The following is a 56839-nucleotide window of genomic DNA, read 5'->3' as shown; positions in this document are numbered from 1 at the left end:
TCCTGGTCCGTGGAGACGAGGAGCGGCAGGGGAGTGGGCCCGGCGAGCCCGGCGCGCTGGATGCCGTTGGACAGGTCCGCGATCTGGTGCGGGTCGCGGGTGTTGTGCGCCCAGGCGAAGTAGATGATGCCGCCGACGTGGTACGTGGAGATCAGCTCGGCCGCGGTGCGCACGCCGATCTCGGCGAGGTTGGCGTCGATGTCCGCCTGGTCGGGTGCGGTGGCGGAGTGCCCGTACACCCGCATCACGAAGAGCTGGCCGACCTTCTCCTCCAGGCTCATCCGGGCGATGAGCCGCTTGAGACGGCTGTCCGTGGAGGTGCCCGTGGATGCCTGGGCGGCCCCGGGAACGGCGGCGACGCCGGTCGCTGCCGCGGCGACGGTGGCCGCGGTGGCGGTGAGAAGAGTGCGTCTGGAGGTGCGGTGGTGCACGTGAGCTCCTTCCGGTGCTGAAAGAAACTTCCAAGAAGGTACGGATATATGGAAAGTAACTACCAGTCAAGAGGACCACCCGATAAAGGCAGTGACACGCGGAAGGACGGGTGGACATGCCCGGACATGGCCCACACCCGTGCCAGGCGGCGGGGGCCGCGTGCCCTCCCGTGCCGTGCGGCGGAAGGTGTGCCTCCGTGCCGTGCGAGGGACGTGTGCCTCCCATGCGGTGCGGCGGGGCGCCTGCCACCCGTGCCGTGCGGCGGGGGGCGTGCCCCCCGGGGCTACGTCAGCCCCGCCCCCGCGCCGTGCCCCTGAAGTGCCGCCACCGCCGCGGTGATCGCGGGCCGCCGCGCCGCCTCCGTACGCCACAGCGCGTACAGCCGTCGCACCGGTACGGGATCCAGCCGCACCTCCACCACGCCCGGTGGGAGCGGCCCCCGCCCCAGTCGCGGAATCATCGCCACGCCGAGCCCCGCGGCAACCAGGGCCAGTTGGGTGTGGTTCTCCTCAGCCCGATGGCGGATGTCCGGCTCGTACCCCGCCGCCCGCAGCGTCCGTACGAGCCAGTCGTGGCACACCGTGCCGGGCGGCTGGCACACCCACCGCTCCTGGGCCAGCTCCTCACGCCGCACCGCCGTCCGCCCGGTGAGCGCGTGCCCCTCCGGCACCAGCAGATCGCACCGGTCGTCGCCGATGACCGCCTGCGCCACCCCCTCCGGCGCGGGCAGCGGCGCGATGTCCCAGTCGTGTGCCACGGCGAGATCGATCACGCCCTTCGCCACCAGGTCGACCGAGAGGTGCGGATCGACCTCGGTGAGCCGGGCGTCCACCGAAGGGTGCTCCCGCTGCAGCTGTGCCAGCACGCCGGGCAGCAGGCCCCGCGCCGCGGACGCGAACGCGCCGATCGACAGCCGCCCCGTCGGCAGCCCCCTGCGCTCCTCCAGTGTCGTCTCGGCCTGCTCCACGATGGCCATCAACTGCTGTGCCGTAGAGGCGAGGTGGAGTGCGTCCTCGGTGAGCGCCACCCCGCGCCCGCGCCGTTCGAGAAGGGTCGTCCTGGTCTCCCGTTCCAGCTTGGTGATCTGCTGGGAGACCGCGGAGGCCGTGTATCCGAGCGCCGCTGCCGCGCCCGCGACGGAGCCGTGGACGGAGACGGCGTGCAGGGCGCGCAGCCGGGACAGATCGAGCACGGGAGCCTCCCGGAAGAGCAAAGCATGAGCAGCGCTTAATCCAACCATGAAGAAATCCGCGCTGGTGCTACACGGTCCCCGCATCCGATCCTCGGTGCATGCGTCCCCTCCACATCGCCCTGGCCGCGCTCGTCGCCGCCGTCTGGGGCGTGAACTTCGTCGTCATCGAGGTCGGCCTCGCCCACTTCCCGCCCCTGCTCTTCTCCGCCCTGCGCTTCCTCGTGGCCGCGCTGCCCGCCGTGTTCCTCGTCGGGCGGCCCACCGTCGCATGGAAGTGGATCATCGGTGTGGGCCTCGTCCTCGGGATGGCCAAGTTCGGGCTGCTCTTCATCGGCATGGACCGCGGGATGCCCGCCGGGCTCTCCTCCCTCGTCCTCCAGGTCCAGGCGGTCTTCACCGCCCTGTTCGCGGCCCTGGCGCTCGGTGAACGGCCGGGCAGGGCCCGCGTGCTGGGGATGGGCGTTGCCCTCGCGGGCATCGGGGTCGCGGCGGTGGACGAGGGGGCGGGCGGACCCGTGCTCGCCTTCGTCCTGGTCGTGGCGGCGGCAGCCTGCTGGGGCGTGTCGAACGTGCTCACCCGCAAGGCCGCGCCGACGGACTCCCTCAACTTCATGGTGTGGGTGTCGACGGTGCCGGTACTGCCGCTGCTCGGCCTGTCCCTGCTCATCGAGGGCCCGGACCGCGATGCCCGGGCCCTCGCGGCGCTCGACTGGAGCGGCGTCGGCATCATCGTCTACGTCGCCTGGGTCACCACGGTCTTCGGCTTCGGGGCCTGGGGCTTCCTCCTCCGCCACCACCCGGCCTCGTCCGTGGCCCCGTTCACCCTGCTCGTGCCGGTCTTCGGCATGTCCTCCGCCGCACTGTTCCTCGGCGAGTCGGTGAGCCCACTGCGATGGTGCGCGGCGGCGCTGCTGGTCGGCGGGGTGGCACTGACGTCCCTGGCGGGGCGGCGCACGGCCGCCCCGCAGGCGCCGGAGGTGCAGCCGGCACCGGTCTGAGGGCTACTGCTTCGGTGCGCCGAGCCGCAGAAGGTACTCCCGTGCGCCGGCCAGCAGCCCCGGCAGCTCCGGTGCGCCGGGGTGCCAGCGCTTCTCGTACTCCCAGCAGACCCAGCTGTCGGCATCCAGCGTGTCCAGGCAGGCCCGCAACGGCAGCACGCCGTCCCCCAGGGCCAGCGGCGCGGTGTCCGCGGCCGACGCGATGTCCTTCACCTGCACGTATCCCAGGTGCGGGGCGAGTACCGCATGGCTGGCCACCGGCTCCTCGCCCGCCAGCCAGGTGTGCATGACGTCCCAGATCGCGCCGATCTGCCCGTGCCCGACGGTCCCCACCACGCGGGCCACGTCGGCCCCGGCGCGGTGCGAGTCGTGTGTCTCCAGGAGGATCCGTACGCCCATGTCGGCGGCGTGCGGAGCCGCGGCGCCCAGCCGCCGGGCGGCGGTCGCGTCGGCCTCGGCGGGATCCTGGCCACCGCCGCCGGGGAACACGCGGACGTTGGCCGCCCCCAGATCGCGGGCCAGCTCCACCAGCCCGGCGAGCTCGGCCAGGACCGGCTCGTCGTCACCCTCGGCGGCGATCCGCACGTACCCGGCGAGGGTCAGGACCTCGACCCCGCCGTTCTTGAACTCCTCGACCACAGCAGCCCGTTCGAGCGGCGTGAGCCCCAGGTGTACGGGCTCCTCGGGATGGGTGCGCAGCTCCACCCCCTGGTACCCGTGCCCGGCGGCGAGCCGTACCACCTCGGCCACGGGCAGCCCGGGTACTCCGAGGGTCGAAAAAGCGAGCTTCACGATGTAGTCCTTCCGTCGATGCCGGGCTGATCGGTACCCCCGTTCCCGCGAGGGAATCCTCACGCCACCCGCGGCGGCGCCGTCGAGCCGCGGACCATCAGTTCCGCCGAGATCGTCGCTATGCCCCCGGTCGGCGGCTTCTCCTTGCCCATCGCCAGCCGGCCGGCCCGCGCCCCGGCCTCGAACAGCGGCAGCCGTACGGTCGTCAGTGCCGGTACCGCGTCCACCGAGAACGGCAGATCGTCGAAGCCCGCCACCGAGACGTCCTCGGGGATGCGGAGCCCGCGCTCCCGGATCGCCGCGCCGGCACCCAGTGCCACGGTGTCGTTGGCGGCCACGACGGCCGTCACGTCCGGTTCCCTGCGCAGGAGTTCGAGGGTGGCTTCGTAACCGGACCGGCGGTCGTACGGACCGTGGACGGTGAGCCGCTCCTCGTCCCCGTACAGTCCCGCCGCCTTCATCGCCTCGCGGTGGCCCTCCAGGCGGTGCCGTGTGGTGGTGCGCTCCAGCGGTCCCGCGACATACGCGATGCGCCGGTGGCCGAGCGAGACGAGGTGCTCGGTGAGCCGCCGGCCGCCGCCCCGGTTGTCGAAGGCGAGCGAGGCCACGACCGCGTCGCTGTCCGGCAGCGGCGGGCGTCCGCAGAACACGATGCGGGTACCGGCGTCCGCGAGCTTCGCCAGCTTCGTGGCCATCGCGGCCTGGTGGGCCGGGTCCTCCAGGGCGCCACCGGTCAGGACGACGGCTGCGGCGCGCTGGCGCTGGAGCAGGGTCAGGTAGGTGAGTTCACGCTCGGGGGAGCCGCCGGTGTTGCAGACGACGGCGAGCTTCTCGCCGCCCCCGCGGCCCGTTCCGTCGCCGGGTCCGCCGATCTCGGTCTGCGCGGCCCCGGCCATGATCCCGAAGAAGGGGTCGGCGATGTCGTTGACCAGGATCCCGACCAGGTCGGACGTCGAGGCGGCGAGCGAACTGGCGGGGCCGTTCAGGACGTAGTCGAGGTCGTCGACGGCACGCAGGACCCGCTCCCGGGTGGACGCGGCCACCGGGTAGTTGCCGTTCAGCACGCGGGACACGGTGGCCGGGGACACCCGGGCGCGAGCCGCCACGTCCGCCAGGGTGACTGTCATCGCTCTCCTCCGAGGAGTTGTGGCGCGGCCCCTCTTGTCCGGGCCGCTGTCGGCAGGCTAGCGTCATACCAAATAGAAAGCGCTTGCTACGGCTTTATGGAGGGAACTTCGTGACACGCAGGACAGTGCGCATCGCCATGAACGGCGTCACGGGTCGCATGGGATACCGGCAGCACCTGGTGCGCTCGATCCTCGCGATCCGCGAGCAGGGCGGCCTCGACCTCGGCGACGGCGAGGTGCTGTGGCCCGAACCCGTCCTCGTCGGCCGCCGCGCCCACGCGCTGGAGGCACTCGCCGCACAGCACGGTCTGACCGAGTGGTCGACCGATCTGGACGCGGTACTCGCCGACGAAACGATCGACATCTACTTCGACGCCCAGGTCACCTCGGCCCGCGTCGAGGCGATCAAGAAGGCCATCGCGGCCGGCAAGCACATCTACACCGAGAAGCCCACCGCCACGGATGTCGAGGGCGCCCTGGACCTGGCCCGCCTCGCCCGCGACGCCGGGATCAAGCACGGTGTCGTCCAGGACAAGATCTTCCTGCCGGGCCTGCTGAAGCTGAAGCGCCTCATCGACGGCGGCTTCTTCGGCGAGATCCTGTCCGTGCGCGGCGAGTTCGGCTACTGGGTGTTCGAAGGCGACTGGCAGGAGGCCCAGCGGCCGTCCTGGAACTACCGCGCGGAGGACGGCGGCGGCATCGTCGTCGACATGTTCCCGCACTGGGAGTACGTGCTGCACGAACTGTTCGGCCAGGTCACGAGCGTGTCCGCGCACGTGCAGACACACATTCCGCAGCGCTGGGACGAGCAGGGCAAGCCCTACGCCGCCACCGCCGACGACGCCGCGTACGGCACCTTCCAGCTGGCGAGCGGCGCCGTCGCTCAGATCAACTCCTCCTGGACGGTCCGCGTCAACCGCGACGAACTCGTCGAGTTCCAGGTCGACGGCACCCACGGCTCCGCCGTCGCCGGACTGCGCAACTGCCGCGTCCAGCACCGCTCGGCCACCCCGAAGCCGGTCTGGAACCCGGACCTGCCGGTCACCGAGCCGTTCCGCGACCAGTGGCAGGAAGTCCCCGACAACGCCGTCTTCGACAACGGCTTCAAGGCCCAGTGGGAGCTCTTCCTGCGCCACATCGTCCTCGACGAGCCCTACACCTGGGACCTGATGGCCGGCGCCCGTGGTGTCCAGCTCGCCGAGCTCGGCCTCAAGTCCTCCGCCGAGGGCCGGCGCTTCGACGTCCCGGAGCTGACCCTTTGAAACCTCCCCATCGTGAACGAGGGGGATTCCTGGCTCACTTCGCCTGACGCCTAGCAGGGGGCAGGGCTTACAAGATCAGCACCAGCCGGGTTGAGACCAGCCCGGACGAGCATCACGCGGGCGGAGTTCTTGTCTCTGGGCGAGACAGCTCCGCACGCGGTGCACGTATACGTTCTCTCGGAAAGAGGTAGTGCGTGCTTGGCTCTCGCTCCGCACTGTGCGCAGTCCATCGTGGTGTGCGCCGGGTGGACCAGGTGCACGGCACGGCCGTGCTTGCGGCCCATCTCCATCAGGGCATGCTTGGTCGCGCCGATCGCGGCGTCTGCCGCCTTCCTCGCCATGGTGGACTTCGCGAGAAACTTCGGCTTGAAATCCTCGACAGCGATCGCGTCGTGGTCGGCCGCGACCTTCTTGGCCCACTTGCGGGAGGTGTCCTGCCGCTGGTCGGCGATTTTCTTGTACAGCTTGGCGCGGAGCTTCTTCGCGTGCCGGTAGCCTTTCGAGCCGGCGTGGCCCTTCCTCGGCTTGCGCCGGGCCATCATCCGGTCGTAGCGAGTCAGCTTCTCCTGCGCCTTCCTGCCGTGCTGCGCGTGGGGGAGGTCGTGGGCGTCGGATGTGGTGGTCGCGGTCTCCTTGACGCCCCAGTCGACGCCGATCACGCGCCCGGTGGCGGGCAGCAGTTCGCTCTCGGCCGCGACGACGAAACTGGCGTACCACGCCCCGGTACTGTCCTGGTACACGCGCACGGACGTCGGGTCGGCCGGAAGGTCTCTCGGCCACACCACGGTCACAGCGATGCCGCCCGCCAGGTGCAGACGGCCGTCCTTGATCCGAAAGCCGCGCCGCGTTTAGTTGAGACTCGGCAAGGCTTCACGTCTCTTCTTCGGCCCGGGCATCCCGGCACGCTGCCGCATCGGCAGCTTCGCCCTGATGTCCTTCAGCGCCTTCGCGCGGGACCTGCCGAAGTCCCGGATGATCTGCTGCTGAGGAACCGACGCCCCCTCACGCAGCCATCCCATGGTGGCGCGGGCCTCGGTCAGCATCCTGTCGAGCTGCGCCGGACCGCACGTCGCCTTCTTCCCGGCCGTTCTGTTGCTGATGTGGACCCTGCGGGACACAGCAACGCACTCGTTCCACACCCAACGGCACCGTGCCCACTCGCCTTCAAGCCCGGTGCGCCCGGTGGACGACACACGCAGGCGGAAGGTGTACCGGGCATGCCCGGACACCTCCGCCGTCTCCTGCGTCGTCGTCATGGTCAAGACGCTAGCCCCACCCACTGACAACCAACCGAAAGTACAGGTCACAGCACATGGGCAGAGAACTCCGCCGCTCCACGGCTTCGCCCCAAGAACCCCCTCCTCCCCGGCCCGAAGGCCAGGGCCTCCAGGGAGAAATCAAGTGACCATCCACCTCCCGCAGGGCCCCTACGAGCCGCGCACCACCCCGCTCGACCTCGCACCGGGCGGCGCGGCGCTCGCCTCCCGTACGGTCTTCTCGGCTGCCCACGTCGTCGCGGACCCGTACGCCGACGTCAGCCCCGACGCTCCCGCCGTCGTCGACTGGGATGCCACCCTCGCCTTCCGCCGCCACCTCTGGGCGCACGGCCTGGGCGTCGCCGAAGCGATGGACACCGCGCAGCGCGGCATGGGCCTGGACTGGGCGGGCGCGGCGGAACTGATCCGCCGGTCCTCCGCCGAGGCGAAGGCGGTCGGCGGCAGGATCGCCTGCGGTGTCGGCACCGACCAGCTCACCGGCCCCGCGACGCTCGCAGAGGTGCGTGCGGCGTACGAGGAGCAGCTGGCCCTCGTCGAGGAGAGCGGCGCCCAGGCCATCCTGATGGCCTCCCGCGCCCTCGCCGCCGCGGCGAAGGGCCCCGAGGACTATCTGGAGACGTACGCCCATCTCCTGCGCCAGGCCACGGAACCCGTTGTCCTGCACTGGCTGGGCCCGATGTTCGACCCCGCGCTGGAGGGCTACTGGGGCTCCCCGGACCTCGACGCCGCCACGGACACCTTCCTGAAGGTCATCGCGGAACACCCGGACAAGGTCGACGGCATCAAGATCTCGCTCCTGGACGCCGAGCGGGAGATCGACGTCCGGCGCCGCCTTCCCGGCGGGGTGCGCTGCTACACCGGCGACGACTTCAACTACCCCGAGCTGATCGCCGGGGACGACCGGGGCTTCAGCCACGCGCTGCTCGGCATCTTCGATCCGCTGGGCCCCTTGGCCGCCCACGCGGTACGGGTCCTGGACACCGGGGACGTCAAGGGCTTCCGCGCCCTCCTGGACCCGACGGTCGAGCTGTCCCGCCACCTGTTCGAGGCCCCGACCCGCTACTACAAGACGGGCGTGGTGTTCCTCGCCTGGCTGGCGGGCCACCAGGACCACTTCACGATGGTCGGCGGGCTGCAGTCCGCACGCTCGCTGCCGCACCTGGCGAAGGCGTACGAACTCGCCGACCGCCTCGGCCTGTTCCCCGACCCGGAGCTGGCCGAAACCCGGATGCGCGCCCTGCTGGCCGTCCATGGAGGAGCACGATGAGCACCGCCCTTTCCCGCCTCTCCATCAACCAGGAGACCATCAAGCAGTGGTCCCTGCCCGAGCTCACCGAGGGCTGCGTCAAGGCGGGCATCGGACAGGTCGGCCTGTGGCGGGCTCCCGTACAGGAATACGGAGTCGAGCGCGCCGCACAGCTGGTGAAGGACGCGGGCCTCACCGTCACCAGCCTCTGCCGGGGCGGCTTCCTCACCGCGGTCGACCCCGCCGAGCAGGCCCGCGCCCTGGACGACAACCGGGCGGCGGTCGACGAGGCCGCGGCCCTGTCCACCGACACCCTGGTCCTGGTCTCCGGCGGACTCCCCACCGGGGAGAAGGACTTGTACGCGGCCCGGGAGCGGATCGCCGACGCCCTGGGCGAGCTGGGCCCGTACGCGCAGGAGCGGGGGGTGCGTCTGGCGATCGAGCCGCTGCACCCGATGTTCGCCTCGGACCGCTGCGTCGTCTCCACGCTGTCCCAGGCCCTCGACCTCGCGGAGCGCTTTCCGGCCGAGCAGGTCGGCGTGGTCGTCGACGCGTACCACATCTGGTGGGACGACCAGGCTCCCGCACAGATCGCCCGGGCGGGTGCGGGCGGCCGGATCCACTCCTTCCAGCTGGCCGACTGGATCACTCCGCTCCCGGCAGGCGTCCTGGTGGGCCGGGGCCAACTGGGCGACGGATGCGTGGACTTCAGGATCATGCGCCGGCAGGTCGAGGCCACCGGCTTCGACGGCCCGATCGAGGTCGAGATCTTCAACGAGGACCTGTGGGCGCGTGACGGCGCCGAGGTACTGGCCGAGGTCGCGTCCCGCTACCTGGAACACGCCTGCTGAGAGCGTGTCCGGCGGACCTTGGTAAAGAGAACGTCAAGGCGTGCAACCTTTACCGGCCTTGCCCGGTCGTACTCAGCGTCGGGACTTCCGGGGAGGGATCCGGGGGGATCGGGAAGACCCGACGGAGGGGGACAGCGAGGGGGGTCCGGCTTTTCAGCCGGACCCCATTCCGCTTTCCTGGCGGTTCCTGGAAGCGTCTGCGGTTCCTTGAACGCCTGGGGTTCCTCGAACGCCTGCGGTTCCTGGAACGTCCGCGGCGAGGCGGAGCGCGTCGCCGGTCTGGCAGGATCACCGGAATGGTGAAGGACCCATCAATGACCTGCAGGCGCGTCGGCGCGCTCCTCCACGAGACCGGCATGGTGTCCGCGGAGAAGATGCACAGCGTCCTCGAAGGACTCGCCGCCCACGCCGACGACGAGATGACCCCCGCCGAGGCAGCTGGTGCCCTGGTGGAATTCGGTACGGCGGTCTCGGTGCACGTCGACGACATCGACTCCATCTACGAGGACTACGCACCGCTGCTGGCACGCGCCGCCGAGGTCGCCGGTGGCAGAGTCACCATCGCCGGCGTCCGGATCGTCAAGGGCGAAGGCGGATTCGAGGGTGGCCGCTGTGATCTTCTGGAGTTCGAGAGGGACGGCACGCTCGTCTCCCTCGTGGCCGAGCACTTCTCGGAGGACTACTACGACCATGAGACGGCCTACCTGGCCATCAGGGAAACCGCCCATGCCGACGACCCTCGCTCATGGCGCAACGTCGACTTCGCGAGGGAGCCGGGCTCCGTCCACGACAACGTCATCGTCCTGGCCACGCCCGCGCAGGGCGAAGCGCTCCACGAGCACCTGGGTCTGACGCTCTTCTGAGCCGACGCGTGGACGGTTCGCCCGGACAGCCCTAGCCGGCCTTCCTGAACAGCGCCGTCCAGAGGAACTCCTCGCCGAAACAAGGGGAGTCAGCCGGCTCGTCCCGCATCCGGCGCAGTTCGACCTCCGTCAGCCCGGAGAAGATCCAGCGCAGTGATTCCGGCGTGTAGGCGAGCCCGCCCTGGAGTCCCGCCTCACGGTAGAAGTCCGCGTCGGGCAGCTCCGAGCCCATCGCACCGGAGGCGAAGCAGCTGAGGGACAGGTGCCCACCGGGGGCGAGGACGCGTTCCATGAGCGCGAGGTAACTGACGCGCCGGTGGGGCGGCAGGTGGTGGAAGCAGCCGGAGTCGTGGACGAGGTCGTACGGCCCGGCCGGTGCGTCCTCGGCGAAGGCGTCGCCGCGGTGGAAGCGGATGTCCGCCCCGGCCTCACGGGCCCGCTCCTCGGCCCAGGCGACGGCCTCGGGCGACAGATCGACCGCGTCCACCTCGAAGCCCCGTGCGGCGAGGTACAGCGCGTTGCGCCCGGGCCCGCAGCCGAGGTCGAGCGCCCGGCCCGGGGCGATCAGGCCCCGGTCGAGGTACGAGACGAGGCTCTCGTCCGGCTTCGACACGAAGAACGGCACGGGCTTGGACCGGTCCGCGTAGAACCCGTCCCACCATGAACCCGCCCCGCCGGTCCACCGGTCGGCCTCCGGTGCGAACAGGCTGTCCATGAGCTTCAGTACGTCGTCCACCGAGCGTATGTTCCGGTCCATCCGGACCCCCTTCCCAAGACCCCGATTCTAGCCGGAGTTGCTGCATAACCCCAGGTCAAAGCCTCTTTATGGAGGGTCAGGACGGGCGGCTGCGCGCTTTCCGCGAGAGGGCCGGGCGGCAGGGGTGCGGGAGGGGCGGGAGTGCTCCGAGAGGCCTGCCTGCGGGCCTGGAGGGGGCACTGGGCGGGGCGCCCGGACGTGTTTCCCGACCGGTTTCCCGATGCCGGCCCGGCCGTGCCCGGCTCAGTCGAAGAGGTCGATCAGCCCGTTCACCCAGATCGCCACGAAGGCGGCCACGAGGAGGAACGTCCCCGCGCACCCGGCGACGCGGCGCACACGGCCCGGCTCCGGCTCCTCGTTCTCCTCCTCGCCGGTGAAGGTGTCCCAGTCGACGGTACGGCCCAGCGACTCCGCGCACGCGGCTCGGACAGCGGTCAACTGCGCTTCGGCGAAAGCGGATCCCGCCAGCGATTCGTGTCCCCGCCAGGCCAGTGCCCGCATGCGGCGGGCAGGCACGTCGTACCGGTCCTCGAAGGAGGCCGTCTCCACCGGGTCCCGGTCCTCCTCCAGGTACATCCACCGTCCCGCCTGCGCCGGTTCGCCGTACAGCCGGTAGATCTCCGCCAGACGCCTGCGCACCTCCGTACTCGCGGGGTAGGCCTGGACCAGCCCGCGAAGCCGCGTGCGGGCCATGGGTATGCGTCCGGCGGCGAGGTCGGCGTCCGCGCGCTCCAGGGTGTCGGTCAGTGCCATGCGCACATCATCGGCCACCGGGCGCGGTCCGCCGAACCGTTTACCCCCGGCCGCCCGCGGAGCGCACCAGGGAGGGTGACCGGACCCCGTCCGGCTGTCGGTGCCGACCGGTAACGTCGTCGTATGTCCAACATGGCGGTCCTCGAAGGGGTCCTGGAGAGGATCACGTACGCCAACGAGGAGAACGGGTACACGGTCGCGCGCGTCGACACCGGGCGCGGAGCCAACGACCTGCTCACCGTCGTCGGTTCGCTGCTCGGTGCGCAGCCCGGCGAATCACTGCGCATGGAAGGCCGTTGGGGCTCCCATCCGCAGTTCGGGAAGCAGTTCACCGTCGAGAACTACACGACGATCCTCCCCGCCACGATCCAGGGCATCCGCCGCTACCTCGGCTCCGGTCTGATCAAGGGCATCGGACCGGTGATGGCCGACCGCATCACCACGCACTTCGGCGTCGACACCTTGGACATCATCGAGCAGCAGCCCGAGCGGCTCGTCGAAGTGCCCGGCCTCGGCCCGAAGCGGACGAAGATGATCGCCGCGGCCTGGGAGGAGCAGAAGGCGATCAAGGAAGTCATGGTCTTCCTGCAGACCGTGGGCGTCTCGACCTCCATCGCCGTCCGCATCTACAAGAAGTACGGGGACGCCTCGATCTCCGTCGTCAAGAACCAGCCCTACCGGCTGGCAGCCGACGTCTGGGGCATCGGGTTCCTCACCGCCGACCGCATCGCCCAGGCCGTCGGAATTCCGCACGACAGCCCGGAGCGGGTCAAGGCCGGGCTGCAGTACGCGCTGTCGCAGTCCACGGATCAGGGGCACTGCTTCCTGCCCGAGGAGCGGCTCATCGCGGACGGGGTGAAGCTCCTCCAGGTGGACACGGGGCTCGTCATCGAATGCCTCGCCGAGCTCGCCGAGGACCCGGAGGGCGTCGTACGGGAGAAGGTGCCGGGCCCCGAGGACGGGCTGCCCGTCACCGCTGTGTACCTGGTGCCCTTCCACCGTGCAGAGATCTCCCTCGCCGCCCAGGTGCAGCGCCTGCTGCGCACACCGGAGGACCGGATGCCGGCCTTCCAGGACGTGGACTGGGAGAAGGCACTGGCCTGGCTCGCGCAGCGCACGGGGGCCACCCTGGCACCCGAGCAGGAGGCGGCCGTCCGGCTCGCGCTCAGCCGGAAGGTGGCCGTCCTCACCGGCGGTCCCGGCTGCGGCAAGTCGTTCACGGTCCGGTCCGTCGTCGAGCTGGCCCGCGCCAAGAACGCGAAGGTGGTGCTGGCCGCGCCCACCGGGCGGGCGGCGAAGCGGCTCTCGGAGCTGACGGGTGCCGAGGCGTCCACCGTGCACCGGTTGCTGGAGCTGAAGCCGGGCGGGGACGCCGCGTACGACCGTGACCGGCCGCTGGACGCCGATCTGGTCGTCGTCGACGAGGCCTCGATGCTCGATCTGCTGCTGGCCAACAAACTCGTGAAGGCGGTGGCACCCGGTGCCCATCTCCTGCTGGTGGGCGATGTCGACCAGCTGCCCTCGGTCGGCGCGGGCGAGGTGCTGCGGGACCTGCTCGCCGAGGGCGGACCGGTGCCTGCCGTCCGCCTGACCACGATCTTCCGTCAGGCCCAGCAGTCCGGCGTCGTCACCAACGCCCACCGGATCAATTCGGGGGTGCCCCCGCTGACCGAAGGGCTGAGCGACTTCTTCCTCTTCGTGGAGGACGAGACGGAGGACGCCGGGGTGCTCGCCGTGGATGTCGCGGCCCGCCGTATTCCCGCCAAGTTCGGCCTGAATCCCCGCCGCGACGTGCAGGTTCTCGCTCCGATGCACCGCGGCCCGGCGGGAGCGGGCCATCTCAACGGACTGCTCCAGCAGGCCATCACGCCCGGGCGCCCCGATCTGCCCGAGAAGCGGTTCGGCGGCCGGGTCTTCCGGGTCGGCGACAAGGTCACCCAGATCCGCAACAACTACGACAAGGGGGAGAACGGCGTCTTCAACGGCACGGTCGGCGTCGTCACCTCACTCGACACCGACGAGCAGAAGCTGACGGTCCTCACGGACGAGGACGAGGAGATTCCGTACGATTTCGACGAGCTCGACGAGCTCGCCCACGCCTACGCGATGACGATCCATCGCTCCCAGGGCAGCGAGTACCCGGCGGTCGTCATCCCCGTGACCACCAGTGCGTGGATGATGCTGCAGAGGAATCTGCTGTACACGGCGGTGACACGGGCCAAGAAGCTTGTCGTACTGGTCGGTTCACGCAAGGCCATCGGCCAGGCGGTCCGCACAGTTTCCGCAGGCAGGCGTTGTACAGGGCTGGATTTCCGGCTCCGGGGTGCGCCGGTCGCAGACTTCGCGGAAAAATGATCGATCAAAACGGTGGGAAACATCACGGAGGCCTTCCGGAACCGGATTCCAGGGGGCAGGATGAGTAAGTTGGCGGCACTCAGTGCCGCCAGTAGGTCCAATGGACGACCCCGAGTGCACTCTCCTGAGCCAAATGGGGGAGGGTGGAGACAGTCAGGGCACCTCGAAGAAGAGGCACTACGTCGGTGAGGGATGACGTGAGCGACAACTCTGTAGTACTGCGGTACGGCGATGACGAGTACACCTACCCGGTGATCGACAGCACCGTCGGCGACAAGGGCTTCGACATCGGGAAGCTCCGGGCCAATACGGGCCTGGTCACGCTGGACAGCGGATACGGCAATACGGCCGCGTATAAATCCGCCATCACCTACCTCGACGGCGAGCAGGGCATTCTGCGGTACCGCGGATACCCGATCGAGCAGCTCGCGGAGAGCTCGACGTTCATCGAGGTCGCCTACACGCTGATCAACGGTGAGCTTCCGACGGTCGACGAGCTGTCGGACTTCAAGAACGAGATCACCCAGCACACGCTGCTGCACGAGGACGTCAAGCGGTTCTTCGACGGCTTCCCGCGCGACGCCCACCCGATGGCCATGCTGTCCTCGGTCGTCAGCGCGCTGTCCACGTTCTACCAGGACAGCCACAACCCGTTCGACGAGGAGCAGCGCCACCTCTCGACGATCCGGCTGCTGGCCAAGCTCCCGACGATCGCGGCGTACGCGTACAAGAAGTCGATCGGTCACCCGTTCGTCTACCCGCGCAACGACCTCGGTTACGTCGAGAACTTCCTGCGGATGACCTTCTCGGTCCCCGCCCAGGAGTACGTGCCGGACCCGGTCGTCGTCTCGGCGCTGGAGAAGCTGCTCATCCTGCACGCGGACCACGAGCAGAACTGTTCGACCTCCACCGTGCGTCTGGTCGGCTCCTCGCAGGCGAACATGTTCGCCTCGATCTCCGCCGGCATCTCGGCCCTGTGGGGTCCGTTGCACGGTGGCGCCAACCAGTCGGTGCTGGAGATGCTCGAGGGCATCCAGGCCAACGGCGGCGACGTAGACTCCTTCATCCGCAAGGTGAAGAACAAGGAGGACGGCGTCCGGCTGATGGGCTTCGGCCACCGCGTCTACAAGTCCTTCGACCCCCGCGCCACGATCATCAAGGCTGCGGCGCACGACGTGCTCTCCTCGCTCGGCAAGTCCGACGAGCTGCTCGACATCGCGCTCAAGCTGGAGGAGCACGCGCTCTCCGACGAGTACTTCGTCTCGCGCAACCTCTACCCCAACGTGGACTTCTACACGGGTCTGATCTACCGGGCCATGGGCTTCCCCAGCGAGATGTTCACCGTGCTCTTCGCGATCGGCCGGCTCCCCGGCTGGATCGCCCAGTGGCACGAGATGATCAAGGAGCCGGGATCGCGCATCGGTCGCCCGCGCCAGATCTACACCGGCGAGGTCCTGCGCGACTTCGTCCCGGTCGAGAGTCGCTGAAGCCGACTCCCGCACGAACCGCTGTAGTACCCGGCCGCAACGGCCGACTGCCTTCGCCCCGCGTGCCGCGCTCGCTGAATCAGAGCGCGGTGTCCGGGGCGATTCGGCGTTCCGGGGCTCTGCGCGTTCCGGGGCTATGCCGCTGCGCCACGAGGTGGTCAGGGTGCGAGAAACGCCCCGCCGCCGATCCCCCCACGGGTCGACGGACAGGGCGCTTCCCATATCCCGGAGCGGATTCCCCCCACGGGATCCGGCCGGGCGTCTGCGGGGAGCCGAGGCTCCCGTTGTCCTGCTGGTGGTACGTATTCAGTTCGGTCCTGCTGTGCGGTCTGCCGGGGTACGTACGAACGGGAGGGCCGCTCAAAGCTCCCCGGTGCACGTGCCCCGGCCAACGCTTGCCATGGAGCGTCCCCCAAGACACTCCATCGGACGTCCCCCAAGACATCCTTGGCATCGCACTCTTAGACTCACCAACCCATCAGATGGTTACCCTCGAATCGGTGTGATCTAAGTCTCTTTGTGGAAATTACGTGAAGGAGCGCAACCGCAGACTGTTCGTGACGACGAAGACCGACGAAAACGCCATTGCCGCACCCGCGATCATGGGGCTGAGCAGCCCGAACGCAGCCAGAGGCAGCGCGGCAACGTTGTAGCCGAAGGCCCAGAAGAGGTTGCTTCTGATGGTCGACAGCGTACGCCGTGACAGCCGGATGGCGTCAGCGGCCACCTTAATATCTCCACGAACGAGTGTGAGGTCGCTCGCCTCGATCGCCGCATCCGTCCCGGTACCCATCGCCAGGCCCAGATCGGCCACAGCGAGCGCGGCGGCGTCGTTGACGCCGTCACCGACCATGGCGACGGAACGGCCCTCGGCCTGGAGTCGCCGGACGAGCTCCACCTTGTCCTGCGGCATGACCTCCGCATGCACCTCGTCGATCCCGACCGCGCGTGCCACGGCGTCCGCGACGGCACGGTTGTCACCGGTCAGCAGAATCGGCCGGAGGCCCAGGGCGCGCAGCTCCGCGACGGCGGCGGCGCTGCTCTCCTTCACCGCGTCGGCGACCTCCAGGACGCCCCGCGCCTCGCCGTCCCAGGCGACGGCGACGGCTGTACGGCCCTGGCACGCGGCGTCCGCGACGGCGTCGGCCAGCGGTTGTGTGAGCGCGATCCCCGCATCGGCGAGCAGTCTCGGGCGGCCCGCCAGCACCTGGTGTCCTTCGACGGTGCCGCGTACCCCGAGACCGGGGACGGCGGTGAAGGAGTCGAGGGAGGGGAGGGGGGCCGCGGTGCGGTCGGCCGCACCGGCGGCGACGGCCTGGGCGATGGGGTGCTCGGAGGCGTGCTCGAGGGCGCCCGCGAGCCGGAGGACGTCGGTCTCGGTCGTGCCGACGGCGGTGTGGACGCGCCCGAGGGCCATCCGGCCGGTGGTGACGGTGCCGGTCTTGTCGAGGACGATCGTGTCGACGCGGCGGGTGGTCTCCAGGACTTCGGGACCCTTGATGAGGATGCCGAGCTGGGCGCCGCGCCCGGTGCCGACCATGAGGGCGGTGGGCGTGGCGAGCCCCAGGGCGCAGGGGCAGGCGATGATGAGGACGGCGACGGCCGCGGTGAACGACGCGGTGATGTCGTCGGTGGCGAGCAGCCAGGCGACGAGGGTGGCCGAAGCGATCAGCAGGACGACGGGTACGAAGACCGCCGAGATCCGGTCGGCGAGGCGCTGGGCCGCGGCCTTGCCGTTCTGGGCATCCTCGACGAGCCTGGCGATCCGGGCCAGCTGGGTGTCGGCGCCGACGCGGGTGGCTTCCACGACGAGCCGTCCGGACACGTTGAGCGTGGCTCCGGCCACGGCGTCGCCCGCAGCGGTGTCCACCGGCACGGACTCACCGGTGAGCATCGAGGCGTCGACGGCGGAGAAGCCCTCGACGACGAGGCCGTCCGTGGCGATCTTCTCGCCGGGGCGGACGACGAAGCGGTCGCCCACGGCGAGCCGGCCGACCGGGACGCGTACCTCCGTACCGCCGCGCAGGACTGTCGCGTCCTTCGCGCCCAGGTGCATCAGTGCACGCAGGGCGGAACCCGCCGCCCGCTTGGACCGTGCTTCCAGGTAGCGGCCCAGCAGGATGAATCCGATGACGCCGGACGCCACCTCCAGGTAGATCGTGGAGGCGGGGTCGGAGCGGGAGACCGTGGCATCGAACCCGTGCCGCATGCCGGGCATGCCCGCGTCGCCGAAGAACAGTGCCCACACCGACCAGCCGAACGCCGCGAGGGTGCCCACCGACACCAGGGTGTCCATCGTCGCTGCACCGTGCCGGAGGTTGGTCCAGGTGGCGCGGTGGAAGGGCAGCCCGCCCCAGACGACGACCGGGGCGGCGAGGGTGAGGGAGAGCCACTGCCAGTTGTCGAACTGGAGTGCGGGAACCATGGCCATCAGGACGACCGGCACGGCGAGCGTCGCCGACACCACCAGGCGCCGGCGGAGTGCGGCGAGGGCTTCGGCGGCCGTACGGTCAGCCGCGTCCTGGGAGCTTGCGCGCTGCCGGTCGGGCGCGTCGGCTTCCCGGCCCGGCGCGGCTGCCGTCGTTTCCGCGTCGCGGGAGGTCTCCCCGCCCTGCGCGGTTCCTCCGTCCTGCGCGGTTTCCCCGTCCTGCGCGGTTTCCCCGCTACGGGAGCCGGGGGTGGCCGGAGACGGCTCGGGGGCAGGGCGCGGTACGGGCTGCGCCGTGTAGCCCGTCCTCTCGACCGTGGCGACGAGGTCGTCGAGCGCGATTCCGGCACCGAAGGAGACGCGGGCCTTCTCCGTCGCGTAGTTGACCGTGGCGGTGACACCGTCCATCCGGTTGAGCTTCTTCTCGACGCGGGCCGCGCAGGAGGCGCAGGTCATCCCGCCGATCGTGAGCTCGGCCTCGGAGGTCTCCGCGGCGGGGGCCGCGGCTGCTGTGGTGCTGGCCATGTCCGGACTCCTGGGTAAAGCAGGTCGGGCCGCTCCCTACCAGTATCTGCCGCATCTGGTGAGGGAATCGGCCCGAGGGAAAATGGTGCGTGGTGCGCGTGCGTGGTGCGGGTCCGGTGGAGGACCTGTTCCAAGGATGCCGCAGGCCGCTCGTGCCCCGGATCGCTCAGGCCAGGCCCACGAGCTCGTAGCCCGCCTCGTCGACGGCGGCGCGCACCGCGTCCTCGGTCAGCGGGGCCCTGGAGGCGACGGTCACCCGGCCGGTGGAGGCCTCGGCCTTCACCGAGCTGACCCCCTCGATCCCGGAGATCTCCTCGGAAACGGCTCCTTCGCAGTGACCGCAGGTCATGCCCTTCACCTCGTACACGGTGGTGACGCCGCCCACCTGCACGTCGGCCGCCCCGTCCTGGCAGGAACCGGTGGACGAGCAGCAGGAGCCGGCGGTCCGGGGGGTCTCGGTCTCGGCGGTCATGACGTTCTCCTCTTCGCGAGCACACAGGGACGTGGCGTGGGGGACGTCGGAAGGCCGGTTCGCCCCACCCGTCCCACTATACCCCTAGGGGGTATCAAATTCGCCCGGCGCCATCCCTCTGGGCCCCTCGCAGACCAGCGGATCCAAGTAGCGGTACATCACCGTCTTCAACTCCCTGATGTACGCCTCCCGTTCGTCTCCCTCGTGGGACATGATCAGGTCAAGTCCGGCCTTGAAGAGGATGAAGGACATGGCCGCGATGCGGGTGACCTGGTCGGTCTGGAGCTCCGGGAGGTAGGCGCCGATGAGCTGCTCGACCCTGGTGGTCATCGTGGCGTGCAGGAGGTCGTGCTCCTGGGTGATCACGCCGGGGATCTCGGAGCCGTGGGTGAGGACCGCGAAGGCCGGGTTCTCGCAGTTGAAGGCGATCAACGGGTCGAGGATCGCGTCCAGCATCCGGTCGAGGGGCAGCTCGATGTGGCTGGGGACGAACGCGGCGCCGTACGTCTCCCGCCAGCGGTGCATGAGGAGGTCGCCGAGTTCGACGGCGATGGCCTCCTTGTTGGGGAAGAACTGGTAGAGCGTGCCGGGCGATACGCCGGCCTCGCGGGCGATGGCGTTGGTGCTGGCCCCGTTGTAGCCACTGGTGCAGAAGACGCTCGCGGCGGCGTCGAGCAGCTGGGCGATACGGGCTTCGCCGCGTGCCTGACGACGGCGCGGCCGGGCGGCCCCGGCTTCCTTGGCGCTCTGTGCGGGCGAGGTGGCCTCTCCGGCCCTGGCCTCAGACACGGTCAATCCCCAGCTTTCACGACGCGGTTGACAAACGCGAGCACCCGCTCGCATTCTTGGGAAACGCGAGCGCTGACTCGTGTTTGCCAGTGTAAGTGGCAACGACTGACCCATGCTGCCCTGTGCTGCCCGGGTCTGGGTGAAGGGGACACCGCACCATGTCCGAAGTCAACAGCCCGGAGCGTGTCGGGGGCTGGACCCGTTTCGTCACCGCACGACCACGGCTGGCGCTGCTGGCCGCCCTGGTCATCACGGCACTCGCCGTGTTCGCGGGAAGTGGGGTGGCCGACAGGATGGGCAGCGGCGGCTGGGAGGACCCCGACGCCGAGTCGACCTACACGACCCAGGTGCTGGAGCGCGAGTTCCCCGCTTCGCAGCCCAATCTGCTGCTGCTCCTCGACAGCGGGAGCGCCTCCGTCGACGATCCCGCGGTGGCCGCGGAGGCCGCCCGGCTCACCGAGCGGCTGGCCGCCGAGAAGGGGATCACCGGTGTCGGCTCCTACTGGCAGAGCGCGTCCCCCGCTCTGCGCTCCGAGGACGGCCACGAGGCGATCGTCGCCGCACGGATCGAGGGTGACGAGAAGGCCGCCGGTGAGATCCTCGACCGCATAGCCCCCGCCTTGCGGGGGGTGCACGGCCCGGTGGAGGTGTCCGTCGGCGGACCCGTCGCCGTACGGCACGAAATGCAGACGATCATCCAGGACGACCTGCTGCGGGCCGAGCTCATCGCCCTGCCCGTGACGCTGGTGCTGCTGGTCATGGTCTTCGGCAGCGCGATCGCCGCCCTGCTGCCGCTCGCCGTCGGAATCGTCGCGATCCTGGGAACGAACGCGGTGCTGCGAGGCATCACCGAGTTCACCGACGTCTCCGTATTCGCCCAGAACCTCACCACGGCGCTCGGCCTCGGACTCGCCATCGACTACGCCCTGTTCATCGTGCGCCGGTTCCGCGAGGAGCTGGCCACAGGGGCGGACACCCGTACGGCCATCGGAACCACGCTGCGCACAGCGGGACGCACGGTGCTCTTCTCCGCGCTGACGGTGGCGGTGTCGCTGGCGGCGATGATGGTCTTCCCGCAGTACTTCCTGCGTTCCTTCGCCTATGCGGGCATCGCCGTGGTGCTGCTGGCCGCAGCCGCCGCCCTGATTCTGCTGCCGGCCGCGCTGATGCTGCTCGGGCCCCGGGTCAACTCGCTCGACCTCCGACGGCTGCTGCGGCGCCGCGCCGGGGACGAGCAGGCCGGGCCGGATGTGGCAGACAGGGCGGGCGGTGTCTCCGACGGGTCGGGCACGGGATGGGGACGCTTCGCGCTGCTGGTGATGCGCAGAGCACCGGTCTTCGCGGTCGTCACCACGGTAGGGCTCGTACTCCTGGGACTGCCGTTCCTCGGCGTGAAGTTCGGTACGGCGGACGACCGCCAGCTGCCCGCGAGCGCCGAGTCCCGTGTCGTCCAGGAGCACATACGGGACGGCTTCCCCGGCAGTCCGGGCGGTGGGCTCGAAGTGCTCGTGGAAGGTGCGGCGACGCCCGCCCAGTACGCCGACTTCCGCACCAGGATCGCCGCGCTCCCCGGAGTGCAGCGGGTGGACGGCCCGGTCACGGGAGACGGGTCCGCGTACTTCGCTGTGCTGCCCGACGGGGAGTCCGTCGGGCAGGGCGCCCAGCAGCTCGTCCAGGATCTCCGGGGCGAGCCCGCACCGTTCGAAACCTCGGTGACCGGCACGGCAGCTGTCCTCGTCGACTCCAAGGACGCCATCGCCGACAGACTGCCCTGGGCGGTGGGGATCATCGTCGTGGTGACTCTGCTGCTGGTCTTCCTGCTCACCGGCAGCGTGCTGATACCGATCCAGGCCGTGGTGCTCAACGCCCTGAGCCTGACCGCGATGTTCGGAGCGGTGGTCTGGGTCTTCCAGGACGGGAATCTGTCCGGGCTGCTCTCCTTCACCAGCACCGGTGACATAGAGACGACCCTGCCCGTGCTGATGTTCTGCGTCGCCTTCGGTCTCTCCATGGATTACGGCGTGTTCCTGCTCTCCCGGATCAAGGAGGAGTACGACCGCACCGGCGACCACGAACACTCGGTGACGTTCGGACTGCGGCACACGGGCGGGCTGATCACGGCCGCCGCAGTGATCCTGGCGGTGGTGATGGTGGCCATCGGTACCTCGCGGGTGACCAATACCAAGATGCTCGGGCTCGGTATCGCCCTGGCCGTGCTGATGGACGCCATGGTGGTGCGCAGCCTCCTGGTGCCCGCCGTCATGAAGCTGATGGGCCGGGTCACCTGGTGGGCCCCCGCGCCGCTGCGCGCCTTCCACCGGAGGTTCGGGCTGAGCGAGGGGGAGTCCGCGCGGACTCCCGCCGGGGAACGGACCGCCGAGCAGATACCCGGGACATCCCGGGCGGGGGACGAGGAGCGGGACAAGGTCACGGCCCAAGCGTAGATTCGCCGGACCCAGCACATGGGGCGACGAGCGAGAGGCGGGGCCGATGCGGGCAGTGGTGTTCGAGGAGTTCGGGCAGGAGGCCCGTGTCCAGGACCTCCCGGATCCCGCACCTTCTGCCGGGGGAGTCGTGGTCCGGGTCGGGGCCACCGGGCTGTGCCGGAGCGACTGGCACGGCTGGATGGGCCATGACCCGGACATCGTGCTCCCCCATGTCCCCGGCCATGAACTGGCCGGGGTGGTGGAGGCGGTGGGCTCCGGTGTGTACAACTGGCGCCCGGGCGACCGGGTCACCGTTCCCTTCGTCTGCGCCTGCGGCCACTGCGCCGCGTGCGCGGCCGGCGCCCAGCAGGTCTGCGAGAGGCAGACCCAGCCGGGCTTCAGCCACTGGGGATCGTTCGCCGAGTACGTGGCACTGGAGCAGGCCGACGTCAATCTGGTCGCCGTGCCCGAGGGCATGCCGTTCGGCACGGCGGCGGGGCTCGGATGCCGGTTCGCCACGGCCTTCCGGGCCGTGGTCGGCCGCGGCCGGGTCTCACCGGGGGAGTGGGTCGCCGTGCACGGATGCGGCGGGGTCGGGCTGTCGGCCGTGATGATCGCCGTGGCGAGCGGAGCCAGGGTCGTGGCCGTCGATGTCTCGCCGCACGCTCTCGAGCTGGCGCGGGCCTTCGGCGCGGCGGAGTGCGTGGACGCCTCCGCGTACCCCGTCGGCGCGGATGAGGCGGTACGCGAACTGACCGGCGGCGGAGCGCATCTGTCGCTCGACGCGCTGGGTTCCCCGGTCACCTGTGCGGCGTCGGTGCGGAGCCTGCGCCGGCAGGGGCGCCACGTCCAGGTCGGGCTGCTGCCGTCGGCAGCCGGAGACCCGGTCGTGCCCATGGCACGGGTCATCGGCCTGGAGCTGGAGATCCTCGGCAGCCACGGCATGGCCGCGCACGACTACCCGCCCATGATGGACATGGTCCGCGCAGGCACCCTGCGCCCCGACCTGCTGGTGACCTCCACCATCTCTCTGGACGCCGCCCCTGCGGCGCTGGCCGCCATGGGCGGAGCGCCGGGGGCGGGCGTGACGATCATCGAACCGGCGAAGCAGGAGTGAGGTCTCAGCGGCCCCGGTTGCTGGGACGGGAAGCGATCCAGGCGAGGACCGTGTCCACGTACCAGTAGGGCTTTCCGTGCTGGACATCGTCGGGCGGGGGAAGGAGTCCGTGTTTGCGGTACGAGCGGATGGTGTCGGGCTGGACCCGGATGTGCGCGGCAATGTCCTTGTACGACCAGAGCCTTCTGTCCGTCATGAATGACACCTCTCTGTACCTCCGTACTACGCACCGCGGCGGCGGCGGGGACCGTCGGGGGAGCCCCGGTGCGCACGCTGACGACCACTCAGCCTCATGACCGCCCAACGACGGGCCGGCGGGCTGGGCAGGGGACGTCGCGCGCCTGTGACGCAAACCCTGCGGAACGGAGATATACGTGACGAAGAAGTGACTGCCGTGACGGAGGGGGCCAGGGCGAGCGGGAGGGATCAGGCCGAGGGCCGCGCGGGGCCGCAGCTGCGCAGGAACTCGCGGGTGCGGCGGGCGATGGGGAGGGGCTTGTCCGGCGGACACGGGTACATGTCCTGCTCGACGATCGCGAAGAGGTCGGTGCCCAGGGCGCGCGCGGCATCGAGTACGGGCTCCAACGCGGGCACCCCGCCCGGCGGCTCGCACATCACACCGCGCGCCACCGCCGGGCCGAACGGCACCTCGTTCGCCACGACATCGGCGAGTACCACCGGATCGACCTGCTTGAGGTGGAGGTAGCCGATCCGTTCGCCGTAGGTCTCGATGAGCTTGACGCTGTCCCCACCGCAGTACGCGTAGTGCCCGGTGTCGAGGCAGAGCGAGACCAGTTCGGGGTCGGTGGCGTCGAGGAAGCGGTTGACGTTCTCCTCGCTGTCGATGTGCGTGTCGGCGTGCGGGTGCACGACGATCCGGAGCCCGTAGCGGTCCCGCACCTCGCGGCCCAGCCGCTCCGTCTGGGTGGTGAGATCGCGCCACTGCGCCGCCGTGAGCGTGCGGTCCTCCAGTACCTCGCCGCTCTTGTCGTCCCGCCAGAACGACGGGATGACCACCAGGTGTCCGGCGCCCATGGCCCGGGTGAGCGCGGCGATGCCGGCGACATGCTCCCAGGTCCGGTCCCAGACGGCGGGGCCGTGGTGCAATCCGGTGAAGACGGTTCCTGCGGAGACGGTGAGGCCGCGGCGGGCGGTCTCGTCCGTGAGCCGGGCCGGATCGGTCGGCAGATAGCCGTACGGACCGAGCTCGATCCACTCGTAGCCCGCTTCGGAGACCTCGTCGAGGAACCGCTCCCAGGGCACCTGCTGCGGATCGTCGGGGAACCACACCCCCCATGAATCGGGTGCCGAGCCGATGCGGATACGAGCAGGAGCCGGTACGGAGGAGGTCATATCGCCCACCATTCAGTCCGCGGAGGGGAGTGTCAAGAGTTCGTCCGAATGTCCGGACAAAGTGTTGACAGGGTCCCGGGTGCGGGTTAGACCTGGGGGCAGCCGAAGGGATGCGTATGCCTGAGCCGTACGACGTGATCACCATGGGGCGGATCGGGGTGGACATCTACCCACTCCAGACCGGCGTACCGCTGGCCAGGGTCGAGACCTTCGGGAAGTTCCTCGGCGGCTCGCCGACCAATGTCGCCGTCGCCGCCGCCCGCCTGGGCAGGCGCACGGCCGTGGTCACCAGGACCGGCAAGGACGCCTTCGGTGACTACCTCCACCAGGCGCTCGGGGAATTCGGCGTGGACGACCGGTGGGTGACACCGGTCGCGGAGTACCCGACGCCGGTCACCTTCTGCGAGATCTTCCCGCCCGACGACTTCCCGCTCTACTTCTACCGGCAGCCCAAGGCGCCCGACCTGGAGATCCACGCGGAGGAGCTCGACCTGGACGCGGTGCGTGCCGCGCGGGTCTTCTGGATGACCGGCACCGGGCTGTGCGCCGAGCCCAGCCGCTCCGCGACCCTCACCGCACTCCGCGCCCGGAGCGCGGCACGGGCGGCGGAGGACGGTGCGGCACGGGCGGCCGGGACCCCGCACACCACGGTCTTCGACCTCGACTGGCGGCCCATGTTCTGGGACGGGTCCCAGACGGACGGGCAGACGGACGGGCACACCTCGACGGCCCCCGCCCGGTACCGCGAAGCCCTCGCCCACGCCACGGTCGCCGTCGGCAACCTCGACGAGTGCGAGATCGCCACCGGTGAACGCGAACCGCACGCCGCGGCCCGTGCCCTCCTGGCAGCCGGGGTCGAACTCGCCGTCGTCAAACAGGGGCCCGAAGGCGTCCTCGCCGTCCACCGCGACGGCACCACCGCCCGGATTCCGCCCCTCCCGGTGGACGTCGTCAACGGGCTCGGCGCCGGGGACGCGTTCGGCGGCGCCCTCTGCCACGGGCTGCTCGCCGGCTGGGAGACGGAACGCGTCATGCGCTACGCGAACGCCGCAGGGGCCATCGTCGCGTCCCGCCTCGCCTGTTCGTCCGCGATGCCGTTCCCGTACGAGGTCGAACAGGTCCTCGCCGCCGGAGCCGTCACCGGAACGGGAGAACCGGGAGAACCCGGAGCGCCCGGAGCTTTGGGCACAACCACAGAGACCGGAGCCACCGGAGCCGCCCCGTGACACCGCCCGCCGCCTCCGTCGCCGATCTCGTCCGGCTGCGCACCCACCACCCCGAGGCCGTCGCCGAGGCGGCCGCCCGACGGGGCAGACGTCCCCTGGTCGGTGCCACGGGGCGCCTGATGATCATCGCAGCGGACCATCCGGCCCGCGGCGCCCTGGCCGTGGGCGAGGACGAACTCGCCATGGCCAACCGCTTCGACCTCCTGGAACGGCTCTGCCTGGCCCTCTCACGACCGGGCGTCGACGGGGTCCTCGCCGGCGCCGACGTCCTCGACGACCTGCTGCTGCTCGGCGCCCTGGAGGACAGGGTCGTCATCGGTTCCATGAACCGCGGCGGACTCGCGGGAGCCGCCTTCGAGCTCGACGACCGCTTCACGGGCCACCGCCCCCTCGACCTCGCCCGGTACGGCTTCGACGCGGGCAAGCTGCTGCTGAGGATCGACTACGACGACCCCGGCTCCCTGGACACCCTCCACACCGCCGCCCGTACCGTCGACGCGATGGCGGCCCACCGGCTGCCCGTCTTCGTCGAGCCCTTTATTTGCCACCGCACCGAAGGCAGGCTCCGCACCGATCTGGGAGCGGCAGCCGTCACCACGTCCATCGCCATCGCCTCGGGGCTGGGCGGCACCTCCGCGTACACCTGGCTCAAGGTCCCCGTCACCGAGGACCCCGACGACATGGCCCGGGTGATGGAGACCTCGACGCTTCCCGCCGTCCTGCTCGGCGGCGAGGTCAAGGGAGACCTGGACGGTGCGTACGAGAAATGGCGCGGAGCGCTGCGACTGCCGACGGTCCAGGGGCTGGTCGTCGGGCGTTCGCTGCTCTACCCGCCCGACGGGGACGTGGCGGGCGCCGTCGACACCGCCGTGGGACTTCTGTGAGCGACGGGTAGGGATACGGGTAGGGATGGAACATGACGACGCGTGAGGAGCAACAGCGGTACCACCTCCGGGCCGGGGAAGCCGCGAGCGGCCCCTACGCCCTCCATATCGACCCGAAGCGGGCCGGATGGGACCGGTCGAGTCTGCGTGTACTGGAGCTCGAGCCCGGTGGTGTTCATACCTTGGTAACCGGGGAGAGCGAGTGGGTCGTTCTGCCGTTGGCCGGTGGCTGTACGGTGCACACGGCGGATGACGTATTCGAACTCGCGGGCAGGGAAAGCGTGTTCAGATCGGTGACGGATTTCGCCTATCTACCGCGTGACGCCCGCGCACAGATCGCCTCCGGCGCAGGAGGCCGCTTCGCCCTGGCAGGAGCGAAGTGCGAGCGACGACTCCCCGCTCGCTACGGCCCCGCGCCGGAGGTACCGGTCGAGCTCCGCGGCGCCGGGAACTGCTCGCGCCAGGTCAACAACTTCGCCGCCGCGGACACGTTCGAGTGCGACCGCCTCATCGCCGTCGAGGTACTGACCCCCGGCGGCAACTGGTCCTCGTACCCGCCCCACAAGCACGACGAGCACCACCCCGGTGTCGAGTCCGAGCTCGAGGAGATCTACTACTTCGAGGTCGAGGGCAACGGCCTCGGCTACCACCGGGTGTCGCCGTCCCGCGCAGGTGGTACGGACGTCCTCGCCGAGGTGGCCACCGGTGACGCCGTCCTCATCCCCGACGGCTGGCACGGCCCGTCCATCGCCCCGCCCGGCCGCACCCTCTACTACCTGAACGTGATGGCGGGCCCGGGGGAGCACCGCGAGTGGCTGATCCGCGACCACCCCGGCCACAGCTGGATCCGCGAGACCTGGCCGGCCCAGCCCGTCGACCCCCGGCTTCCGCTCCACGGTCCGGAGGCCGCGGAGTGACGCCGGCTTCCGCTCCACGGTCCGGAGGCCGCCAAGTGACCCCGCCACGCACTCCCGGCCCGGAGGCACGCCGTTGACCACGTCGCACGCCACCCGCAGACTCACCACCGCACAGGCCCTCGTCGCCTTCCTGGCCCGCCAGTACACCGAGCGCGACGGCCGCCGACAACGGCTGATCAGCGCCACCTGGGGCATCTTCGGCCACGGGAACGTCGCGGGCATCGGCCAGGCGCTCGTCGAGTCCGGCCCCGCGATGCCGTACTTCCAGGGCCGCAGCGAACAGGCCATGGTGCACGCCGCCGTCGGATACGCCCGCCAGTCGGGCCGGCTCTCCGCGCACGCCGTCACCACCTCCATCGGCCCCGGAGCCACCAACCTCGTCACCGGCGCCGCCCTCGCCACCGTCAACCACCTCCCGGTCCTGCTGCTGCCCGGGGACACCTTCGCGACCCGCCCCGCCGACCCCGTACTCCAGCAGCTCGAAGTGCCGCACGCGGGCGATGTCTCGGTCAACGACTGCCTGCGTCCCGTCTCCCGCTACTTCGACCGGATCACCCGACCCGAGGCGCTGATCCCGGCCGCCCTGCAGGCCATGCGGACCCTCGCCGACCCGGCGGACACCGGCGCCGTCACGCTGGCACTGCCGCAGGACGTCCAGGCCGAGGCGTACGACTGGCCGGCGGAGTTCTTCGCCGAGCGCGTCTGGCACGTGCGCAGGCCCGCCCCCGACCTGTCCGAACTCGAACGGGCCGTCCGGGCCGTCCGCACCGCGCGCCGCCCCCTGATCGTCGCGGGCGGCGGCGTCCACCACAGCGCTGCGCAGGAGACCCTCGCCGCCTTCGCCGCGGCCACCCGGATCCCCGTCGCCTCCACCCAGGCCGGCAAGGGCTCCCTGCGCCACGACCACCCCGCCGACGTGGGCGGCATCGGTCACACCGGCACGGCCACCGCCGACGGCCTGGCCCGCGAAGCGGACCTCGTGATCGGCATCGGCACCCGGTACACGGACTTCACCACCGCGTCCGGCACCCTGTTCGCCGACCCGGCCGTCCGCTTCCTCAACCTCAACATCACCGGGTTCGACGCCCACAAGCTCGCCGCCCTCCCGCTCGTCGCGGACGCCCGGACCTCCCTCGAAGCCCTCGGCGCAGCGCTCGCCGCACGCGGCTACCACGTACACGCGGCCTACGAGACCGAGTACACCGAGGCCAAGGACCGCTGGGAGCAGCGCGTCGACGCGGCCTTCACCGCCGCCGATCCGGACGCCCGCCCCACCCAGGTCCAGGTCCTCGGAATGCTCGACGCCCTCGTCACCGAGGACGACATCCTGATCAACGCGGCGGGCTCGCTCCCCGGCGACCTCCACAAGCTGTGGCGGACCCGCTCGCCGCAGCAGTACCACGTGGAGTACGGCTACTCCTGTATGGGCTACGAGATCCCGGCCGCGCTCGGCGTCCAGCTCGCCGCCCCCGGCCGCCCCGTCTGGGCCCTGGTCGGCGACGGTACGTATCTGATGAACCCCACCGAGATCGTCACCGCCGTGCAGCAGGGCCTGCCCATCAAGCTCGTCATCCTGCAGAACCACGGGTACGCGTCCATCGGCGGCCTCTCCGAGTCCGTCGGCGGCGAACGCTTCGGTACGGCCTACCGGCACCGCGCAGCCGACGGCGGTTTCACCGGCACCCCGCTCCCCGTCGACCTCGCGGCCAACGCGGCCTCGCTCGGCATGCGCGTGCTGCGCGCGAAGTCCGTACAGGACCTGCGCCACGCCTTGGCCGAGGCCCGCGGTGCGGACCGTCCCACTTGTGTCTACGTCGAGACCGAAACGCCAGACACAGTGTCGGGGCCCCCTCCCGCACAGGCGTGGTGGGATGTTCCTGTGGCCGAGACCGCGACCCGCCCGTCTGCGGTGGAGGCACGCAAGGAGTACGACCGGCAGACCGCTGCCCGACGCCGACACCTCTGAAGGAGACCCCGTCATGAAGACCGTCAACCACTGGATCGGTGGCAAGACCGTCGAGGGCACGTCGGGCAACTACGGGCCGGTCACCGACCCGGCGACCGGCGCCGTCACCACCCAGGTCGCACTCGCCTCGACCGAGGAGGTCGACGCAGCGGTCGCCGCCGCGAAGAGCGCGTACGAGACCTGGGGCACCTCCTCGCTCGCCGCCCGCACCGCCGTCCTCTTCCGCTACCGTGCCCTGCTGGACGCCCACCGCGACGACATCGCCGCGTTGATCACCGCCGAGCACGGCAAGGTCCACTCCGACGCGCTCGGCGAGGTCGCCCGCGGCCTGGAGATCGTCGAGCTGGCTTGCGGTATCACGACCCAGCTCAAGGGCGAGCTGTCCACCCAGGTCTCCAGCCGGGTCGACGTGTCCTCGATCCGCCAGTCGATCGGCGTCGTCGCGGGCATCACCCCGTTCAACTTCCCCGCCATGGTTCCGATGTGGATGTTCCCGCTGGCCATCGCCTGCGGCAACACCTTCGTCCTGAAGCCGAGCGAGAAGGACCCCTCGGCCGCCAACCTGCTGGCCGAACTGGCCGCCGAGGCGGGCCTGCCCGACGGCGTCCTGAACGTCCTGCACGGTGACAAGGTCGCCGTCGACGGCCTCCTGGGCCACCCCGACGTCGCTGCCGTCTCCTTCGTGGGCTCCACCCCGATCGCCCGCTACATCCACGCCACGGCCTCCGCGAACGGCAAGCGCGTCCAGGCGCTCGGCGGTGCGAAGAACCACATGCTCGTCCTCCCGGACGCGGACCTGGACGCCGCCGCCGACGCGGCGGTCTCCGCCGCGTACGGCTCCGCCGGCGAGCGCTGCATGGCCATCTCCGCCGTCGTCGCCGTGGGTTCCGTCGCCGACGACCTGGTGGCCCGGATCAAGGAGCGCGCCGAGAAGATCAAGATCGGCCCGGGCAACGACCCCGCGTCCGAGATGGGCCCGCTGATCACCGCCGCCCACCGCGACAAGGTCGCCGGCTACGTCACCGGGGCCGCCGCCCAGGGCGCGGACGTCGTCCTCGACGGTACGGGCCACACGGTCGAGGGCTTCGAGGACGGCCACTGGATCGGCCTGTCCCTCCTCGACCACGTCTCCACGGACTCCGACGCCTACCGGGACGAGATCTTCGGCCCGGTCCTGTGCGTCCTGCGCGTCGACACGTACGAAGAGGGCGTCGCCCTCATGAACGCCTCCCCGTTCGGCAACGGCACCGCGATCTTCACCCGTGACGGCGGTGCGGCCCGCCGCTTCCAGCTGGAGATCGAGGCCGGCATGGTCGGCGTCAACGTCCCGATCCCGGTGCCGGTGGGCTACCACTCCTTCGGCGGCTGGAAGGACTCCCTCTTCGGCGACCACCACATCTACGGCAACGACGGCGTGCACTTCTACACCCGCGGCAAGGTCGTCACCACGCGCTGGCCCGACCCGGCCGACGCCCCGTCCGGCGTGGACCTCGGCTTTCCCCGCAACCACTGACACCCACGCACCGCCTCTGCCCCGCCCGGACGCACCGGGCGGGGCAGAGGCGTCGGGTCAGACGTCCTCACGGGTCTCCTCGTCGATCATCCGCACCATCGGGACGACCGCCAGCGGGCCGGAGACGATGAAGGTGAGCGTGATCGTCACCGACACGATCACTGCGCCGAGCCAGACCATCGTGTCCACCGGCACCGTGTAGGCACCCACCACCCGTACCACGCACTCGGCCAGCAGGGCCGCACCCCACAGCACCGAGAACCGCCGCTCGGCGCGCCGGAAGCGGTCCGACCCGGCCGACAGCCGCTCCCGGGCGGCATCGCGGTCCGCCCGCCCCCGGGTCAGCCACGGCCCCAGGACCGAGGACATCAGCGGGCGCCCCCGCAGCGCCGACACCAGGACCACGAGTCCGATCGTGCTGCTCACCCCGCTGTCCTTGGCCAGCATCAGCCGCGCGTCCCCGGTCACCGTGCTGAGCAGCAGCCCCACCACGCTCACCGCGAGGATCAGACCCGCCAGGGCATTGATCCTGCGGTCGCGCACCCACCCCCACACGATGCGCCCCGCCGGCAGAACACTGCTGACCGCCAGCGCGCCCAAGGTTCCCAGCCCCGCAGCCCTCAGCAGGTAGTACGCGGCGATCGGCGCGCCGGCATCCAGGACCAGCGGCGCGAAGCCCCCCAGCAGCGCCTTCCGGGGGCCCACGGCGACGGGAGCAGGGGCGGGAACGGTGGCCGGCGTGGTCATGAGCGGGGTTCCTTCCAGGGGTACGGACCAGGTATCGGAGCGGTACGGATTCGGCATCGGCATCGGGGCGGCTTCGACGCCCCCTCCCGACACCCACACTCTGGCCGCCCGCCCCGGGTGCGCGGCAGAGCCCGCCGTCCCGACCTCCGCATGACAGATGTCAGCAGCCGCGCATGACGGGGCCTTCCGGGACCGCCCCTGATCGGCTGTCAGCACCGTTGCATGACAGGCAGGTCGGGGAAATCCGCTGGCCCACCCGGCGCCCGGGGTGCTGGGATGGGCGGCATGACCGCATCCGCGACCGACCGCGAACTGCCGGTTCCTCAGCACGAGATCCGCGCACTGCACACCGCCACCACCGTCACCGTCTACCAGGCGTACCGGCCTTCCATCGGCCTCCCGGCCGCCCGTGACGGCCACTTCCCCGACGTCTGGAAGCGCGACCGCATGACGTGGATCAAACCGAGCTTCCTGTGGATGATGTACCGCTGCGGCTGGGCCACGAAGGAGGGCCAGGAGACGGTCCTGGCCGTCGAGATCACCCGTGAGGGTCTCGACCGTGCACTCGCCGGCGCCGAACTCTCCCACTACGTCAGAGGCGTTCACCCCGACCACGCCACCTGGCGGCGCAACCTGCGCCGCGCCCCCGCCCGCATCCAGTGGGACCCCGAACGCGACCTCCACCTCAACCAGCTACCGTACCGCTCCCTCCAGCTCGGCCTCTCGGGCGAGGCGTCGCGCCGCTACGCCGACGAGTGGACGGTCTCCATCCGGGACGTCACACCGCTGGCCCGCGAGATCCACAGCCTTGTGCGGGCGGGACAGGACGACGCGGCGACCGCGCTGCTGCCCCGGGAGCTGCCCTACAGCCCCGGCGACGCCCATCCGGTTGCCGGTCTCCGCGCGGACCGCCTTCAGCGCGGACCGTCGAACTCCCACGCCAGCATGGCGAACACACCGTCGTCGACCGCCCCGGCCGAGCCGTAGGTGGCGAGAGCGGCCTCGTTGTCGCGGTCCACGCCCACCCACATCCCGTAGCAGCCGCGCTCCCTGGCCTCGGCCGCAAGTGCGTCCGTCAGCGCCCGGCCGATGCCGCGGCGGCGGTGGGACTCGTCCACCGCGAGTTCGTACAGGCACATCTCCGTGCCCTTGTCCGGGTGCAGCATCTCGATGCCGGAGACGAACCCCGCAGGTGCCCCGTCCACGTACGCGATCAGCATCAGGTGCCCGCCCGCCGCCAGGAAGCGGGACGCCCACGTCGGGGTCGCGGGACCGTCGTACAGGTGCGAGGCCGCGAGGAGTTCCGCGGTGGTGGTGGCGCGACGGATGTCCATGGACGTGCCCTTCGTGACGGTGATGTACCACGTACGGAGTACGGGGCGGTCCTGCTGTACCTCTCAGGGATGCGGGGTACCTCACCCTGGCGGCAGCTCGGGGCCGGGCGCGCGCCCTTTAGGGTCGAGTCATGGAGAAACCGACTTCCCGGTGGCGGCTGCTGCCCCGTACCCGAGGCCGGTGGGCCGCGGTCGTCGCCGTGCTCGCCGTTCTCGCGGGCGCCGGTACCTGGACCGCCGTCGCCGACGACAGTGAGCCGTCCGTGCACCGCGAGGACCGGATGATGCGGATGAACGGGGTGTCCGTCGACACCTCGTACTTCACGACCGGGGGCTCCGAGCGCAGGCCCGCTGTCCTCATCGGCCACGGCTTCGGCGGCAGCAAGAACGATGTGCGCGCCCAGGCCGAGAAGCTGGCCGCCGACGGGTACGCCGTCATGACGTGGTCGGCCCGCGGGTTCGGGAAGACGAGCGGGGAGATCACGCTCAACGCCCCCGACGGCGAGGTCAAGGACGTCTCGGGGCTCATCGACTGGCTGGCGGGCCGGCCCGAGGTGGAGCTCGACGCGAAGGGCGACCCGCGGGTCGGTGTCACCGGCGCCTCGTACGGGGGTGCGGTGTCGCTGCTCGCCGCCGGCTACGACAAGCGGGTCGACGCCATCGCCCCGATGATCTCCTACTGGAACCTGGCCGACGCCCTCTTCCCGGACGGAGTGTTCAAGAAGCTCTGGGCCGGGATCTTCGTCACCACCGGCGGCGGCTGCCAGAAGTTCGAGAAGCAGCTGTGCGACATGTACGAACGGGTCGCCGTCAGCGGCACGCCGGACGCGGCGGCGCGTGAACTCCTGACGGAACGTTCCCCCGTAGCAGTGGCCGACCGCATCGACGTGCCCTCGCTCATCGTGCAGGGCCAGAGCGACTCGCTCTTCCCGCTCGGCCAGGCCGACGCCATGGCCGAGGCCATCAGCAAGAACGGCGCGCCCGTGTCCGTCGACTGGATCTCGGGCGGCCACGACGGTGGCGACAACGAGGGCGACCGCGTCGAGAGCAGGATCGGCGCGTGGTTCGACCGGTATCTGAAGGACGACAAGGGCGCCGACACCGGCCCGGCCTTCCGCGTCACCCGGACCGGAGGAATCGACTCCACCGACGGGGCGGCCCTCAAGCGCGGCGCGGACGGTGACACCTACCCGGGCCTGGTCAGCGGCGGCGAGCAGATCACCCTCGGAGACCGGCGCACCCAGACCTTCCGCAACCCCGCAGGGGCCAACCCGCCCTCCGTCTCGGCCCTTCCCGGCATCGGCGGCGGGCTCTCCCAGCTGTCCTCACTCGGCGTCGGCCTCTCCCTGGACTTCCCCGGCCAGTACGCACGCTTCGACTCCGCCCCGCTGGACAAGTCCCTCCGCGTCACCGGCTCACCCACCGTCCGCGTGAGCGTGAAGGCGGACCGGGGCGACGCCGTGCTGTTCGGCAAGGTGTACGACGTCTCGCCGGACGGGAAGCAGCAGGTGCTGCCCAACCAGCTCGTCGCCCCCTACCGGATCGCCCCCGGGGAGCAGGGGAAGCCCGTCGAGCTGACCCTGCCCGCCATCGACCACGAAGTCGACTCCGGGCACCGGCTCCGCCTCGTCCTCTCCGCGACCGACCTCGGCTACGCGTCACCCGCCGAGCCGGCCACGTACACCGTCTCCCTCGACGGGCCGCTGACCGTCCCCACCGCGCCCGCCGTCAGGACCGCGGCGGCCACCCTGCCCTGGTGGACGTGGGGACTGCCCGCCGCGGCCGTGGCGATCGCCGCCGTACTCCTTCTCACCGCACGCAGGCGCACCGCGACCCCCGCACCCGACCCGGCACTCGAGGGCGTACCGCTGCGGATCACGGACCTGTCCAAGAAGTACGCCAAGTCCTCGGACCGGTACGCCGTGCGCGACCTCGGCTTCCAGGTCGAGAAGGGCCAGGTCCTCGGCCTCCTCGGACCGAACGGCGCCGGCAAGACCACCACGCTGCGCATGCTGATGGGGCTCATCACGCCCGACGCCGGAGAGATCCGGGTCTTCGGGCACGCCATCCGGCCCGGCGCCCCCGTGCTGTCACGGGTCGGCTCCTTCGTCGAGGGCGCCGGCTTCCTGCCGCACCTGTCGGGCCGCGCCAACCTGGAGCTGTACTGGCAGGCCACCGGACGGCCCGCCGAGGACTCGCGCATCGACGACGCCCTGGAGATCGCCGGTCTCGGCGACGCCCTGGCCCGCGCCGTGCGCACCTACTCGCAGGGCATGAGGCAGCGGCTCGCCATCGCCCAGGCCATGCTCGGCATGCCGGACCTGCTCATCCTCGACGAACCGACCAACGGCCTCGACCCGCCCCAGATCCGCGAGATGCGGGACGTGATGATCCGGTACGCGGCCGGGGGCCGCACCGTCATCGTCTCCAGCCACCTCCTGTCCGAGGTCGAACAGTCCTGCACCCACCTCGTGGTCATGGACCGCGGCCGGCTCGTCCAGGCGGGCCCCGTCGCCGAGATCACCGGCTCCGGGGACATGCTGCTCGTCACCACCGCGGACGAGGTCACGGAACCCCTCGTGGACAAGGTGGCGGCCCTGCCCGGCATCGGCTCCGCCGTCCGCGTGGACGACGGCCACGGACTGCTGGTCCGCCTCGACGGCGCCACAGCGGACCGGCTGGTCGCCGACCTGGTCCGTCTCGACGTACCGGTCACGGGCGTCGGGCCGCACCGCCGCCTGGAGGACGCGTTCCTCACCCTCATCTCCGGAGGATCCGCATGAGCTCCGCCACCGAAGTCCGGGGCCACGCCGAAGCCCCCGGCTACCACGCCCGCCGCACCCTGCCCCTGCGCGTCGAGGCGATGCGGCAGCTCCGCAGGCGCCGCACCCTGCTCATGGGCGGGGTGCTGGCCGCCCTGCCGTTCATCCTGATCGTCGCCTTCGCGATCGGCGGCACCCCGGGCGGCGAAGGGGACGGTGGCGGGGGCGGCTCGCGGATCAACCTCATGGACGTCGCCACCGAGTCGGCGGCGAACTTCGCCGCGACCTGCCTGTTCGTCTCCGCCGGCTTCCTGCTGGTGGTGCCGGTGGCGCTGTTCTGCGGGGACACCGTCGCCTCCGAGGCGAGCTGGTCCTCACTGCGCTACCTGCTGGCGGCACCCGTACCCCGCTCCCGGCTGCTGTGGAGCAAGCTCGTCGTGGCGCTCGGCTTCAGCCTCGCGGCGATGGTGCTGCTGCCGGTCGTCGCACTGGCCGCGGGAGCCGCCGCGTACGGCTGGGGACCGCTCCAGCTGCCGACGGGCGGCGCACTCTCCACCGCCGACACCGTGCCGCGCCTCGCGCTCGTCGTCGGGTTCATCTTCGTGTCCCAACTCGTCACCGCGGGGCTGGCGTTCTGGCTGTCGACCAAGATCGATGCCCCGCTCGGCGCGGTCGGCGGCGCGGTCGGCCTGACCATCGTCGGCAACGTCCTGGACGCCGTCACCGCGCTCGGTTCCTGGCGGGACTTCCTGCCCGCGCACTGGCAGTTCGCGTGGGCCGACGCCCTCCAGCCCGATCTCGAATGGAGCGGGATGGCGAAGGGCGCAGCCGTCTCGGTGACGTATGCCCTGATTCTGTTCGCGTGCGCGTTCCGGGGGTTCAGTCGTAAGGACATCGTGTCCTGACCTTGATGTTCCGCCCCGTCGTCGCGCGCTGTTGCCGCATCGAGACGGATCCGCAACACGTTCGTCTGATCCTGACAGGCGCCCCGTACGTCACATTCACAGATGTCGACGACGTGGGGGGTACGGATGGAACGCAGGACAAGGACTCATCGGGGCGCGCTGGTCCTGCTGTTGGCGGGCGGGATGCTGCTGACCGGCTGCGGGGGCGGTTCGGGCAACGAGTCGGCCGCGGACAAGAGCAGCGGCAGCGGCGGACCGCGCGGCGTGCAGCCCGCGCCCGCGGCGCCGTCCGCCGCGCCGGAGCAGCAGGAGGACGGTGCGCAGGGCAAGGAGGACGGCGATGCGCGGGAGGTCGCGCCGCCCGACTACCTCTCCACCTTCGCCCTGGACGTGGACACCGCCAGCTACGGCTACGCGCGCCGTCTGCTCGGCGACGGGAAGATGCCCGCGTCGGACACCGTGCGGCCGGAGGAGTTCGTCAACAGCTTCCGGCAGGGCTACGAGCGGCCCCAGGGCAACGGCTTCTCGGTGAACGTCGACGGCGCTGCGGTCGGCGCCGGGGCCGGCGACTGGTCGCTCGTACGGGTCGGCCTGGCGACCGGGGCAGCCACCGACGCCGGAGAACGCCCGCCCGCCGCGCTGACCTTCGTCGTCGACATCTCCGGATCGATGGCCGAACCGGGCCGTCTCGACCTGGCGAAGAAGTCGCTGGGCATCCTCACCGACGAACTGCGCGACGACGACTCCGTCTCCCTGGTCACGTTCAGCGGGGAGGCCGAGACCCGGCTGTCGATGACCCGCCTCGGCGGCAACCGCACCAAGATCCGGGACGCCGTCGACGAGCTGGAACCCGCGGACTCCACCAATGTGGCGGCCGGCGTCGAGCGGGGCTACGACGAGGCGGTCAAGGGCCACCGCAAGGGCGCCAACAACCGGGTCGTCCTGCTCTCCGACGCGCTCGCCAACACCGGTGAGACCGACGCCGACGCGATCCTGGAACGGATCGGCGACGCACGCAAGGAGTACGGCATCACCCTGTTCGGCGTCGGCGTCGGCAGCGACTACGGCGACGCGTTCATGGAACAACTCACCAACAAGGGCGACGGCAACACCACCTATGTCGGCGACGAGACCCAGGCGAGGAAGGTCTTCGTCGACCAACTGCCCGCCCACGTCGAACTGCGGGCCCGCGACGCCAAGGCCCAGGTGGCTTTCGACCGTAAGAACGTCAAGCAGTTCAAGCTGATCGGCTACGAGAACCGCAAGGTCGCCGACGACGACTTCCGCGACGACAGCGTCGACGGCGGCGAGGTCGGCCCCGGCCACACCGTGACGGCGCTCTACGCCGTACGCCTCCGCGACGGTGCCTCCGGGCACGTGGCGACGGCGACGGTGCGCTGGCTGGACCCGAAGACACGGAAGGCGCACGAGGAGACCGGTTCGGTGAGGACCGGTGCGATCGACGGGAAGCTCTGGGGCGGTGACAGCCCTCGCCTCCAGGTGACGGCGGTGGCCGCGTACTTCGCGGACGTGCTGCGCGGCGGCGACCTGCCCGGCACTCCCACGCTCGCCGAACTCGCCACCCGCGCCAACAAGTTGGCGGACAGCACCGAGGACAGCTCGGTGGCGAAGCTCGCGACGGCGATCGAGCAGGCCGAGGGGATCAGGAGCGGCGACGAGGAGAGGCCCACGGGCGGCGACGGGGAGGGCGAGCTCGGCTGATGGCGGGACGGGGCCCGCACGAAGGTGCAGGCCCCGTCCGACGCTCGGGCCGAGAGTGTGAGCCCCGGCCGCCGACCGGGCAGCCCCTGCTCAGGCGAGGTGGAAGAGCTCCGTCAGCGGGGCCATCGCCTCGTCCGGCGCCTCGGGCTGCTCGAAGAACTCCGCCATCTCCCGCTGCCACCGGCCGTTCACCTCGGTCGCGGCCATCGCCTCACGTGCCGCGTCGAAGTCCTCCGTCTCCAGGTAGCCGACGAGCAACCCGTCCTCGCGCAGGAAGAGCGAGTAGTTGTGCCAGCCGGCCTCCGACAGTGCGGCGAGCATCTCCGGCCACACAGCGGCGTGCCGCTCGCGGTACTCGTCCTTGCGGTCCTCGCGGACCTTCAGCAGAAAGCAGACACGCTGCATGAAGAGGGCTCCCGCGCTCAGAAGTCGAACTCGTCGATGTTCTTCGAGTCGAAGACCGTCGGCTCGCCGAGGATGACCTCGCCGTCCTTGCCGATCGTGTACTCGCCGAGCTTGCCCGCCTTGAACTTCTCACCCTCCGCGCCGGTGATCTGCCCCGACGCCAGGGCGGCGGCGGCGTACGAGCCGAGGTAGCCGAGCTCCTTCGGGTTCCACAGGGAGAACTGCTCGACGGTGCCGTCCTTGACGTACTTGCGCATCTGGTTGGGCGTCCCCAGACCGTTGAGGACGACCTTCCCCTTGTACGAGGAGTCGCCCAGGTAGCGCGCCGCGGCGGCGATGCCGACCGTGGTGGGCGAGATGATGCCCTTGAGGTCGGGGTAGGCCTGCATGAGGCCCTGCGTCTGCTGGAACGACTTCTGGTCCGCGTCGTCGCCGTACGCGACCTTGACCAGCTCCATCCCCTTGTACTTGGGGAGCTCGAGCTCCTCCTTCATGAACTCGATCCAGGTGTTCTGGTTGGTCGCGTTCTGCGTGGCCGAGAGGATCGCGACCTTGCCCTTGTAGTTCAGCTGCTCGCCGAGGTGCTGGACCAGGCTGCGGCCGATCTGCTCGGAGCTGGCCTGGTTGATGAAGAGCTGACGGCAGTCCTTCGCCGTGTCGGAGTCGTACGCGACGACCTTGATGTCCTTCTTCATGGCTTGCTTGAGCGGGCCGCACACCGCGTTGGGGTCGTTCGCCGCGACGAGGATGGCGTCCTGGCGCTGCTGGATCAGGGTGTTGATGTAACTGACCTGGGAGGAGGCGCTGGCATCGGACGGGCCGACCTCCTTGCCCGTGCCGCCGTACTCCTTCGCCGCGGCGATGCCCGCCTCGTCGACGATCTTCTCGTAGGGGTTGTTGATCTGCTTGGGCAGGAAGGCGATCTTCAGGCCCTTCTTCAACGGTGCGCTCGGGTCGGCCTTCGCGGACCCGGCAGCCTTCTCGGTACCGGTGTCCTTGCTGTCCTTCGTGGTACCGGAACAGGCGGTGAGGGCGAGGGCGAGGGAGACGGCGGTGAGGGTGGTCGCGACGGCGCGGCGCCCAGCGGCATTGCGGAGCATCATGGCGGCGTTGTGCCTTTCGGAGAGGTACGGGGGAAGGGGCATTGACGGCGACGCTGTTATGACGACTGGGGTGCGGGGGTGTTCGCGGCCCGCCTGTGCCGTCGTTCGACGACGGCGGCGATGACCCGTGGGGTGAGGACGGACGCCACGAGCAGCAGGCCGGTCACGATGACCTGCACCTCGTTGGCGATGTCGTTGAGCGTGAGCAGGTTCTTCAGGACACCGATCAGCAGGACACCGGCGACCGCGCCGAAGAGCGTGCCCTTCCCGCCGTCGAAGTCGATGCCGCCGAGCAGAACGGACGCGATGACGAGCATCTCGAAGCCGAGTCCGTTGTCCGCGCGGGCACTTCCGTACCGGAGGGTGAAGACGACCCCCGCGAAGGCGGAGAACAGCCCGGTCACGACGAAGAGAAGCAGCTTGATCCGCTTGACCCGGATGCCGGCGAAGTACGCGGCCTCCTCCTGGGCGCCGATCGCGAAGAGCGAGCGGCCCAGCCCGGTGGCGTGCAGCACCACCGCGGTGACCGCGGCCAGCACGACGAAGAGCAGGACCGGGTAGGTGAGGAAGGTGCCGGGAACGGTCGTGGTGTCGACGGCCCAGTCCGCGTACGTCTGCGGGAAGTCGGTCACCGCGTCACTGCCGAGCGCCACGGAGGCGAGGCCGCGGTAGAGGGCGAGGGTGCCGATGGTGACGGCCAGGGACGGCAGCCCCACCCTGGTGACCAGCCAGCCGTTGAGGAGGCCTCCGGCGACGCCCACCAGGAGCACCACCGGCACGATCGTCTCGAAGGCCCAGCCCGCCTCCCACAGCGCACCGGTCAGTGCGCTGCCCAGGCCCAGCATGGAGGCGACCGACAGGTCGACCTGTCCGGCGACGACCAGGAGGGTCATCGGCAGGGCGATGATGGCGACTTCGGCGATGTCGTTGAAGGCGAACGCGAGGTTCTCCGTCGAGCCGAAACCCTCCGTGCTGCCGAGGCCGACGACGAGGACGGCCACCAGCAGGACGCCGACGGCGGTGTCCCAGCGCAGCGCGAGGCTCCTCAGGGAGCCGGCCGGGGGCCGGGGCGTCTTCTCCGTGCCCTGTGCGGCCTGCTTCTCAGGCGCCGTGGTCATGAACGGGCGCTCCTCTTCCTCAGTGCGGCGGTCATCCGCAGGTTCACGATCCGGTCGACGCTGATGGCCAGCAGGAGGAGCGCACCGGTGATGGCGCCCTGCCAGAAGGAGTCCACCTTCAGTACGACCAGGACGCTGCCGATGGTGGTGAGCAGCAGGGCGCCGAGTGCGGCGCCCCAGACGCTGCCGGTGCCGCCGGTGATGGCGACACCGCCGACGACGACGGCGCTGACGACGGTCAGTTCCCAGCCGTGGGCGTTGTCCGCGACGACGGTCCCGAAGCGGGCCAGCCACAGGGCACCCGCGAAGCCGGCGACGGCTCCGGAGAACGCGTACGCGGCGAGCACCCGGCGGCGGATCGGGATGCCGGCGAGACGGGCCGCCTCGGGGCTCGAACCGATCGCGTACAGCTCACGCCCCGACCGGTAGCTGCGCATGAAGTACGCGGTCGCGGCGAGCAGTACGAGGGCGATCAGCGGCAGGTACGGCACCCCCAGGAAGCTGCCGCTGCCCAGCCCCAGGACGGCCTCCGGCACATCGGAGGCACTGATCTGTTCACCCTGCGCCCACCAGTAGTCGACGCCCTGGATGATGTAGAGCATGCCCAGGGTCACGACGAGCGCGGGGACCTTGCCGAAGCTGACGAGGGCGCCGGAGACGAATCCGCAGACCACACCGATGGCGATGCCGAGCAGCATCACCGTCAGCACGCCGTGGTCGGTTCCCGCGACGAACTTGCCGCAGGCGAAGGCGGAGAGGCCGACCACGGAGCCGACCGACAGGTCGATGTTGCGGGTGATCACGACGGCGGACTGGCCGACCGCGAGCAGCACCAGGATCGAGGCGTTGAGCAGCAGGTCCTTGATGCCCTGGTCGGACAGGAAGCGCGGGTTGGCCAGGTAGGTGCCGAGGATCAGCAGGGCGAGTGCGCCGGCGATGGAGATCTCGCGGGCCCGGAAGACCGTGTCCGCGAGGGAGGCGGCACTCCGGTCCGGGGCCTTCGCCGTGTCCGGAGGGCTCTCGATGGTGGTGGTCATGCCGCTGCCCTCTCGTCGCGTCCGGTGGCCGCCGCCATGACCGACTCCTCGGTGGCGCTCCCGCGCGGGATCTCGGCGACGAGGCGGCCCTCGTGCATCACGAGCACCCGGTCGGCCATGCCGATCACCTCCGGCAGGTCGGAGGAGATCATCAGTACGGCGAGGCCGTCCGCCGCGAGCGAGGACAGCAGGCGGTGCACCTCGGCCTTGGTGCCGACGTCGATGCCGCGGGTCGGTTCGTCGACGATGAGCACGGCCGGGCCGGTCGCCAGCCACTTGGCCAGCACGACCTTCTGCTGGTTGCCGCCCGACAGCACACCCACGGTGTCGGCCAGCCGGTTGTACTTGAGCTGGAGGCGCACCGCCCAGTCGGCGGCCCGGTCGTGCTCCAGGGCCCGGCTGACGAGCCCGCGCTTACGGACCTCGTCCAGGCCCGTGAGGCCGATGTTGCGCTCGATCGACATATCCATGACCAGCCCGCGCTGACGCCGGTCCTCGGGTACGAGCGCGAGCCCGGCGGCCATCGCGGCGGTCGGCGAACCCGGCCGCAGCACCGTGCCGCCCACCTTCACCTCGCCCGCGTCGGCGCGGTCCACGCCGAACACCGCCTGCGCGACCTCGGTGCGCCCGGCGCCGACGAGCCCGGCGAGCGCGACGATCTCGCCGCGGCGGACGTCGAAGGACACGTCACGGAAGACGCCCTCGCGGGTCAGCCGGTGCACCGACAGGGCGACCTCGCCGACCTCCGCGTCCTGCTTGGGGTAGAGGTCGCCGAGGTCGCGGCCGACCATCCTGCGCACCAGGTCGTCCTCCGTCAGGCCCTCCAGCGGCTCCGAGGAGATCCACCGGCCGTCGCGCAGCGTCGTGACGCGCTGGCACAGCTCGAAGATCTCGTCGAGCCGGTGCGAGATGAACAGCACCGCCGCGCCCTCGGCGCGCAGGGTCTCCACGACGGAGAAGAGCCGGGCCGTCTCGCTGCCGGTCAGGGCGGCGGTCGGCTCGTCCATGATCAGGACACGGGCGTCGAAGGAGAGCGCCTTGGCGATCTCGACGATCTGCTGGTCGGCGATCGACAGCCCCCGCGCGGGCCGGTCGGGAGCCAGGTCGACACCGAGCCGGCGCATCAGCCCGGCGGTGGTGGCGTGCACGGCCCTGCGGTCGATGCGGCCCAGTGTCCGCCGCGGCTGGCGGCCCATGAAGATGTTCTCGGCGATCGACAGGTCGGGGAAGAGCGTCGGCTCCTGGTAGATGACCGCGATTCCGGCCTCACGGGCGTCGGCGGGGCCGTGGAAGACGACGGGCCGCCCGTCGAGCCGCACCTCACCGCTGTCCGGGCGGTGGACCCCGGCGAGGGCCTTGATCAGGGTCGATTTGCCTGCGCCGTTCTCCCCGGCGAGTGCGTGTGCCTCGCCGGGGAACAACTGCAGGGACACGTCCTGCAGGGCCCGTACGGCACCGAAGGACTTGCTCACGCCCTTCAGGGCCAGGACCGGGGCCGGGTCCGGGGCGGACTGGTTCATGGGAGCTCCTCAGCGGTGGGACTGCCTCGCTCCACTCGCCGTGAAAGGTTTCAATGAGGTTGCTCGGAAGCTAAACGGGGATTGCGGGCGCAGTCAATGGGTTGATGGCGAGAAGTTCATGCCGACGGGGGACGTGCGCGCCTGAATGGGGTGAATCGGGAGAACCCTTGACAGCCTCCGAGGTCAGCAACTATGTTTCGCGTCCCTGAATCGATTCACGTAAGGGCCGGACATCGCTCCTCATTGCACGCGCACACCAGGAGTCCCGAGTCCATGCCGCAGCGGGTGGCGGCCCACGGACGGCATCGTTGTCGGACGCATCGCCCCAGCGCGGCTCCAGCGCGGTACCGGTGCCCCGATCATTGCCCCCGAAGCGGTATCCGTACGCCTCTGCCGAGAGTGCGGATACCGGCCGGATGCCGCGGCCCGAGCAGCACGGCGAGCCCCGCCCTGCCAGGGACGGGTGCGTCGATCCGGCGCCAGCCGGCGCGCCGGTAGAAGCGCAGCGTGTCCTTGGCCCGGACCGAGGTGAGCAGCCAGCACCGTCCGTCGGGGGCCGCCTCGGTGACTGCTGCCAGCAGCTCAGCGCCCAACCCGGCGCCACGCGCCGCGGGGCCGACGGCCAGCTCGTTCACCTCGACGGCCCCGCACAGCCACTCCGCGACCCGGTCCGGCCCGAGTGCTGCGGCGACCTGCCCGTAGCTGCGGTCGCCGGGGAAGGGGGCGGGCGTCGTCCAGGCGGTGGCGAAACCGGTCACGGTGTCCGCGTCCAGGGCGATCGCGGCGGTGAACCCCGGTCGCTCCGCATCGGAGGCGAGCCGCCCGGCGTACGACGTGGCCGCCTCGGGGGCCTCGTTCCACGGGGGCGCCGAGAACACGTCCGCGTACACGCGCCGTATCCCGTCCGCGTATGCCGGGACGCCCGCACCGTTCACGATCCTGACCTGCATGGACTGCCCCTCCCGCCGCCGTGTGCCGGGGGACAGGATAGGGGCGGCCCGCCCGGCCTAACGGGCCCGGGACACCAGATGCGTGGTGAACCAGTCCTGGGCCAGATCCGCCACCAGACCCAGCGCACCCGGTTCCTCGAAGAGGTGTGTGGCGCCCGGGACGATCTCCAGCCGGTTCTCGCAGGACAGTGCCGCCTGCGCCTGCCGGTTCAGATCGATCACCGTGGTGTCGTTGCCGCCCACGATGAGCAGTGTCGGCGCCCGCACCCCGGACAAATCCGCCCCGGCGAGATCGGGACGCCCGCCGCGGGAGACCACGGCGCCGATGCCGGAGTCGGCCGCCGCGGCGGCCCGCAGTGCCGCCGCCGCCCCGGTGCTCGCCCCGAAGGCGCCGACCGGTACGGACACCCGGCGCCGGAGCCACTCGGTGGCGCCCGCCAGCCTCCCGGCCAGCAGACCGATGTCGAAGACGTTGGCCCGGTACGTTTCCTCCCCCGGCGTGAGGAGGTCGAAGAGCAGGGTGCCGAGGCCCGCCCGGTTCAGGGCCGTGGCCACGGAGCGGTTGCGTGGACTGTGGCGGCTGCTGCCGGAGCCGTGGGCGAACACCACGACCGCCGCGGCGCCGTCCGGGAGCACGAGGTCCCCGGCGAGCCCTGTGCCGCCCGCGTCCACCTCGACCTGTTCGGAGGAGCCGCGGCCCTCGGGGGTCCGCGCCAGCAGGGAGACGACCTCCTCGTCGGAGGTCTGGGAGAAGTCCCGGTACCACTCACCGACAGCGGAGAAGAGCTGAGGCGTGGAAAGGCACACGACCTCGTCCACCTCGGAGCGCAGCCGGTCGGCCACATCCGGCGATGCCACGGGAACGGCCAGCACGACATAGGCGGCGCCCTGTGCCCGTACCACCTGGCACGCCGCCCGCGCGGTCGCGCCGGTGGCGACCCCGTCGTCCACCACGATCACCGCCCGGCCCTCGAGCGGGAGGCGCGGCCGACCGTCCCGGTACGTACGCGCCCGGCGTACGAGCTCCGCCTCCTCGGCGCGCTCCACCGACACCAGGTCCTTCTCGCGGACCCCGGCGTGCCGGACGATCTCGTCGCTGATGACCCGGACCCCGCCCTCGCCGATGGCACCGAAGCCCAGTTCCGGGTGGTACGGGACCCCCAGCTTGCGGACCACGATCACATCGAGCGGAGCACCGAGGAACTGCGCCACTTCGAATGCCACCGGAACCCCGCCGCGGGGCAGCCCCAGGACGACGGGCCGACGTGTCTCCAGGTGTCCGAGCGCCTGGGCGAGCCGCCGCCCGGCGTCCGTGCGGTCGGTGAACAGCACAGTGGTTCGCCTCCAAGGAGGGGAGACCGGAACGAACACACACCCCCACCTTCGAAACAATCCCATTTGCACCTGTTCGGCAAGTCGGGGACGGTCGACCGTATGGAACGAATCGGAGCCGTCCTGATCGACATCGACGGCGTACTCACGGTGTCCTGGGAGCCGTTGCCCGGTGCCGTGGAGGCGATGGAACAGCTGCGGGCGGCGGAAATCCCTCTGGCACTGGTCACCAACACCACCTCACGGACCCGCGCCGGGATCGCCGGACAACTGGCCGGATCGGGCTTCCCCGTCAGTGCCGACGACATCCTCACGGCCCCCGCGGCGACCGCCGCGTATCTGCGCGAGCACCACCCCGAGGCGCGCTGCCTGCTGATCAACACCGGCGACGTACGGGACGACCTGTCGGGCGTGACCCTCGTCGAGGAGGAGGACGGCGAGGGCGCCGTACCGGACGTCGTCGTCCTCGGCGGAGCGGGTGCCGCGTTCACGTACGCGGCACTCAACCGGGCCTTCCGCCACGTACAGCAGGGCGCCCGGCTGGTGGCCATGCACCGCAACCTGTACTGGCGCACCGCCGGCGGGCTCGACCTCGACACCGGGGCATTCCTCGACGGTCTGGAGCGGGCGGCCCGCACGGAGGCGGAGATCACCGGCAAGCCCGCCGGGGCGTTCTTCGCCGCGGCCCTCGCCCACCTCGGCGCCGACCCGACCGAGGCGCTGATGGTCGGCGACGACATCGAGTCGGACGTGCTGGCGGCCCAGCGCTGCGGAATCACCGGCGTACTGGTCAGGACCGGCAAGTACCTGCCCGAGACCCACGCGGCAGCGGACGGAACCCCGGACCACGTCCTCGACTCCTTCGCGGACGTGCCCGCACTGGTGGAACGGCTGGGGCGCCCCTGAGACCTCCGCCGCCTGTCAGTCGGCGACATCGACTCCGTAGGCGCGTGCGAGGGCGTCGAGGCCGTAGTCGTACCCCTGGCCGACGGTCCGCAGCCTCCACAGCGGCCCGCGGCGGTAGAGCTCGGCGAGCAGCATGGTGCGCTCCGTCGTCGCGGCGTCGAGCGTGGACTGGGCGAGAGGTGCCGCGCTGGTGCCGGGAGCGGCGGTGATCTGGATCGCCCCGACGTCGCCGAATGTGAGTTCCCCGTCGATGGCCGCCGCGACAACGACTCTGCTGACCGAGGGGGGAAGCGAGCCGAGACGGACACTGACGGTCTGCTCGGTGGGCCCGTCACCGAGGATCCGTACCGTGCCGGCCGGGTTCTCCGGGGCACCGTAGAACACGAAGTCCTCGTCGAAGGAGACCTGTTCGTCCTCGTCGACCACGAACGCGACGATGTCGATCTCGCAGTCCGTCCGCTGGCCCCAGGTGGCCGTGACAGTCCACGGGACCGCTGGTACCCCACCTTCGGGAAGGTCCACGACACCACCCCGGGGCAGCACATGCCGGGCCTGCCCCCGACCGGTCCGACCATGGTGCGGCTCGGCGGCCGGCGCCTCGATCCAGGCGGCCTCATGCGTGGGAAATTCCAGCGAGGTGATCCGGCGCATCCGCCGGTCGGCTGCCCCGTCGGCCAGGAGCACGACGTCGGTGACGCTCGCGGAGAGATTGATCGCGGCGGAGCCGCCGAGCTCGACGATGCGGGTGCGGGCAGCCACGGCCTCGGGGTGCGTGCCGCCGAGGACGAGCACCCGCCGGCCGGCCAGCGGCTTGCCGGGCAACTCGGCGGGCACGGCCGCCCGGTGCGGATCACGCGCCGAAGGGATCGCTGCCCGGGCAGGGGCGGGCGGAGCGGGCGGCGCGCCCTCCGCCGTGAGGGGAGTGGGAGCCGGAGCCGTGGCGCCGGTGGTGGTCTCCTCGTGCCGGTTTCCGGGGCGCACGTCACCGAGCAGGCGCAGCAACGTGAGCTCGTCGATGACGGGGATGCCCTCCGCGAGGGCGCGTCTCGCCTTCGCGGAGCCCGAAGCGTGGTCGTTGGTGACCAGGACACTCGTGTGGCGGCTGACGGAGGACATGAGGTTCAGCCCGGCGGCGACGGAACGTTCGACCAGCTCCTGTCTCGGGGTGGTGGTCTCCCCGGTGACGGCGACCTTCATGCCCTGGACCAAGGGGCCGTCGGTTGCGAGCCGCCCCGGGTTACGGAAAGCGCACGGCGCCTTGGGCGACCGGGGTGTGAACTCCGGGTCCTGGCGGGGCGGGCAAGGCACCAGAGGCAGCGGCAGGCCGAGCTGCGCCGCATCCCGCAGAGTGCCGCGCAGAACCCCGGCCAGCACACGGCTGTCGTCGAGGGCATCGTGGGCCGTCAACTGCGTGACGCCGTAGTGGGCGGCCAGTGTGCCCAGCCGGAGATCCTCGGTCGGCGGATCCACCCGCCGGTTCAGCGCCAGGGTGCACAGCCGCCGGGTCACCGGCAGCCGCAGCCCGGCCCGGGCGAACTCGTGGGCGAGGAAGTCGTAGTCGAACTGGGCGTTGTGGGCGACGAAGACACGGTCCTTGAGCATCGCCCCGATCTCTTCCGCCACGTGAGCGAAGTCCGGTGCACCCCGCAGCCGTTCGGCGGTGAGCCCGTGCACGTGTACCGGCCCGGGATCGCAGCCGGGATTGAGCAGGGCGGAGAACTCGCCGGTCTGCACACCGTCCGGACCGAGAGTCACCACGGCGACCGAGAGCACCCGGTCCCGGCGCGCCATCAGCCCAGAGGTCTCCACGTCCACCACCGCCCATTCGTAGGCGTAGTCACGCAGGCCGGACACATCGAGAGCAGGGGACGCGAGAGACATGGCGGTAAGGATGGCCGGATATAGAGCGGTCCTTCAACCCGGACAGCCATTCATCCGGATATATCCCTTGCCTATTCGTCGACGACGCCGCTTCGGTGGACGCGGTCGGGGTGGAAATCGGCGAGAGCGGGCGGGGCCGGGCCGGTCGCGCTTCCTCTGACGCGCCCCTCGCGCCCACGCCCCCTTCGCAGGCCCAGGCGTTGTCGGTGCTGTTGGCTAACGTGCGGGGCATGGGAAACTTCGGCGGTTCACTTGCGATCGGATCCACGGCAGAGCTCCGCGACTTGATGGAAGCGACGGGCTATGTCGGCATCGGGGACACGGACGTTCCGGCGGAGGGCTGGCAGGTGTCGGAATTCGCCGACGCCGACGAGCGCAGCCTGCCAGGACTCGTGGAGAAGACCGGGGCGCCCGCGGTCATGGTGTCTTTCCTGGACAGCGATGTGGGGTTCGTCGAGGCCGTGACGCCGGACGGCACAGCTTGGACAGGACTGCTCAACCGCGGGATGGCGGAGAGCTACGACATCCCGCTGGAGGATTTCCCGGTGGACACTGCTGTGGCGGGCGCGCTCGCGTGGTCGGCCGCTGCTGGGCTGACCTCGGAAGCGGAAGTCGTCCGACAGGCGCTCACCGGGTCCGCCACCTGCGCGGAAGAGCTGTGCGGAATCCTCCTTGTCGGCCTGGGCATCCCCGGGACCTCATCGGCCGCGTAGCTCGCCCTCGGGCCCCGATCACCCATCCGCCGACGAACACCGAGGCGGTGGACGTCTGGGAGGTCGGTCCGTGGGCGTGACTCGTTGATGCCGATGCCGATGCCGATGCCGATGGCGACCGCGCCCGCCGGGCCGGACAGCTCTGCGTAGTGTTCCGGCTCCGTGGCATCCGGCCACGGAGCCCGCGCAATATCCGCTTGGCGGCCACGGCGACCCTTGCTAGGTTGCCGGAGGCCGTGCGAGAGAACGAGGAGGTGGTACCCGTGAACGCAGTATCGACATGGGTGCTCCCCTCCGGGGCCACGGTCGGGCGATAGGTCGTCCGGGAGCGCCGTTCCGAGCACTCCCGAAAGGCACGACCATGCAATTCACTTCCGAACGGCGCCTCGACGACGGCGTCCTCGAACGCGAATTCACCCTCGGCGAGATCCCCGGCATCCTGTGGACGCCCGCGTCCGCTTTTCCACCGGCGCCGTTGATCCTGCTCGGCCATCCCCCGCTCGGGCTGCACAGGATGTACAGCCGGCTGGCGGGTCGGGCCCGGCAGGCCGTGGCGGACGGCTTCGCCGCCGCCACCATCGAGCTCCCAGGGAGCGGTGACCGGCCCCGTTGGGCCGCCGCCGAGCAGGCCCGAGCCGATCTGCGCCGCGTCATGGAAGCCGGCGAGCCGGTCAAGGACGAGATCATCGACGCCCTCATTCTCCCGCTCGTCGAAAAGTCGGTCCCGGAATGGCAGACCGCTCTCGACGCCCTCCTGTCGCTGCCCGGGATCGGCGGCCCGGTCGGGTACTCGGGCGGCGTGATCTCCATCGGCATCCGGCTGGCGGTGGTCGAGCCGCGCATCGTGGCCGCGGGTCTTTTCGCCGGGAGTTTCGTGCCTCGCGTCATGTTCGAGGAGGCCCGCAGGGTCAGCATTCCGCTGCACGTCCTGCTCCAATGGGACGACGAAGGGAACGACCGGCAGGCGGCCCTGGACCTGTTCGACGCCTTCGGCTCCGAGGAGAAGACGCTGCACGCCAACATGGGCGGGCACACCGGCGTCCCGCGGTTCGCGGGGGACGATGCGGCCAGGTTCTTTGCCCGGCACCTGAAGTGAGGCCGGGCCGTCAGGCCGGCAGCCGAAGGTAATCGGTGCCGGCCGGGACGGTGCTCGTCGAGGACAGGTCCCGGCTCACCCCGACTCTCTGTACCGCGGGCCTCTGCCAACTCCGGCAGGGGCCCGCGCTGCCGGCCCGGCGTGCCGCTCGAGTGCCGTTGTCCGTACTGACCGCTCAGTGACCCAGCCGGGCCGCGAGTCCGTCGAGCACGCAGTCCGAGCCGAACGCGAATTCGACGTCGGGGTCGGGCTCCTCGGCCTCGTGGACGCGGCGGGCGAGCATCGGGTGTTCCCCCGCCGCGAGGACCTCGCTGATGTACGGGCCGACGCTGCGCTGCCACTCCTCCTTGCTGAGCCCGGTGCGCTGCTCCGTGCGTCGAAGGGCCTGCCGGGCGGCGAGCGAACCCAGTACGTACGCGTGCACGGCGCCGAGCGCACGCGAGGCCAGGGTGATGTCGGGCGTGAGCGCGACGGCGGCGCGCAGCGCGGAGCCGGACCGCCGAAGCGAGTGGGGGCCGAGCGCGGGCCTCCCGTCAGTTCACCCGCCGGTGTCAGGAACGGGCCATGAGGGCCGCGAGTCCCGCGCGGGTGGCGACATCGGTCTTGCGGAACACCCGTGACAGGTGGGTCTCGACGGTACGCCGACTGAGGTAGAGCCTCGCGGCGATCGCCTGGTTGGTGAGGCCCTCGGCCACCAGTTCGGCGACCTCCCGTTCGCGTGCCGTCAAGGAGGCCAGCCACGGCGGGGCGGGGGAGGACACGGAGGGTACGGGCGGCCGCGTCAACTCCGCCAGGCCGACCAGCAGGCCCGCGCCTCCGGCGACGGCCAGCCGGTGGCCCTGCTCCCACATGGCCGCCCCCCGCGCTCCTAACCCGGCAGCCGTCATCACCGGGGCCGCAAGCAGCAGTGACCGCGCCTCCCAGAACACCGCACCGGACCGTGCGCATTCCGCCGCCGCCTCGGAGAGCAGCGTCGCCGCCCTGGCGGGGTCGCCGTCGTGCAGCGCGAGCTGCGCCGCGCTCCGCATCGCGGAGGCGCGCTGCACGGGCAGGCCGAGCTGCTCCGCGTCCTTGCGGGCCCGCTCGGACCATGCGGACGCGGAGCCGACGTCCCCTGTGGACAGTGCGGCCGTGACGAGAAGTTCCGACAGGAGGGGGCGCATCGAGGGCTGCAGGCCACGCAGGTCGTCGCCCCCGGCCCGGAGGAGGGCGGCCCGGGCACGGTGCGGATCGCCGCCGGTCAGCGCAGCGTAGCCGAGCATGCACCAGGCCATGGAGGCCCGCCAGTTGTCGCTCGGCCCCATGGACGCGACGGCCTCCTCGGCGGCCGCGAGTGCCTCCGGGTCACCGGGTGCGGACGCTGCGATGCGCACCTGGGCCTTGTTGGCCAGGACGAAGGCGAGCAGTTCGCTGCTGCCGATACCGCGGGCGATGTCCTCCGCCTCGTCCGCCAGTTCGCAGGCCGAAGGCAGGCGGCAGGTCTGGATCCGTACGTGTGCCTTGCACAGCAGCAGGAGCGGCAGGAGGTAGACCTGCCCGCTGCTCCGGGCGATCCCGAGACCCCGGTCCGCGTGGCGCTCGGCATCGGTGAAGCGGCCGAGGAACGCCTCGGCCCAGCCCAGTCTGCCCAGCGGTTCGCACAGCGCCGTGAGGTCGTCGTCGGGCAGGCCGTCCAGTAACCCGGCTGCCTGCGTGGCGTACGCGCTCGCCGCGGCCACACCGCCCTCGTAGGCCTCGCCGAACGCGGCGACCGCCAGCGCCCCCGCCTCGCCCAGTTCGTTGCCGAGGGCACGGGCATCCGCGAGGGTCCGTGCGACCTCGCCCCGCATCTGCGGATAGGAGGTGTTGTGGGGTGCGGACGAGCTCAGTTCGAGGCCGATCGACACCCTGTCGGACGGTGACAGCTCCGGCTGCCTGCTCAACTCGCGGCGCAGGAGCGCGATCGCCTCCGGATATCTTCCGAGGTGCCGCTCCGTCAGGGCGCACAGCACGACCGCCGACGTCCTGACGCCGGCCTCGTCGGGACCGGCCGTGCTGATCACCTTGTGCAGCAGGTCGCGGCTCTCCCGGAGCCCGCCGGCGACGCCGAGTGCGCGTGCGCGCCGCAGCATCAGATCGCGTCGTTCGGCGGCGTGTTCGACCGTGTCGGGCAGCAGTCGGAGTGCGGCCCGGAGCCAGTGTGCGCAGCTCGTCGGCGCGGTCGACGCGGTCTGCTCGGCTGCCCGCCTCAGTACGGCGTAGGCCTGCGGGTCCCACGTGATCACCGACCGTTCGACGTGCCGGGCCTGTTCGACCGCCGGTGCGCCGGTGCGGGCCAGCTCGGCGGCTGCGGCACGGTGGATCTCGACGAGCCGCCGGGCTGCGGTGGACTCGTGGACCACCGTCCGGAGCACCGGGTGGCGCAACACCATTCGGCCGTTCGGGCCCGCCCGCGCGAGGTCCCGTCGCGCCAGGGCGTCCAAGTCGTCGTCGAGCTCGGTATCGGTACGGCCGGTCGCCCTGCGGATCACCGGGGTCACCGCGTGATCGCCGAGCACGGCGATCGCCTCCAGGGCCCGGCGCTGCGACGGAGTCAGCGGAGCCAGCTCGTTGAGCAGCAAGGCGCCGAGACCGGTGGGCAGTTCACCGAGGCTGCTCTCGGTGGAGACCGAGAAGGGCGTGGGGCGACGCGCGGCGCCCTCGCGGTGTGCGTGCAGGAGGGAGAGGAAGTAGAGCGGGTTGCCCTCGCCTGCGGCATAGAGGTGCGCGGCCCGGCCGCGCGGCAGATCGGGGGCGAGCCCTTCGACGCATTCCTGTTCCGCGAGTGGTGCGAGACCGATCCGGAGCACCGCATCGGTGTCGACCCCGCGGGTGAGCGCCGCGGTGAGCGCGGTCGGAGTCTGCCGGTCGCGGCGGGCGACGACGAGGACGACCGGGCCGGGTACGGGATGCCGGACGAGATGGTCCAGGAGCTCCAGTGACGCAGGGTCCGCCCAGTGCACGTCGTCCAGCGCCACCACCAGGCCGCCGGCCCTGCCGAGCTGCGCCAACAGGCCTGCCACCGAACGGTGGAGACCGAAGCGGTCGGCCGCGGCCGGCATCGGTCCGGGGGACGGCCCGGCGCCTCGGCCGCCGAGGACAGGGGAGACCGCGTCGAGCAGGTCCGGTGCCGCAGCCTGCAGGCGGTCGTCCAAGTCGGCGAACGCGTCGGCGAACGGATGGAACGGGAGCTGCCGTTCGTACTCGGCCGCCCGGCCGCGGAGCACCGTCACCCCGCGTCGTCGTGCGCGCAGGCAGAACTCCGTCATCAGCCGGCTCTTGCCGATCCCTGCCGCGCCGGTGATGTCGATGAAGGGCGGAGCCCCGTGGCCCAGCCGGTCGATCACCGTTTCGAGCAGCCCCAGTTCGTCCGTGCGGCCGACGAAGGGACGCCCACTCTCGGGATGTGCGGCGGCATCCTCCGACGCCCCCACGTGTGTGATCTCCTTGCCGAACTCCACGGCATTGTCTATCACGTCGGACGGAGGCCCGTTCGGGAGTCGTACACACGCCGCGTCCGGTACCTCCGTCGAGGATCCGGGGCCGTGTGGCACCCCTCAGCTTCTCAGCCGAACAGGGCGATGACGATCCAGGCGAGGAAGCCGACCAGGAATCCGAGGACGAGGGAGGCCAGCTCGGCGACGATGAGGACCAGGACGTAGTCACCGCTGTGGCTCCACGTGCCCTCCCGCGCGCTGGCGCGGAACGACAGCGACAGGGCGAGGAACGGTCCGAGGATCAACCCGGTTACGGTGACCCAGGTACCCAGCGCGTCGCCCGACGGTTCGTGGCCTCTGCCCCTTACCATCCGCACTTCCACGGAGCTACCCGGCCTGTGCATCTCGGCAGGCTTGTCCAGGGTGATCTCGCGCCGGGGCTCACCTGCCGCGCGCGGCGTGTACATGCCTTGGCAGTCGGTGCCGTCGTGATAGCCCTGCGCGTCGGTGGCCTCGTAGCAGCGGCTGATGGTCATGACGCCGTCCACGGGGCCGATGCCCAGGACGGCCGCCAGGTGGGGTCCCGGGAGCAGCCATATCAGCCACCCGGCGATGGCGAGGCTGACCACGGCTCCGGTCAGGCCCACCCTCCGTGCCCATGTCCCTGCAGTTCGCGCCACCCCGCCTGCCCTCCCCGTGGACGGCCGTCACGCAGACCGCCCGTGACGTGTGCGGCTCACCGGACCGACCCCGACCCTCCCATCCCTTGCGGTGCCGCGAGTCCGTGGATTCCCTGATGGGCCTACGTAATTCGGGGCGTGTGCGGTCGGCCCGGCCCTCCAGTCGATACGTAAGCCCGGCGGCGGACACCGGAGTCGCCCATCAGCCCACGGCTGCCGTTCCACGGCCCGCCGGCAGCCTCGCTTCCTACAGCTCCGACCAGGTGTGCGGCTCCATGTAGGCGTGCTCCCCCCGGAAGAACCAGTCCGCCAGATCCGTCAGCCGCTCCATGCACGCGGCGTAGTAGTCCTCCGGCTCCGGCCGGGGGAAGTTCGGATGCGTGGTCCACGAGGGAACGTCCGTGGCGACGTGGTAGTACCCCTCCGCCAGCCACCGGGGAAGCTCCTCGGCCTCCTGCATGCGTCGGCAGACAGTGCGCATGGCTTTCTCCAGTTCGGAGAAGGAGCCTCGGTCCCAGACCAGATCATTTCGCAGTCCCAGCAGGAAGCTTCCGGGCTCGGAACGAAATTCGTGTTCGAGGGTCTTCAGAGCTTGGTCCATGGCGGGCATGCTGCCAGGCCGGCCGTCAACCCCGCGCAGGAGGCCGGTGGGGTGTCGACGGGCAGGGGCAGGCCCGTCTTCTTGCGCCCTGGGTGTTGTTGCCGAATCTCTCGGTCTGGTGTTGTCGCTGGTTCCGGCAGGGGCACGGGTACCTCGGCAGCAGCGGGAGTCCATAGGATGGCGGACGGGGCGGAGCCGTAGCGCAGAGGTCGTCGCGCGCGGTCTCCAAAATCGCGAGGACGCCGGTTCGAATCCGGCCGGTTCTGCCTTGCCGCCCCGTAGCCCGATCCGGAGGATCTGCCGCGTTCCAGGCGGTGCTTGGTGCTCGGGCACGGCTCAGGTCGTCGCGGGTACGCCCATGGGTCGGCGTTGGGCCTTACAGCGCTTCGTCTCGGGCCAAGATCAGGCTGACCGAGCCCTCTTCGAGATTGATGCCGCCCTCAAGATGCTCGTGGTACCCGTCCCTGAGTTCGGGATCTGCGAGTCCCATGAGTCGCTCAGCCAGGTCCCGCAGTCCTGCGGCATTGGCTGCCACAGTGATTTCGGCTGCTGAGCCGTACACCTTGATCCGGGGTTCATCCATGCGGTCACGCTATTTCACGCTACAGCGGGCCCCACCGCCGCCCTCAAGCCGGTCGCCCTGCGGGTTCTGGACGCGCGATCACCCGGAGAGCACGCCGACGACCTGTGGGGCGAACCGCTCTTCCACGCGGCTCAGCTGGAGTTCGGCAGGCGGTGGACCGATACCGGGGAGGTCTATGAAAAGCGCGGCCTGAAAGGAAGGGCCACGGACGACACGCGCGTCGTGCCCTGTCGACCGGCACTCACGAAGTTCCTTCATGAACCCATTGCGACGGAGGAGCGTCCTACCTCATCCAGGAAGGCCGGGTGAGGCATGTCGAGGGCGGCCGCATGCCGGGCAGTCTCAGCAGGATTCCTCGGCCAGCTCTTCGAAAGCTTCGCGCGTCATGCTCCGGTCATCGGCCCACACCTGACCGGGTTCCAAAGCATCGACATCCGTCAGGCGGAAGGTCACCAGACCGGTGTAGTCATAATTGAACTCGGCCTTGCCAAAAGAGATTTGGTAGGTGAGGTCGGCGAGCAGATCCTGATTCCCCACGTGCACGGCAGCCCACCGCGAGGGCGGTGCGAAGAGCGGGAAGTCGACATCCCCCGGCGCGTGCTCACCTGGAACATTCCAGCCGGAGAGGTTCTCCCCATCGAGCAGGGCACCACTCTCAGCCTGGTTGGTTCCCGCGAAGCCCTGTAGGCCCGGCCCTCGGATCTTGTCGTCTCCGCACGGCCGCAACAGAACATGCGGAACTCCCTCGGCATCGAGTTGTACGCCAACCAATGGCAGCACCACCGCACTGCATCCGGACAGCGTCGCCACCCCTACTGCCACGAACAGCGCACATGCCATCACTCGTCGCATCTACCCACCCCCCGAGGTGGCCCGGATACTACTTGTACTCCAGCCGTAGATCGTGATCAGGAGTTAGGTCGTCGTGGTAGTGAGCCTTTTCCATCTTGATCAAGTGGTGAGTTCGAGGGCGACGACGGC

General features: G+C 70.7%; 47 protein-coding genes, 1 tRNA gene and 2 pseudogenes (1 of these 50 cut by a window edge). 22 read left to right on the top strand and 28 right to left on the bottom strand.

All coding sequences use genetic code 11. The features are described 5' to 3' along the window. Window positions 1-431 carry the 5' end (the start) of a glycoside hydrolase family 3 protein gene (locus tag ABZS61_RS18895; protein ID WP_356421987.1) on the bottom strand. It extends 1417 nt beyond the left edge of the window, so 431 of the gene's 1848 nt are visible here — the first part of the coding sequence; its start codon is at window positions 429-431; its stop codon lies off the left edge, out of view. A 284-nt stretch (window positions 432-715) separates the two neighbouring features. Then, window positions 716-1624: a LysR substrate-binding domain-containing protein gene (locus tag ABZS61_RS18890; protein WP_356421984.1), complete on the bottom strand. Its 909-nt coding sequence runs from the start codon at window positions 1622-1624 to the stop codon at window positions 716-718. A 98-nt stretch (window positions 1625-1722) separates the two neighbouring features. Between ABZS61_RS18890 and ABZS61_RS18885 the strand changes: the two genes are divergently transcribed. Next, window positions 1723-2622 (top strand): EamA family transporter, encoded by a 900-nt coding sequence (locus ABZS61_RS18885; protein WP_356421981.1) that lies wholly within the window; start codon window positions 1723-1725, stop codon window positions 2620-2622. 3 nt (window positions 2623-2625) lie between these two features. Here the strand turns inward: ABZS61_RS18885 and ABZS61_RS18880 are convergent, their stop codons facing one another. Both ABZS61_RS18880 and ABZS61_RS18875 read right to left on the bottom strand, forming a co-directional pair. Next, window positions 2626-3414: a sugar phosphate isomerase/epimerase family protein gene (locus tag ABZS61_RS18880; protein WP_356421978.1), complete on the bottom strand. Its 789-nt coding sequence runs from the start codon at window positions 3412-3414 to the stop codon at window positions 2626-2628. Between the two features lie 59 nt (window positions 3415-3473). Beyond that, a complete protein-coding gene (locus tag ABZS61_RS18875; protein WP_356421975.1) occupies window positions 3474-4541 on the bottom strand; it encodes a LacI family DNA-binding transcriptional regulator in 1068 nt (355 codons plus the stop codon). A 110-nt stretch (window positions 4542-4651) separates the two neighbouring features. Here ABZS61_RS18875 and ABZS61_RS18870 point away from each other — a divergent pair, with 110 nt between their 5' ends. Continuing rightward, entirely contained in the window at window positions 4652-5803 is a 1152-nt protein-coding gene (locus tag ABZS61_RS18870; RefSeq protein WP_356421972.1) for a Gfo/Idh/MocA family oxidoreductase, read from the top strand. A gap of 50 nt (window positions 5804-5853) precedes the next feature. Here ABZS61_RS18870 and ABZS61_RS18865 read toward each other — a convergent pair. Beyond that, window positions 5854-7059: pseudogene (locus tag ABZS61_RS18865) on the bottom strand (transposase). Between the two features lie 145 nt (window positions 7060-7204). On the opposite strand from ABZS61_RS18865, the gene ABZS61_RS18860 reads away from it, so the two are divergent. From ABZS61_RS18860 to ABZS61_RS18850, 3 genes are all read left to right on the top strand, one after another. Beyond that, window positions 7205-8347, top strand: a complete 1143-nt coding sequence (locus tag ABZS61_RS18860) for a dihydrodipicolinate synthase family protein (RefSeq protein ID WP_356421969.1) — start codon at window positions 7205-7207, stop codon at window positions 8345-8347. Continuing rightward, window positions 8344-9177: a sugar phosphate isomerase/epimerase family protein gene (locus ABZS61_RS18855; protein WP_356421966.1), complete on the top strand. Its 834-nt coding sequence runs from the start codon at window positions 8344-8346 to the stop codon at window positions 9175-9177. The genes ABZS61_RS18860 and ABZS61_RS18855 overlap by 4 nt, the downstream gene beginning before the upstream one ends. Window positions 9178-9491: 314 nt before the next feature. Beyond that, window positions 9492-10040, top strand: a complete 549-nt coding sequence (locus ABZS61_RS18850) for a hypothetical protein (protein ID WP_356421963.1) — start codon at window positions 9492-9494, stop codon at window positions 10038-10040. Between the two features lie 31 nt (window positions 10041-10071). Here ABZS61_RS18850 and ABZS61_RS18845 read toward each other — a convergent pair whose 3' ends face one another. Further along, window positions 10072-10797: a class I SAM-dependent methyltransferase gene (locus ABZS61_RS18845; RefSeq protein WP_356421960.1), complete on the bottom strand. Its 726-nt coding sequence runs from the start codon at window positions 10795-10797 to the stop codon at window positions 10072-10074. A gap of 243 nt (window positions 10798-11040) precedes the next feature. Continuing rightward, window positions 11041-11550 (bottom strand): DUF6584 family protein, encoded by a 510-nt coding sequence (locus ABZS61_RS18840; RefSeq protein ID WP_356421957.1) that lies wholly within the window; start codon window positions 11548-11550, stop codon window positions 11041-11043. Window positions 11551-11673: 123 nt separating this feature from the next. On the opposite strand from ABZS61_RS18840, the gene ABZS61_RS18835 reads away from it, so the two are divergent. Next, window positions 11674-13905, top strand: coding sequence for an ATP-dependent RecD-like DNA helicase (locus ABZS61_RS18835; protein WP_356421954.1), 2232 nt, complete (start codon window positions 11674-11676; stop codon window positions 13903-13905). A 197-nt stretch (window positions 13906-14102) separates the two neighbouring features. Continuing rightward, window positions 14103-15392: a citrate synthase gene (locus tag ABZS61_RS18830; RefSeq protein ID WP_356421951.1), complete on the top strand. Its 1290-nt coding sequence runs from the start codon at window positions 14103-14105 to the stop codon at window positions 15390-15392. Window positions 15393-15918: 526 nt separating this feature from the next. Here the strand turns inward: ABZS61_RS18830 and ABZS61_RS18825 are convergent. From ABZS61_RS18825 to ABZS61_RS18815, 3 genes are all read right to left on the bottom strand, one after another. After that, window positions 15919-18345 carry a heavy metal translocating P-type ATPase gene (locus tag ABZS61_RS18825; RefSeq protein WP_356421948.1) on the bottom strand — a complete coding sequence of 809 codons (2427 nt, stop codon included), beginning with the start codon at window positions 18343-18345 and terminating at the stop codon, window positions 15919-15921. Between the two features lie 166 nt (window positions 18346-18511). After that, on the bottom strand, window positions 18512-18817 hold the full coding sequence (locus ABZS61_RS18820) for a heavy-metal-associated domain-containing protein (RefSeq protein WP_356421945.1): 306 nt from the start codon (window positions 18815-18817) through the stop codon (window positions 18512-18514). A gap of 84 nt (window positions 18818-18901) precedes the next feature. After that, window positions 18902-19606, bottom strand: coding sequence for a TetR/AcrR family transcriptional regulator (locus ABZS61_RS18815; RefSeq protein WP_356421942.1), 705 nt, complete (start codon window positions 19604-19606; stop codon window positions 18902-18904). 158 nt (window positions 19607-19764) lie between these two features. Between ABZS61_RS18815 and ABZS61_RS18810 the strand changes: the two genes are divergently transcribed. Both ABZS61_RS18810 and ABZS61_RS18805 read left to right on the top strand, forming a co-directional pair. Beyond that, window positions 19765-22050 (top strand): MMPL family transporter, encoded by a 2286-nt coding sequence (locus ABZS61_RS18810; protein ID WP_356421940.1) that lies wholly within the window; start codon window positions 19765-19767, stop codon window positions 22048-22050. Between the two features lie 46 nt (window positions 22051-22096). Further along, the gene (locus tag ABZS61_RS18805; protein WP_356421936.1) at window positions 22097-23149 is read left to right on the top strand and encodes a zinc-dependent alcohol dehydrogenase family protein; all 1053 of its coding nucleotides are present in this window, start codon (window positions 22097-22099) and stop codon (window positions 23147-23149) included. Between the two features lie 4 nt (window positions 23150-23153). Here the strand turns inward: ABZS61_RS18805 and ABZS61_RS18800 are convergent, their stop codons facing one another. Both ABZS61_RS18800 and ABZS61_RS18795 read right to left on the bottom strand, forming a co-directional pair. Beyond that, a complete protein-coding gene (locus ABZS61_RS18800; protein WP_351171406.1) occupies window positions 23154-23345 on the bottom strand; it encodes a MerR family transcriptional regulator in 192 nt (63 codons plus the stop codon). Window positions 23346-23575: 230 nt separating this feature from the next. After that, window positions 23576-24502 carry a sugar phosphate isomerase/epimerase gene (locus tag ABZS61_RS18795; RefSeq protein ID WP_356421933.1) on the bottom strand — a complete coding sequence of 309 codons (927 nt, stop codon included), beginning with the start codon at window positions 24500-24502 and terminating at the stop codon, window positions 23576-23578. Window positions 24503-24618: 116 nt separating this feature from the next. Between ABZS61_RS18795 and iolC the strand changes: the two genes are divergently transcribed. The 5 genes from iolC (at window position 24619) to ABZS61_RS18770 (ending at window position 31008) form a co-directional block, all read left to right on the top strand. Next, window positions 24619-25728, top strand: coding sequence for a 5-dehydro-2-deoxygluconokinase (iolC, locus tag ABZS61_RS18790; protein WP_356421930.1), 1110 nt, complete (start codon window positions 24619-24621; stop codon window positions 25726-25728). Further along, window positions 25725-26612: a deoxyribose-phosphate aldolase gene (locus tag ABZS61_RS18785; protein ID WP_356421927.1), complete on the top strand. Its 888-nt coding sequence runs from the start codon at window positions 25725-25727 to the stop codon at window positions 26610-26612. Before iolC ends, ABZS61_RS18785 begins: the two co-directional genes overlap by 4 nt. A gap of 32 nt (window positions 26613-26644) precedes the next feature. Further along, a complete protein-coding gene (gene iolB, locus ABZS61_RS18780) occupies window positions 26645-27529 on the top strand; it encodes a 5-deoxy-glucuronate isomerase (protein WP_356421924.1) in 885 nt (294 codons plus the stop codon). Between the two features lie 73 nt (window positions 27530-27602). Continuing rightward, window positions 27603-29495 (top strand): 3D-(3,5/4)-trihydroxycyclohexane-1,2-dione acylhydrolase (decyclizing), encoded by a 1893-nt coding sequence (gene iolD, locus ABZS61_RS18775; RefSeq protein ID WP_356421921.1) that lies wholly within the window; start codon window positions 27603-27605, stop codon window positions 29493-29495. A 13-nt stretch (window positions 29496-29508) separates the two neighbouring features. After that, window positions 29509-31008, top strand: a complete 1500-nt coding sequence (locus ABZS61_RS18770; protein ID WP_356421918.1) for a CoA-acylating methylmalonate-semialdehyde dehydrogenase — start codon at window positions 29509-29511, stop codon at window positions 31006-31008. A gap of 57 nt (window positions 31009-31065) precedes the next feature. Here the strand turns inward: ABZS61_RS18770 and ABZS61_RS18765 are convergent, their stop codons facing one another. Continuing rightward, complete coding sequence (locus ABZS61_RS18765) at window positions 31066-31755, bottom strand: VC0807 family protein (protein WP_356421915.1); 690 nt, start codon at window positions 31753-31755, stop codon at window positions 31066-31068. A gap of 285 nt (window positions 31756-32040) precedes the next feature. On the opposite strand from ABZS61_RS18765, the gene ABZS61_RS18760 reads away from it, so the two are divergent. Further along, on the top strand, window positions 32041-32742 hold the full coding sequence (locus ABZS61_RS18760) for a DUF4291 domain-containing protein (protein WP_356421912.1): 702 nt from the start codon (window positions 32041-32043) through the stop codon (window positions 32740-32742). On the opposite strand, the gene ABZS61_RS18755 is transcribed toward ABZS61_RS18760, so the two are convergent. Next, window positions 32670-33089 carry a GNAT family N-acetyltransferase gene (locus ABZS61_RS18755; RefSeq protein WP_356421909.1) on the bottom strand — a complete coding sequence of 140 codons (420 nt, stop codon included), beginning with the start codon at window positions 33087-33089 and terminating at the stop codon, window positions 32670-32672. The genes ABZS61_RS18760 and ABZS61_RS18755 overlap by 73 nt on opposite strands. A gap of 131 nt (window positions 33090-33220) precedes the next feature. Between ABZS61_RS18755 and ABZS61_RS18750 the strand changes: the two genes are divergently transcribed. The 3 genes from ABZS61_RS18750 to ABZS61_RS18740 all read left to right on the top strand — a co-directional run bounded on the left by ABZS61_RS18750 (window position 33221) and on the right by ABZS61_RS18740 (window position 38478). Then, the gene (locus tag ABZS61_RS18750) at window positions 33221-35872 is read left to right on the top strand and encodes an alpha/beta fold hydrolase (RefSeq protein WP_356421906.1); all 2652 of its coding nucleotides are present in this window, start codon (window positions 33221-33223) and stop codon (window positions 35870-35872) included. Then, on the top strand, window positions 35869-36756 hold the full coding sequence (locus ABZS61_RS18745; RefSeq protein WP_356421903.1) for an ABC transporter permease: 888 nt from the start codon (window positions 35869-35871) through the stop codon (window positions 36754-36756). Before ABZS61_RS18750 ends, ABZS61_RS18745 begins: the two co-directional genes overlap by 4 nt. Before the next feature lie 126 nt (window positions 36757-36882). Next, window positions 36883-38478 carry a von Willebrand factor type A domain-containing protein gene (locus ABZS61_RS18740; RefSeq protein WP_356421900.1) on the top strand — a complete coding sequence of 532 codons (1596 nt, stop codon included), beginning with the start codon at window positions 36883-36885 and terminating at the stop codon, window positions 38476-38478. 90 nt (window positions 38479-38568) lie between these two features. On the opposite strand, the gene ABZS61_RS18735 is transcribed toward ABZS61_RS18740, so the two are convergent. The 7 genes from ABZS61_RS18735 to ABZS61_RS18705 all read right to left on the bottom strand — a co-directional run bounded on the left by ABZS61_RS18735 (window position 38569) and on the right by ABZS61_RS18705 (window position 45943). Further along, complete coding sequence (locus tag ABZS61_RS18735) at window positions 38569-38883, bottom strand: L-rhamnose mutarotase (RefSeq protein WP_356421897.1); 315 nt, start codon at window positions 38881-38883, stop codon at window positions 38569-38571. A gap of 17 nt (window positions 38884-38900) precedes the next feature. Beyond that, on the bottom strand, window positions 38901-39986 hold the full coding sequence (gene rhaS / locus ABZS61_RS18730; RefSeq protein WP_356422499.1) for a rhamnose ABC transporter substrate-binding protein: 1086 nt from the start codon (window positions 39984-39986) through the stop codon (window positions 38901-38903). Window positions 39987-40042: 56 nt separating this feature from the next. Then, entirely contained in the window at window positions 40043-41104 is a 1062-nt protein-coding gene (locus ABZS61_RS18725; protein ID WP_356421894.1) for an ABC transporter permease, read from the bottom strand. Continuing rightward, window positions 41101-42141 carry an ABC transporter permease gene (locus ABZS61_RS18720; RefSeq protein ID WP_356421891.1) on the bottom strand — a complete coding sequence of 347 codons (1041 nt, stop codon included), beginning with the start codon at window positions 42139-42141 and terminating at the stop codon, window positions 41101-41103. Before ABZS61_RS18720 ends, ABZS61_RS18725 begins: the two co-directional genes overlap by 4 nt. After that, complete coding sequence (locus ABZS61_RS18715; protein ID WP_356421888.1) at window positions 42138-43661, bottom strand: sugar ABC transporter ATP-binding protein; 1524 nt, start codon at window positions 43659-43661, stop codon at window positions 42138-42140. The genes ABZS61_RS18720 and ABZS61_RS18715 overlap by 4 nt, the downstream gene beginning before the upstream one ends. 359 nt (window positions 43662-44020) lie before the next feature. Further along, complete coding sequence (locus tag ABZS61_RS18710; protein ID WP_356421885.1) at window positions 44021-44611, bottom strand: GNAT family N-acetyltransferase; 591 nt, start codon at window positions 44609-44611, stop codon at window positions 44021-44023. Window positions 44612-44668: 57 nt separating this feature from the next. Next, window positions 44669-45943 (bottom strand): phosphoribosyltransferase family protein, encoded by a 1275-nt coding sequence (locus ABZS61_RS18705; RefSeq protein ID WP_356421882.1) that lies wholly within the window; start codon window positions 45941-45943, stop codon window positions 44669-44671. Window positions 45944-46045: 102 nt separating this feature from the next. Between ABZS61_RS18705 and ABZS61_RS18700 the strand changes: the two genes are divergently transcribed. Beyond that, a complete protein-coding gene (locus ABZS61_RS18700; protein ID WP_356421879.1) occupies window positions 46046-46849 on the top strand; it encodes a TIGR01458 family HAD-type hydrolase in 804 nt (267 codons plus the stop codon). Window positions 46850-46864: 15 nt separating this feature from the next. On the opposite strand, the gene ABZS61_RS18695 is transcribed toward ABZS61_RS18700, so the two are convergent. Continuing rightward, entirely contained in the window at window positions 46865-48730 is a 1866-nt protein-coding gene (locus ABZS61_RS18695) for a TerD family protein (RefSeq protein WP_356421876.1), read from the bottom strand. 95 nt (window positions 48731-48825) lie between these two features. On the opposite strand from ABZS61_RS18695, the gene ABZS61_RS18690 reads away from it, so the two are divergent. Both ABZS61_RS18690 and ABZS61_RS18685 read left to right on the top strand, forming a co-directional pair. Next, on the top strand, window positions 48826-49443 hold the full coding sequence (locus ABZS61_RS18690; protein WP_356421873.1) for a hypothetical protein: 618 nt from the start codon (window positions 48826-48828) through the stop codon (window positions 49441-49443). 361 nt (window positions 49444-49804) lie between these two features. After that, window positions 49805-50539, top strand: a complete 735-nt coding sequence (locus ABZS61_RS18685; protein ID WP_356421870.1) for an alpha/beta hydrolase — start codon at window positions 49805-49807, stop codon at window positions 50537-50539. 175 nt (window positions 50540-50714) lie between these two features. On the opposite strand, the pseudogene ABZS61_RS18680 reads toward ABZS61_RS18685, so the two are convergent. The 4 genes and pseudogenes from ABZS61_RS18680 to ABZS61_RS18665 form a co-directional block, all read right to left on the bottom strand. Continuing rightward, a pseudogene (locus ABZS61_RS18680) lies at window positions 50715-51059 on the bottom strand (TetR/AcrR family transcriptional regulator C-terminal domain-containing protein); the annotation flags it as partial. 31 nt (window positions 51060-51090) lie between these two features. Further along, the gene (locus tag ABZS61_RS18675; protein ID WP_356421867.1) at window positions 51091-53991 is read right to left on the bottom strand and encodes an AAA family ATPase; all 2901 of its coding nucleotides are present in this window, start codon (window positions 53989-53991) and stop codon (window positions 51091-51093) included. Between the two features lie 131 nt (window positions 53992-54122). Further along, window positions 54123-54641 (bottom strand): hypothetical protein, encoded by a 519-nt coding sequence (locus tag ABZS61_RS18670; protein ID WP_356421864.1) that lies wholly within the window; start codon window positions 54639-54641, stop codon window positions 54123-54125. 280 nt (window positions 54642-54921) lie between these two features. After that, a complete protein-coding gene (locus tag ABZS61_RS18665; protein WP_356421861.1) occupies window positions 54922-55275 on the bottom strand; it encodes a hypothetical protein in 354 nt (117 codons plus the stop codon). Window positions 55276-55466: 191 nt separating this feature from the next. On the opposite strand from ABZS61_RS18665, the gene ABZS61_RS18660 reads away from it, so the two are divergent. Beyond that, window positions 55467-55541: transfer RNA gene (locus tag ABZS61_RS18660), tRNA-Trp, on the top strand. Window positions 55542-55651: 110 nt separating this feature from the next. Here the strand turns inward: ABZS61_RS18660 and ABZS61_RS18655 are convergent. Next, window positions 55652-55858 (bottom strand): hypothetical protein, encoded by a 207-nt coding sequence (locus ABZS61_RS18655; RefSeq protein WP_356421858.1) that lies wholly within the window; start codon window positions 55856-55858, stop codon window positions 55652-55654. A 342-nt stretch (window positions 55859-56200) separates the two neighbouring features. After that, window positions 56201-56710, bottom strand: a complete 510-nt coding sequence (locus ABZS61_RS18650; RefSeq protein WP_356421855.1) for a hypothetical protein — start codon at window positions 56708-56710, stop codon at window positions 56201-56203. Window positions 56711-56839 lie beyond the last annotated feature (129 nt).

The sequence above is a fragment of the Streptomyces sp. NPDC005566 genome, assembly GCF_040605575.1.
Classification (GTDB): Bacteria; Actinomycetota; Actinomycetes; order Streptomycetales; family Streptomycetaceae; genus Streptomyces.
The sequence above is the reverse complement of the archived record's forward strand: the minus strand, read 5'-3'. Positions and strand labels throughout refer to the sequence as shown.

Excerpts from the sequence above, each read along its gene's own strand:
- ABZS61_RS18835 (WP_356421954.1), top strand. The coding sequence starts at position 11,674 with ATGTCCAACATGGCGGTCCTCGAAGGGGTCCTGGAGAGGATCACGTAC.
- ABZS61_RS18740 (WP_356421900.1), top strand. The coding sequence starts at position 36,883 with ATGGAACGCAGGACAAGGACTCATCGGGGCGCGCTGGTCCTGCTGTTG.
- ABZS61_RS18700 (WP_356421879.1), top strand. The coding sequence starts at position 46,046 with ATGGAACGAATCGGAGCCGTCCTGATCGACATCGACGGCGTACTCACG.
- ABZS61_RS18800 (WP_351171406.1), bottom strand. The coding sequence starts at position 23,345 with ATGACGGACAGAAGGCTCTGGTCGTACAAGGACATTGCCGCGCACATC.
- ABZS61_RS18770 (WP_356421918.1), top strand. The coding sequence starts at position 29,509 with ATGAAGACCGTCAACCACTGGATCGGTGGCAAGACCGTCGAGGGCACG.
- ABZS61_RS18745 (WP_356421903.1), top strand. The coding sequence starts at position 35,869 with ATGAGCTCCGCCACCGAAGTCCGGGGCCACGCCGAAGCCCCCGGCTAC.
- ABZS61_RS18825 (WP_356421948.1), bottom strand. The coding sequence starts at position 18,345 with ATGGCCAGCACCACAGCAGCCGCGGCCCCCGCCGCGGAGACCTCCGAG.
- ABZS61_RS18735 (WP_356421897.1), bottom strand. The coding sequence starts at position 38,883 with ATGCAGCGTGTCTGCTTTCTGCTGAAGGTCCGCGAGGACCGCAAGGAC.
- ABZS61_RS18650 (WP_356421855.1), bottom strand. The coding sequence starts at position 56,710 with ATGCGACGAGTGATGGCATGTGCGCTGTTCGTGGCAGTAGGGGTGGCG.
- ABZS61_RS18695 (WP_356421876.1), bottom strand. The coding sequence starts at position 48,730 with ATGTCTCTCGCGTCCCCTGCTCTCGATGTGTCCGGCCTGCGTGACTAC.
- rhaS (WP_356422499.1), bottom strand. The coding sequence starts at position 39,986 with ATGATGCTCCGCAATGCCGCTGGGCGCCGCGCCGTCGCGACCACCCTC.
- iolC (WP_356421930.1), top strand. The coding sequence starts at position 24,619 with ATGCCTGAGCCGTACGACGTGATCACCATGGGGCGGATCGGGGTGGAC.
- ABZS61_RS18665 (WP_356421861.1), bottom strand. The coding sequence starts at position 55,275 with ATGGACCAAGCTCTGAAGACCCTCGAACACGAATTTCGTTCCGAGCCC.
- ABZS61_RS18845 (WP_356421960.1), bottom strand. The coding sequence starts at position 10,797 with ATGGACCGGAACATACGCTCGGTGGACGACGTACTGAAGCTCATGGAC.
- ABZS61_RS18725 (WP_356421894.1), bottom strand. The coding sequence starts at position 41,104 with ATGACCACGGCGCCTGAGAAGCAGGCCGCACAGGGCACGGAGAAGACG.
- ABZS61_RS18810 (WP_356421940.1), top strand. The coding sequence starts at position 19,765 with ATGTCCGAAGTCAACAGCCCGGAGCGTGTCGGGGGCTGGACCCGTTTC.
- ABZS61_RS18760 (WP_356421912.1), top strand. The coding sequence starts at position 32,041 with ATGACCGCATCCGCGACCGACCGCGAACTGCCGGTTCCTCAGCACGAG.
- ABZS61_RS18820 (WP_356421945.1), bottom strand. The coding sequence starts at position 18,817 with ATGACCGCCGAGACCGAGACCCCCCGGACCGCCGGCTCCTGCTGCTCG.
- ABZS61_RS18805 (WP_356421936.1), top strand. The coding sequence starts at position 22,097 with ATGCGGGCAGTGGTGTTCGAGGAGTTCGGGCAGGAGGCCCGTGTCCAG.
- ABZS61_RS18685 (WP_356421870.1), top strand. The coding sequence starts at position 49,805 with ATGCAATTCACTTCCGAACGGCGCCTCGACGACGGCGTCCTCGAACGC.
- iolB (WP_356421924.1), top strand. The coding sequence starts at position 26,645 with ATGACGACGCGTGAGGAGCAACAGCGGTACCACCTCCGGGCCGGGGAA.
- ABZS61_RS18720 (WP_356421891.1), bottom strand. The coding sequence starts at position 42,141 with ATGACCACCACCATCGAGAGCCCTCCGGACACGGCGAAGGCCCCGGAC.
- ABZS61_RS18840 (WP_356421957.1), bottom strand. The coding sequence starts at position 11,550 with ATGGCACTGACCGACACCCTGGAGCGCGCGGACGCCGACCTCGCCGCC.
- ABZS61_RS18715 (WP_356421888.1), bottom strand. The coding sequence starts at position 43,661 with ATGAACCAGTCCGCCCCGGACCCGGCCCCGGTCCTGGCCCTGAAGGGC.
- ABZS61_RS18655 (WP_356421858.1), bottom strand. The coding sequence starts at position 55,858 with ATGGATGAACCCCGGATCAAGGTGTACGGCTCAGCAGCCGAAATCACT.
- ABZS61_RS18755 (WP_356421909.1), bottom strand. The coding sequence starts at position 33,089 with ATGGACATCCGTCGCGCCACCACCACCGCGGAACTCCTCGCGGCCTCG.
- ABZS61_RS18875 (WP_356421975.1), bottom strand. The coding sequence starts at position 4,541 with ATGACAGTCACCCTGGCGGACGTGGCGGCTCGCGCCCGGGTGTCCCCG.
- ABZS61_RS18710 (WP_356421885.1), bottom strand. The coding sequence starts at position 44,611 with ATGCAGGTCAGGATCGTGAACGGTGCGGGCGTCCCGGCATACGCGGAC.
- ABZS61_RS18885 (WP_356421981.1), top strand. The coding sequence starts at position 1,723 with ATGCGTCCCCTCCACATCGCCCTGGCCGCGCTCGTCGCCGCCGTCTGG.
- ABZS61_RS18750 (WP_356421906.1), top strand. The coding sequence starts at position 33,221 with ATGGAGAAACCGACTTCCCGGTGGCGGCTGCTGCCCCGTACCCGAGGC.
- ABZS61_RS18765 (WP_356421915.1), bottom strand. The coding sequence starts at position 31,755 with ATGACCACGCCGGCCACCGTTCCCGCCCCTGCTCCCGTCGCCGTGGGC.
- ABZS61_RS18850 (WP_356421963.1), top strand. The coding sequence starts at position 9,492 with ATGACCTGCAGGCGCGTCGGCGCGCTCCTCCACGAGACCGGCATGGTG.
- ABZS61_RS18795 (WP_356421933.1), bottom strand. The coding sequence starts at position 24,502 with ATGACCTCCTCCGTACCGGCTCCTGCTCGTATCCGCATCGGCTCGGCA.
- ABZS61_RS18855 (WP_356421966.1), top strand. The coding sequence starts at position 8,344 with ATGAGCACCGCCCTTTCCCGCCTCTCCATCAACCAGGAGACCATCAAG.